We start from the raw sequence: 57,671 nt of genomic DNA on the forward strand, positions 1-57,671 counted from the left end.
ATCACTATGAACGACCTGATAGGCTACAACTCCGGTACACACATGATCACAATTGGTATCGACTTCCTACAGGGGCTCTCGGACTGCCCGTGCACCGCAAGCAAGCATAGAATGTATTAGTGGTTACTTTAAATCCTTAGGATAAATAGACATTACTGTCTTTCCTTTTTTCAACTGAGACCAAGAATCTATATCAAACTCTATCATTGTTAATCCCGATGTAGGGACATTTTCAGTATACTTATTCCCAAATTCATTTACAAAAGCTGTAATGGCGTGATTATGACCGAAAATCATAATAAAATTTAAATCTTCAGGAATCGACTTAATGAATTTCAATAGTTCAATTCCACCAAAATCATACAATTCTGGTTTTAAAAGAAATAAAGAATCCTCTATTTCTAAAACTTTTTTAAAAATTTCGGCTGTTTTTTTTGCCCTTTCAGCATCGCTTGAAAAAATTATTTCAGGTTTTAAATTATAGTATTTAAACTCACTTGAAACCAACAGAGCATCATTCCTACCCCTATTTTTTAAGGGCCTTTGGTGATCAATAACATCATATTTCCATGATGATTTAGCGTGTCTTACAATTATTAACTGTTTCATACAATCGATAAAGTGTTAATTTTTTTCGATAAACTGTTGTTTATTTCAGACAAAAAGCTTAGTTTGGCACTCTCAAATTTACTTAAAATAAATTATAAGCTATTAATTATGAATAAAAAAGACCTACAATCCCAACTAAATATTAAAGATTTATAAAAAATCGCATTCGTTAAATCACAATTTTTAAACGACAAAGTGTTTTCCCACACCGCTTAATCGAATATTTTAGTGATTTGACATTTTTTTTTGATTGAGATTCAGAATCACTATTTATTTGCTCTTGTAAGCTATTAATTAAAATGATCCCCAATCAGAAAACTAGATTAGTCCATTCTGTGCTCTTTTGTCGTAGCACAAATTTTCCCTCAACAAAGAATTTAGATATAGTTTGATTATTAAATATCATTTTATTGATACTTAACTAACATCGATATATAAAATTAAGTTTTGCTATAAATCTACATCTTATGAAGACAATTACTACTAAAGTAAGGTATCGAAGTCTTTTGATTCTTATGATAGGTCTTTTACACGGTTTGACCTACGCTCAAGTTAGGAATCGTGAAACCACAACTTTATTGAGCACACAATCCCCTACAACTTCAAATTTGGAAGCCAATGTAGATGGTACTGCTGCTTGTAATGCTAATGATTTTTATTTGACCGATTTTTATTTAGCAGATATAAATGGTCAACCTTTAGATAACAACTGTACTCCTGGCACACCCCAAACAGCATACATATTTGCATATTTTGGAGCTAATACCAATGCTAACAGATACAGTTTATATCTATCTTTTGATTATTATATCAATGGTCAATTTGTAACTAGTGTATCTGATTGTTTATATCCAAATCAACCCATTCCTGTTGGTCAAAACCTTCAAGTTCAAGAATTAACTTGGAATTGTGGTGATCAAGTGGAGATGGTTAACTTCTATATGGCTTGGCAAGCTAATAGTGGAGCAGCCTGTGGCACGAATCCTTCGAAATGTTATTCTAACCCAACTGGTTATATAGTAAGAGCTCCTTTAATTGCTAACTTTTCTAATGAGACAGTTTGTAATTCATATCAAATAAATTTTACTGATGGTACTACTGGTGGAGACATTGACAATCCATACACATATGTATGGAATTTTGGTGATGGTACAACAGGTTCTGGAGCTAATCCAAGTCATACCTATGCTGCTCCAGGAACATACAGCGTAACATTAACAGTAACAGATAATGATGGTGTTGTAGATAGCCAGACTTATGATGTCACTGTGATTCCTCTTTTATCTGGCTTAAGTTTAAGTGCAACCAATATACCTTGTAGTGGTGGAACCACTGGATCCATTACCGCTTCAGGACCAGTTGGAGGCGTACCTGGATATACTTATTCGATTAGTCCAGAACCAGCAGGATATTCTCAATCTGGTAACACTTTCAGTAATCTACCAGCTGGAACTTATACCGTTACTGCAACTGACCAAAATAACTGTACCATAAGTGCAGATATTACCATTTCTATTGCAGATAATATTGTTCCAATTATAAATGCACCAACTGACTCAACATTAGAGGGATGTTCAACCAATGATATTGCTGGTCTTGGATATTCAGAAACCATTGTAACCATCTCTGAGAGCGATTTTATCGCTGCCGGAGGTAGTTTTACTGAAGCCAATGTCGCCTCAATAACATATCAGGATAGTTCTACAGGAACTTGTCCGATTGTCGTTACAAGAACATTTACCATTACAGATGATTGTGGGTTAACAGCTTCTGATACCCAAACCATCAATATAAACGACACCATTGCACCTGTTGCTCCTACTGCTCCATCAGATGTCACATACGAGTGTATTTCTGATATACCTGCTGCTGGAGATTTAACAGCAGTAGATGCTTGTGATGGCAATATCACTGTAACAGGTAGCGATTCTACAGACAGTTCTAATCCATGTGATGTGGTTATTACCCGTACATGGACTTTTACTGATAATTGTAATAATACTTCTTCAGTAACTCAAACCATTCATGTTATAGATACATTGGCTCCAGTAGCACCTGCTGCTCCTAGCAATGAATCATACCAATGTTTGACTGACGTTCCTGCTCCAGGAAATCTAACAGCAACAGATAATTGTGTTGGAGATATCATTTCTTTAGGAGTTGATTCTATTGATAATTCTGACCCATGTAACGTCGTTATTACTAGAACTTGGACTTTTACTGATAACTGTAATAATTCTTCATCTGTATCACAAACTATTAATGTACAAGACACAACAGCTCCGGTTGCTCCAGCAGCACCAGCTGACACATCCTACCAATGTTTAGCTGATTTACCTGCCGCAGGTGATTTAACAGCTGTAGATAATTGTGAGGGTGACATTACAGTAACTGGAACCGATTCTTTAAACAATTCTGATCCATGTAATATTGAAATTTCAAGAACTTGGACATTCACAGACTCATGTAACAACTCATCTTCTGTTTCACAAACAATTACCATTTCTGATACAACAGCACCAGTTGCTCCTGTAGCACCTGCCGATGAGACATTTCAATGTTTAGCTGATGTTCCTTCTCCAGGAAATTTATTAGCCACAGATAATTGTTTAGGTACTATTTCCGTTACTGGAACAGATTCAGTTGACAATACAGATCCTTGTAATATAGTCATTACCAGAACTTGGGAATTTGAAGACGATTGTAATAATACATCTTCGATCTCACAAACAATAACAGTTTCTGATACCCTAGCACCAGTTGCTCCTGCTGCACCTGCCGATATGAGTTATCAGTGTTTAGCAGATGTTCCTGCTCCTGGTGATTTATCTGCTACAGATAATTGCTCTGGAACTATTACGGTTACCGGTGTAGACTCTGTAAATGATGCTGATCCATGTAATATAACTGTTACTAGAACTTGGACTTTCACCGATGATTGTAATAACTCAAGCTCAATAACCCAAACGATTTCTGTTTCAGATACTACTGCTCCTACTTTTACTACAGTTGCAGCAGATCAAACAGTCCTTTGTGATGGTTCTGGAAATACTAACGAATATCAAGCTTGGTTAAATACACATGCTGGTACTGTAGCCACTGATAACTGTTCTGATGTCACTTGGTCCTATAACGTATTAAATGTTATTGATCAATGCGGAAGTACTTCAACTACTTTGGTTCAATTTACTGCCACCGATGACTGTAATAATTCAAGTTCATCAACAGCATTGTTTACTATAATTGATTTGGTACCTCCTACGATGACAACTCCAGCTTCTGATTTGGTTTTGGAATGTGGTCCTGATAACACAACAGATATAAACAATTGGATTAATGCCAATGGTAACGCGCAAGCCGATGATGCTTGTAGCACTGTTACTTGGTCAAACGATTTTAACATTGATGATTTAGAAGCTTGTAATGGTGCTGTTTTGGTAACCTTTACTGCGACAGACGATTGTGGAAACGAAATATCAACTTCAGCTTCAATTAGTATTGAAGACAATACACCTCCTACTCTAACGTCGCCTGCCTCTGACATTGCCATTGAGTGTAGTGCTGATGGTGACCAAGGTGGTATCGAAGCTTGGTTGGCTTCAAATGGTGGTGCTACTGCTACAGATAATTGTAATAGTGAGATCACTTGGACAAACACCTATGGTGGCGATGCTTCAGATTGTTCTCAAGCTATTGCTGTAACCTTTACTGCTACAGATGCATGTGGAAACTCTGTATCCACTACGGCTTCCTATGCTGTTCAGGATACAACACCGCCTACCATTACAGATGCAACCTCCTCTACCGTGGAATGTGACGGTTCTGGAAACATAGATGATCTAAACGATTGGTTGGCATCAAACGGTGGGGCTACTGCTTCTGATGACTGTTCTGCCGTGGCTTGGTCTAACGACTTCTCTTCCCTTTCTGATGATTGTGGGGAAACTGGTTCGGCTACAGTAACTTTTACTGCCACTGATGGTTGTGGAAATGCAGCATCTACTACCGCTACATTTACTATTATAGACACAATTGCTCCGGTGGCTCCTGACGCTCCTGCAGATATCACTTATGAGTGTATTGGCGATATGCCTGCTGCTGGTGAGTTGACTGCTACAGACAACTGTGCTGGTGACATTACAGCTACTGCTGTAGATAGCATGGACGATACAGATCCTTGTAACATTGTGGTGACCAGAACGTGGACATTTACTGATGCGTGTAACAATTCATCTTCAGTGTCACAGACCATCACTATTCAAGATACAACGGCACCGGTGGCTCCTGAGGCTCCTGCAGATATCACTTACGAGTGTATCGGCGATATGCCTGCTGCTGGCGAGTTGACTGCTACAGACAACTGTGCTGGTGACATTACAGCTACTGCCGTGGACAGCATGGACGATACAGATCCTTGTAACATCGTGGTGACCAGAACGTGGACATTCACTGATGCATGTAACAATTCATCTTCGGTGTCACAGACCATCACTATTCAAGATACAACGGCACCGGTGGCTCCTGAGGCTCCTGCAGATATCACTTATGAGTGTATCGGCGATATGCCTGCTGCTGGCGAGTTGACTGCTACAGACAACTGTGCCGGTGATATTACAGCTACTGCTGTGGATAGCATGGACGATACAGATCCTTGTAACATCGTGGTGACCAGAACATGGACATTTACTGATGCATGTAACAATTCATCTTCGGTGTCACAGACCATCACTATTCAAGATACAACGGCACCGGTGGCTCCTGAGGCTCCGGCGGATATCACTTATGAGTGTATCGGCGATATGCCTGCTGCTGGTGAACTGACCGCTACAGACAACTGTGCTGGTGACATTACAGCTACTGCTGTGGATAGCATGGACGATACAGATCCTTGTAACATCGTGGTGACCAGAACGTGGACATTTACTGATGCGTGTAACAATTCATCTTCAGTGTCACAGACCATCACTATTCAAGATACAACGGCACCGGTGGCTCCTGAGGCTCCTGCAGATATCACTTATGAGTGTATCGGCGATATGCCTGCTGCTGGTGAACTGACCGCTACAGACAACTGTGCTGGTGACATTACAGCTACTGCTGTGGATAGCATGGACGATACAGATCCTTGTAACATTGTGGTGACCAGAACGTGGACATTTACTGATGCATGTAACAATTCATCTTCAGTGTCACAGACCATCACTATTCAAGATACAACGGCACCGGTGGCTCCTGAGGCTCCTGCAGATATCACTTACGAGTGTATCGGCGATATGCCTGCTGCTGGCGAGTTGACTGCTACAGACAACTGTGCCGGTGACATTACAGCTACTGCTGTGGATAGCATGGACGATACAGATCCTTGTAACATTGTGGTGACCAGAACGTGGACATTTACTGATGCATGTAACAATTCATCTTCGGTGTCACAGACAATCACTATTCAAGATACGACAGCTCCGGTGGCTCCTGAGGCTCCTGCAGATATCACTTACGAGTGTATCGGCGATATGCCTGCTGCTGGTGAGTTGACCGCTACAGACAACTGTGCTGGTGATATTACAGCTACTGCTGTGGATAGCATGGACGATACAGATCCTTGTAACATTGTGGTGACCAGAACGTGGACATTCACTGATGCATGTAACAATTCATCTTCGGTGTCACAGACCATCACTATTCAAGATACAATAGCTCCGGTTGCACCTGACGCTCCTGCAGATATCACATACGAGTGTATCGGCGATATGCCTGCTGCTGGTGAGTTGACTGCTACAGACAACTGTGCTGGTGATATTACAGCTACTGCTGTGGATAGCATGGACGATACAGATCCTTGTAACATCGTGGTGACCAGAACGTGGACATTTACTGATGCATGTAACAATTCATCTTCAGTGTCACAGACCATCACCATTCAAGATACAACAGCGCCAACAGTTTTAACAGATTTGGCAGATATAACCGTAAGTTGTGATGATGTTCCAACTGAACCTACTTTAGAATTTGATGATTGTTCTGAAGTTACTATTACTGATTTTACGGAAGATAATGGCTTTGATGGCACAGCAAATGATTACGATATTGTTTGGACATGGACTTTTGTAGATGCTTGTGGTAATGAAGCAACGGCGAGTCAAACCGTACACGTCTTGATAAGTATTGACGTGGTTGAAACTTTTGATCAGCGATGTAATGATGATGGAGAAATTGATTTATTTGATTATTACTCTGGTAATGATTTATCAGGAACATGGACAGTTCTTGCTGGAAATACCGAATTGAACGGTTCCATTTTTGATCCTTCAGAAGTTTTACTAGGTGACTATGTATTTAGTTACACCGTAGCAAATGGAGCGTGTTTGACTTCTTATGAAGTAACCATTAATATCAATGATGACTGTTTGGTTCTACCTTGTGGTGACAATATAGAAATTTCTAAAGCCATCACTCCAAACGGAGACCAATGGAATGAATTCTTTGAAATTACGGGTGTAGAAGAATGTGATTTCATAATTGATGTTAAGATTTTCAACAGATGGGGAGCTATGATCTTTGAAACTGACAATTACCAAAATAACTGGAATGGTCAAACCCATAAATCCTCTATTGGAAATGCCGATAAAGTACCTAACGGAACATATTACTATATAGTAACCCTAAAAAATAGTGGATTGAAGCCTTTCACAGGTCATATCTACGTTGGAACCAAATAAAACCATAACCTATGAAACTTATTAGAAATTTTGTAGTAGCGTTAGCATTATTGAGTGGTATCCAAGGAATTGCCCAACAATTGCCCCAATTTACTCAGTACATGTATAACACCATTTCTATAAATCCAGCTTATGCGGGTAGTAGAGAAACGCTAAGTATAGTGGGACTCCACCGAAGTCAATGGGTAGGATTTGACGGTGGACCAACCACCCAAACACTGTCTATTCATTCCCCATTAAGGAATGAAAAAATCGGAATTGGTATGTCATTCATTAACGACAAATTAGGGGATGAACGATTCACGTACCTTTACGGAGACTTTTCTTACACCATTAATACCGGTGAGAAAACTAAATTGGCGTTTGGTATTAAAGCTGGTTTTACAAGCTATCGTTTAGACCGCTTAGCATTAGACCCTGGCGCAAACGACCCAAATATTTATGGAATTGAAGATCGCTGGAGCCCAAATATTGGAGCTGGTATCTTTTGGCACAGTCAAATGTGGTACCTAGGATTGTCAACACCAAGAATCCTGAATAACGACTACAATAGACATGATTCCAATGGACAAGAATTCCAAGCATTAGAAAGAGTCAGTTACTACTTTACTGGGGGATATGTATTCCCATTGGGTGACAACACAAAGTTCAAACCTGCATTCTTGGTTAAGGCTACCAATGGAGCGCCTATGTCATATGATTTAACTGGTAATTTTCTATTCTATGAAAAACTATGGTTAGGAGCAGGTTACCGAATTAATGAAAATACTTCAGCTCTAGGAGGTTTGATCGATTTTCAAGTTTCTAAACAATTCAGAATAGGTTACACTTACGAATACCCGCTTTCTGAAATCAACGATTACACTGGTGGTACCCATGAATTGATTGTGATGTTTGAATTATTTAAAATGAAAAGAATTAAATCCCCAAGATACTTCTAAATATGAACAGCATGAAAACAAAAGTTTTACTTATAATCATAGCATTATGCTCAACTTTTACTTTTGCCCAAGAAAAAGTTGCTGACAAATTTTTTGAGAAATATGCTTATTTGAAAGCTGCTGAATTGTATGAGGAAGCTGTCAAAAAAGGAGAGAATAGTGAGCATGTTTTAACACGATTGGGAGACTGTTATTACAACAATTCCAATTCGGAGCAAGCTGCCAAATGGTATAAAATGGCTTTGGACAAATATGAAAACAAAATCAGTCCAGAATACATTTATAAGTACATCCAAACCCAAAGAAGTTTAGGCAACTATGAAGAGGCCGAAAAGTGGTTAGCTAAGTTTAAGGACATTCAAAATGATGACAGACGTGCCGATGAATTGGCCTCTAGCAACTTAAGTCTTTATGAAAAATTATCAACTCCTAAAGGACTTTTCGTGGACGTAAAAGGATTGGATATAAACTCCACTTATGCGGATTTTGGTCCGGTTGTCATGGATAGTGTCATGTTCTTTTCTACTTCAAGAAATACGGAAAATGAAATTTATAAATGGAATGGAGAACCTTTTTTAGACATCTATGTAGCTGACAGGGTTATGGAAGATGGCAAGGCGAAATTTTCTGAGCCACAATTGGTAAATTTTTCGGGAGTTAAAAGAAAAAATATTCATAACGCCAATCCGGTATTTACAAAAGATGGGAAGACCATGTATTTTACGAGGGATAATGTCGATAAAAGAAATAGACCTCGTTATGATAAAGAAGGGACTACCCACCTTAAAATGTATAGAGCCACTCTAGTTGATTCTTTATGGAGTAATGTAGAAGAGTTACCTTTTAATGATGATGTCTATTCTACAGGACATCCAGCTTTAAGTTTGGACAACAAAATGCTTTACTTTGTTTCTGACAGAGAAGGAGGTTTTGGACAAACAGATATCTATCAAGTAGCCATTAATGATGATGGTTCTTTTGGAACTGTAGAAAACATGGGAGAAAAAGTCAACACAGAAGGAAGAGAAGTATTCCCTTTTATTGCAAAGGACAATACATTCTACTTTTCTTCTGACGGATTCTTAAATTTAGGATTATTGGACATTTTCAAATCGGATATCTTGAACAATTCCAATGCCGAAGCTGTTAATTTAGGTGCTCCTTACAATAGTGGTTACGATGATTTTGCTATCTACTTAGATTCTGATTCTGGAGATGGATTTTTCTCTTCAAATAGACCAGGAGGAAAAGGTAGTGATGATATTTACGGTTTTGTTTCTTATGATTGCCAACAAATCGTCCAAGGAATTGTGAGAGACAGTAAGATCCTATCCATCCTTCAAGGAGCAACTGTTCAACTAATAGATGAATCTGGAAAAATTGTTGCCGAAACAACTACCGATGAAAATGGGGTTTATAAATTGGAAGCTGATTGTGATAAAAAATACACCGTTCTAGCCAGTAAGGCTGACTACAAAGATGATATAAAAGAAGTTGAAACTTCCAACGAGCATATGAAAGAACATCAAGTAGATCTTAACTTGATTCCTCTTATCAATCTAAATGAAATTGTGATTAACCCTATTTTCTTTAATTTCGATAAATGGGATATCAGAGCTGATGCAGCCTATGAATTAGAAAATATTGTTTCAGTCATGAGAGAGCATCCAAACATGGTTATTAAGATTGAGTCCCATACAGATAGCCGTGGTAGTGATAAATACAACATGAAATTATCTGATAGAAGAGCTAAATCGACCAGAGACTACATTCTATCCAGAAACATTGCACCAGAACGTATTGAAAGTGCCATTGGGTATGGAGAAAGCCAATTGGTCAATGAATGCTCCAACGGTGTTAAATGTTCGGAAGAAAGACACCAAGAAAACAGACGATCTAAATTCATCATTCTTTCTGGTAAAGAAGAAAAATAACATGGAGGGTTAAATTATTTTAACTTTTTGTAAGACTATTTCTGAGTAATAAGGTTTAGTGATTATTTAATATTATAGCTTACATATTATACCTTCCTAACAATGCCTTATTACTAAAAAGCCACCCAATCCTGGGTGGCTTTTAAATTTATAACACCTTCTAATTTCGTTATATATTCTACCCATATTCCAAAAAAGTATTCACCCTAAAAGGACACGACAAGGAATAAGTTAAATAGAATAACTTCCAAGCAAAAAAAAACCACCGATACCGGTGGTTTTCTCACAAGAATTGTTGTTTTGCTACTAATCAATCATGATTTTCAACAATCTTTGGTTATCATCTTAGCTTACATATAACCTATTTCTTTATGAATATATTGGTAAAATACCATTTACCTTGACTGTTCTTTTCAGCGGATACGTCAAAATCTGTAAAATCTCCTATAATATTTTCCCTGTGAGCATCACTGTTAATCCAAGCATTGACAACAGATTCAGCAGATGTAAACCCATAGGCTACATTTTCATTAACTTTTACTGCACCAGTATGATCCATTAAAAAAGCCTTTCTTTGATAAAAGTAATCGTGAGATACCGAATTTTGAGCTACCATATAATCTGTATGACTATAGGCTTGTGATTTGATTAAATCCATACCATTTAATGGAACCATCCCATTATTAATGCGGTAGTCATTAATCAACTCCAAAATTTCTATTTCTATTTCTTTGGCTTGAGGTACTACAATTTGCTCTGTAGCCAATTCGGCTTTGTCATCCACACTTTCGGTAGAGCAGGAAAAGCTTAACATGGCGCATAGTACCAAAACTGGTAATATAGTAGGTCGTTTCATGTTGGGCAATTAAGATTTGGTGCTATAAAATTAACCGCCTAACTCAAAATAAATGTTAAAGAAATGTTAATTTCGATTAAAAACACGCTTTTAATCGTTATTTATTTCCTTTTATCGATGAAATGCAATTTTAGATAGGGCTTTAATGCATTACATCGGTTTTTTTAAGGAGATAATCGTTTTTTTACCCAATTATATTCCGAATCTAATTGATATCTGATTCTATCATGAAGTCTGTTGGGGCGTCCTTGCCAAAATTCTATTTCTACAGGTCTTACAAGAAATCCTCCCCAGTATGATGGCCTTTCTATTTCTTTACCTTCATAAAGTGCTTCTAGCTCAGTAAGTCTATTCTCCAGTTCTTCCCTACTTTCTAAAACTTCGCTTTGTTGAGAGACTATAGCACCTAATTGGCTACCTCTTGGTCTCGATTCAAAATAACCATCACTTAAATTTTCGGCTATTTTTTCTGCCTTTCCTTTTATAATGATTTGTCGCTCTGCTCCAGCCCAAAAAAAAGATAAACAAACATTTGGATTCTTAGCAATAGCTTTGCCCTTTTCACTTAGGTAATTGGTAAAAAATATGAATCCTTCATAATTAAATCGTTTTAAAAGTACCACCCTATTTTTGGGATATCCATCCAATCCCATGGTAGAAATAGTCATGGCATTGGTTTCATCTTCTGGAAAAAACTCATCTACCTCGTGAAACCATTTTTGAAAGAGTTCTAATGGATTATCTGGTGTTTCTTGAAGTAACAACTCATGTTTTTCATAGGACTTTCTATAATGACTTAAATCGTTATTCTCCATAATTAAAATTTGACCTTAAATTTAAGAATAAATAGATTAATTAAAATTCAAACACTTTCCCTGCCTCTGCCAATTCAACATTAGAAAAAAATTCAGAAGCTTCTGTTCTGAAATCCTCTAAATTGTCATAGCGAGTGGAATAATGTCCCATAATTAAAGTGCCTACATTAGCTAATTTAGCAATAGTTGCAGCCTCCTTTGCTGTACTATGCTTGGTTGGAGAGGCCAAATGTGCATGTTTCTCAAGAAAAGTAGATTCGTGGTATAGCACATTTACTTCATTAATTATAGGTACTATAGACTTTTCAAATGCTGTATCACTACAAAATGCATAACTCTTTGCAGGTAAAGGTGGTTTTGTAACCTCTTCGTTTTTTATAAGCGTTCCATCATTACTCTCTACATCATAACCCTGTTTTAATTTCCGGTAATAGGCCACATCAATGTCGGCATTAAGAACTGCATTTAAATCCAGTTTACGTTCCCCTGGCTTTTCTTTAAATAAAAATCCATTGGTATATACTCTATGATTTAGCGGAATAGTTCGAACTTCAACTAAATCATCTTCAAAAATCAATTCAGATTCCTTAGAGGTTAGTTCATGAAAAATTAAAGGGTAATTGGTCCATGAATCTCCTAACTTCAAGAGCATGGTAATCGCTTCCTTAATACCTTTGGGGCCATAAATGTGAAGCTCGGTTTCCCGAGTCAACAATCTAAATGTAGATATCAATCCCACCAAACCATAAAAATGATCCCCATGTAAATGGGAAATGAAAATATGTTTAATGCGATTGAATTTTATTTTATTTTTTCTAAGCTGGACTTGAGTGCCTTCTCCACAATCTATCAAAAAAATGTGATTTTTGATTTCTAGAACCTGAGATGTGGGATGCGTATGAATTCTCGGAGTTGCACTATGACAGCCTAAAATGGTTAATTTCATATTTAAAAACCTAGATCTCTTTCCATCTCTTCCATTTCAATGACATCATAGGCCTCCTTAGTGGTTGGCACCACAACTATTTCGTTGGGCATTTCATCAAAATTGACTTTGTCATTTACGATTACAAAGGAATGTTTAGCTTTTCTATGCTTATTTGACAACCTTAAAAACTCAATAATTTGTTCTAAGCTAATGCTTTTTAAACTGTTCAGATTGACAATGATATTATCATTTTTATAGCGATCATATATCACCTCCATTTTTTTTACCAACTCAACAATAGTTGCCTTTTCCTGAGTAATTATGGTAATATTTTCATCCTTATCAATAAGCATATCTCTAATTTTTAATTTTAGAAGCTAATAAATAGATTACAGCCATTCTAACTGCTACTCCATTTTGAACTTGATCCAAAATAATAGCTTGATCAGAATCTGCTACATCACTAGTAATTTCCACTCCCCTATTAATTGGTCCGGGGTGCATGATAACAATTTCCTTATCTAAAGAATCTAATAAGGCTTTATTTACACCAAATTGCTGTGTGTATTCCCTTGTTGATGGAAAATAGCTGATATCCATTCTCTCATTTTGAACTCTTAGCATATTAGCTACATCACACCATTCCAGAGCCTTTCTTAAGTTGGTTTCAACCTTAACACCCAATTTATCAATATACTTGGGAAGAAGTGTTTTTGGTCCGCATACCATGACATTGGCACCTTGTAATTGTAAAGCAAAAATATTTGAGAGCGCGACTCTACTATGCAATATATCACCTACAATAACGACATTTTTTCCTCCAACTTCTCCTAAACGCTCCCTAATAGAAAACGAATCTAAAAGCGCTTGGGTAGGATGCTCGTGAGCTCCATCACCTGCATTGACAATACTCGCATTGACATGTTGGGATAGAAAGACACCTGCTCCAGGATTGGGATGTCTCATAACCACCATATCAACTTTCATGGAGAGAATATTATTAACCGTGTCTATTAAGGTTTCGCCTTTCTTTACAGATGATTGAGATGCTGAAAAATTAATCACATCGGCCGAGAGTCTTTTCTCTGCCAGTTCAAAGGACAATTTGGTCCTTGTTGAGTTTTCAAAAAATAGATTAGCTATCGTAATATCTCTTAAAGAAGGAACCTTCTTAATAGGTCTATTAATGACTTCCTTAAAATGATCTGCGGTGCTGAAAATAAGATCAATGTCTGCTTTATTCAGATATTTGATCCCTAATAAGTGATTGACACTTAATTCACTCATGTTTTAATTATTTATAAGATAAACCGAATCTTCGCCTTCGTTTTCACTCCAATTTACCTTTACTTTTTCATTATTTATAGCATCAACTTGTCTGCCTCTATAATCGGGTTGAATAGGTAAATGTCTGCTAAACCTTCTATCTATAAGAGTTAATAGCTCTATTTCAGCCGGTCTTCCAAACGATTGAATAGCAGTAAGGGCTGAACGAATGCTTCGTCCAGTATATAGTACATCATCTATAAACACAATTCGCTTGTCTTCCACAATAAAATCAATATGGGTGGAATTGGCCTGTAATGGCTTATCACTCCTCCTAAAATCATCCCTAAAAAAAGTGATGTCTAGTGAACCCCATTTAATATCCTTTATTTGATAATCCTCTTGCAGAATTTTAACCAATCTATCGGCTAAAAATTTCCCTCTAGGTTGAAGACCAATGAGCGCTGTATTTGAGAAATCGTTGTGTTTTTCAATAAGTTGACAAGCCAATCTATGCAGAATGATGTTTACCTCTTTGTTGTTAAGTAAAACTTTTTGACTCATAGTATTCCCAAACATTGTTTGGTAAACAAAGATAAGCTAAAAATTGAGTTTTCGAATGCTCATAAAATAAAAAAGCCTTCAAAAATTGAAGGCTTTCTTTATTGGTAATGGATTGAAAAAATTATTTCTTTCCGTCCATTTTATCCTTAAGAGCTTGTAAAGCATCATTGGCATCACCTAATGTAGGCTTAGCTTCTGCTGCAGCAGCTTCTGCTTTTTTAGCAGCAGCTTTTACAATCTTAGCTTCTTCTTCTCTGAAGACTGCAGTGTGTGAAGCAACAACTCTCTTGAATTCTTTGTTGAATTCAATGATTTTAAATTCTGCTTCTTCACCTTTCTTAAGTTTCTTACCATCTTCTTTCTCTAAATGACGAGCTGGTACGAAAGCTACGATGTCTTCATTAAATTCTACAGTAGCACCTTTGTCAACGATTTCAGTTACTTCTGCAGTGTGAGATGACCCAACTGCGAAGTCTTTTTCGTATTTATCCCAAGGGTTCTCTGTAGTTTGCTTGTGACCTAAACTTAATTTACGTCCTTCAACATCCAATTCAAGAACAATTACATCCAATTTGTCTCCTACGTTACAGAATTCACTTGGGTGCTTGATTTTCTTAGTCCAAGATAAATCAGAGATATAAATCAATCCGTCAATACCTTCTTCTAATTCAACAAATACACCAAAGTTTGTAAAGTTACGTACAACACCTGTGTGCTTAGAACCTACAGGATACTTAGAAGTAATATCAGTCCATGGATCTGGAGTCAATTGCTTGATACCAAGAGACATTTTACGCTCTTCTCTATCTAAAGTTAAGATAACTGCTTCAACTTCATCACCGATAGCAACGAAATCTTGAGCAGAACGTAAATGTGTAGACCATGACATTTCAGAAACGTGAATCAATCCTTCAACACCATCAGCAACTTCAATAAACGCACCGTAATCTGCAATTACAACTACTTTACCTTTTACTTTGTCACCAACTTTAACTTCTTCTCCAAGAGCATCCCATGGATGCTTGCTCAATTGCTTAAGACCTAATTGGATTCTTGATTTATCTTCATCAAAATCAAGGATTACAACGTTTAATTTTTGATCTAATTCAACAATTTCATTTGGATGGTTGATTCTTGACCAAGAAAGATCTGTAATGTGAACTAAACCGTCAACACCACCTAAGTCAATAAACACACCATAAGAAGTAATGTTTTTAACAACACCTTCTAATACTTGTCCTTTTTCTAATTGACCAATGATTTCTTTCTTTTGTTCTTCTATATCAGCTTCAATTAAAGCTTTATGAGAAACTACTACGTTCTTAAATTCGTGGTTGATTTTAACAACTTTGAATTCCATAGTTTTGTTAACGTAAGCATCGTAGTCACGGATAGGCTTCACGTCAATTTGAGAACCTGGTAAGAATGCTTCAATACCAAATACGTCAACGATCATACCTCCTTTAGTTCTACACTTAACGAAACCATTAACGATTTCACCAGTATCATGAGCTGCGTTAACACGATCCCAAGCTTTAATAACACGAGCTTTTCTGTGAGATAATACCAATTGACCTGTAGCATCTTCGCGAACGTCAATCAATACTTCTACTTTGTCTCCTACTTTTAAGTTTGGATTGTAACGGAATTCGTTCAAAGAAACAACACCTTCAGATTTAGCATTGATATCGATAATAGCATCACGATCTGTAATGTGAACTACTTCTCCTTCTACTACCTCGTCATCTAAAGTGTCTACGAAATTCTCTGCAACTAACTTTTCGAATTCTTTCAATTGAGAGTCTTCTACTTCGTCGATTCCTTCTTCGTAATTGTGCCAGTTGAAATCTTTTAAAAATTTCTCTGGGTTTGCTTGAGCCGCAGAAACTTGCGGTGCCTCAGCAGTTTTTGCTTCAGTTGCTTCAACTTCAGCTTGTTTTGCATTTTCAGCCATATGCTGATTATTAATTTGTATTCTGTAGTTGATGGAAGTTTAAGCGATGGCTACAGAAGATTATTAATGATAAAATTTTCGGTTCCTTTTTTCTATCCATTGATTCGCTAAAAAAGGAGTGCAAAAATAATACTTAAAATCCAATAAACCTAATGTTATATCGCTAAAAATTAAAGGCTTAGTTTTTAGAACCAATAGCCTTTTGAACCAAGTCCATTATTTCACTAAAAACTTGTTCTTCAGTCAAATAAGAATTATCAATGTCAATAGCACCTTCGGCTCTTTTTAATGGGGATTGTTTTCTTGTAGAATCAATATGGTCACGTTCCCTCACGTTATTCAAAACATCATCAAACGAAATTTGATCTCCGCGAGCCTTTAACTCCTCATAACGTCGTTGTGCTCTCACCTGCTCAGATGCTGTCATAAATATTTTTATTTCAGCATTAGGAAAAACAACAGTTCCAATATCTCTCCCATCCATAACAACTCCTTTGTCTTCACCCAGTTTCCTCTGCTTTTTAACCAAAAAAGTCCGAACCTCAGGAACAGCAGCTACCTGACTTACAAAAGAAGACACATCTAAGGTTCTTATTTCTTTTTCAACATTTTCTCCATTCAAGTAAACCTCTGCAAATCCAACCTCTGAATTAAAATGAAAAGCTAAATCAATATCCTCAAGTCTTGAGATTAAGGTATCCTTATCAAAATGGTTATCATCAACCCATTGATGTCTCATGGCAAACAAAGTCACTACACGATACATGGCGCCGCTATCAACATATACATATCCCAATTTTGAAGCTAATTTCTTGGCGACCGTACTTTTTCCTGTCGAAGAATAACCATCTATGGCAATTGTAATTTTATCCATCCTTATCTCAAATCAATTTGTAAGCCAAAGAAATTGGCATTTGATGCACTTGTATATCTAGCGTGTGTGTAGCTAAAACGAAATTTATTCAACTTCACACCAAATCCGGCGGAAATTCCAGAAAAATTTCTTTCATCAACAATCCTTAATTCCTCACCCCTCCTAAAATTATATCCAATTCTAATGTTGAATCCGCCTTTTGGAAAAAATTCTGCTCCCAAGATGGTATGCCTTAATACATTAGTAAAAAAACCAACTTCTTCTTGTGTTTGATTTCCTTCCAAATCGGTTTCTGCCCGAGAAGGATTGGAAACTGAAATGGGCCACTTTTGAAGATTCTCAAAAGTGATGTGCCACCTTAAGGGAATATGCTCTAATGTTTGGGAAAGACCAAGAGCTACCTCAAATGGTAATGATTCTCTTTGTCCGGCATACGTAGTAATTTGAGTTCCAAAATTGCGAACTACCAAAGCTGCTTGAAATTCGATATCTTCATCTAAATATATCAAACCAGCATCTACAGCTGCACCAAAGGAATTATACTGTTCTAGTTTTGATGTTATTAATTTAATACTTCCACCTAAGTAAAAATCAGACCAACCCAATTGTTTGGCATAACCAAAAGAAACTGCCGCCTCATTACCCGTAAAGGAACCAGTTGCATTACCTAACTCATCATAACCGTCAAAGCTTCCGTAATTTATGTAATTGACACCTATGTGAAACGTTTGTGTTCTACGATCGACTGTATAGGCATATGCTGCCGTACCATAATTGATTCCTCCAAGATAATTACTATAGTTTACGGCCAACTGACCGTCCATTTCCACATTTATAGTTGCAGGATTGTATATGGCTTGAGTGACATCATAATCAATATTAGTGATCGTCTTGCCTCCCAATGCCGCTTGTCTTGGCGATGAAATTAAATTCAAAAACTGATAGGTTGACTCACCTCCTATTTGAGACCAGCCAACCAATGAAGTAAGAAAGAACAATAAAACCGGGTAGTTCTTTTTCATAGAGACGCAAAATAACTAAATCTATCTTAAAACGACTGTATGGTTTATTTATTTTTATTTAAAGAAAAAACCTCGAGAAAGTCTCGAGGTTACTCATTTATAATTCTTTTGCGTTATTGACTTTCTGATTGGTGAGTGCAATTTTAAGAACATCGCTCATATCACTAACATAATGGAAGGTTAATCCTTTAAGATATTCTTCTTTTATTTCGTTAATATCCCTTCTATTCTCTTCACAAAGCACTATCTCCTTAATTCTAGCTCGTTTGGCCGCCAAGATTTTCTCCTTAATTCCTCCCACTGGTAACACTTTACCTCTCAGAGTAATTTCACCTGTCATTGCTAAATTCTTCTTAACCTTTCTTTGAGTAAAGAGTGATACAAGCGATGTCAACATGGTGATACCAGCACTAGGTCCATCTTTTGGTGTAGCACCTTCAGGTACATGTATATGCACATTGTATTTATCAAATATCTCAGGGTTTAGATTAAATTCATCAGCATGAGCTTTAATATACTCCATGGCAATGGTGGCCGATTCCTTCATCACTTTACCAAGGTTTCCAGTAATGTTCAATTGACCTTTACCCTTTGATAATATAGATTCAATAAAAAGAATATCCCCTCCTACTTGAGTCCAAGCCAAACCAGTTACAACTCCAGCAACATTATTATTTTCGTATTTGTCACGCTCTAATCTTGGTGCTCCCAATACTTCAATAACATCATCATTGGTAACTTTCACGTGATATTCTTCTTCCATGGCTATATTCTTAGCTGCATATCTCACCATCTTGGCGATTTGCTTTTCCAATCCACGTACTCCCGATTCTCTTGTGTAACCTTCTACTATTTTCTCAAGCTGGGTTTTACCAATTTTTAAATCTTTAGCCGTTAAACCATGTTCTTTTAATTGCTTTGGAAGGAGATGTCTTTTAGCAATCTCCACTTTCTCTTCAATGGTATAACCAGTCACATTAATAATCTCCATTCTATCCCTTAAAGCAGGTTGAATGGTTGCCAAACTATTGGAAGTTGCAATAAACATGACTTTAGACAAATCAAATCCCATTTCTAGGAAATTGTCATAGAAATCACTGTTTTGCTCTGGGTCCAATACTTCCAGCATAGCAGATGAAGGATCCCCTTGATGGGAATTTGACAATTTATCAATTTCATCCAAAACAAATACAGGATTTGATGTACCTGCTTTTTTAAGGTTTTGAATAATCCTTCCAGGCATAGCTCCTATATAAGTTTTTCTATGCCCTCTAATTTCAGCTTCATCTCTTAATCCACCTAAAGACATTCTGATGTATTCCCTTCCCAATGCCTCTGCAATAGATTTACCCAAAGAGGTTTTACCAACACCTGGAGGGCCATACAAACATAGGATGGGAGATTTCATGTCATTTCTTAACTTAAGAACTGCCAAATACTCAATAATTCTCTTTTTAACATCATCTAATCCATAATGATCACGATCTAAAATTCTTTTGGCTCGTTTCAAGTCGAAATTGTCCTTGCTAAATTCATTCCAAGGCAAGTCTAGAAAAAGATCTAAATAATTTCTTTGGATTGAATACTCTGCCACCTGCGGATTCATACGGTGCATTTTTGCAATCTCCTTTTCGAAATGCTTAGCAACTTTTTCATCCCATTTCTTAGACTTGGAACGCTCCTTCATTTCTTCCAACTCTTCATCATAACTCACACCACCCAACTCTTCTTGAATGGTTTTCATTTGTTGATGAAGGAAATATTCGCGCTGCTGTTGGTTCATGTCATTTTGCACCTTCAATTGGATGTCATTTTTCAACTCCAATTTTTGGTACTCCAAGTTCATAAACTTTAAGGTTTCCAGAGCACGATCTTTTAAATCACTCGATTCCAACAAAGACTGCTTTTCTTGAACACTTAAGTTCATATTGGAAGAAACAAAATTGACCAAGAAAGAATTGCTTTGGATATTTTTAATAGCAAAGGAAGCTTCAGAAGGAATATTTGGACTTTCCTTAATAATCATCAATGATAAATCTTTGATAGATTCTATAATTGCCTCAAACTCCTTATTTGCTGGTTCTGGTTTCGTTTCAGAGACACCCTCTATCGTTGCCGTTATATAAGGTTCCTCAGTAATCACTTGATTGATTTGAAAACGCTTTTTACCTTGTAAAATAACCGTGGTATTTCCATCAGGCATTTTTAGCACCTTAAGAATTCTTGCTACCGTACCAGTTTGATGCAAGTCTTTAGCGGTAGGATTTTCAATTGCTTCATCCTTTTGAGCAACAACTCCAATTACTTTTCCGCCTTTATTGGCATCATTAATTAACTTAATAGACTTATCTCTACCAGCGGTGATTGGAATAACCACGCCTGGAAACAAAACCGTATTTCTTAATGAAAGAATAGGTAATGTCTCGGGTAATTCCTCTTTATTAATTTCTTCTTCATCCTCGGGTGTCATTAAAGGAATTAACTCTGAATTCTCGTCAAAATCTTGTAATGACAAACTGTCAAGATTTAAAATACTTGTCTTCTTCATATATTTATTTAGGTCAAACTGTCATAACTTAGTAGAAATAACAGCTAATATCTTTTTAATTCATTATTAATTATCACATCAATTGCCTTGTAACCCTTTAAAATAGTTAAGATAGGAAGCATTTGATTCCCCATTATTAGGCAATTAATATGCCAAGAAACTTTTTTTTGATACCTACTGTAACAATTTAAAAAAGCAATTATCTATATAATAACAAAACGTTTTAATTGTCACTAGCCAAACAAAATATTGAGCAATTAGTCGAGCTATGTAAATCCGGTAACCAATTTGCGCAGTTGGAAGTATACAACAGATATTACAAAGCCATGTACAATGTAAGCTATAGAATTGTCAAAGACAGTTTTGAAGCTGAAGACATTATGCAGGATGCGTTCTTATCTGCTTTCACAAAGCTTGACACATTGCACGATACAGTGACTTTTGGTTCGTGGTTAAAACGAATTGTAATTAACAAGAGTATTTACAACTATAAAAAAAGTCATAAATACCAAAACGTTCCTTATGATGATGTCGCCTTTAAAATGGAACAGGCAGATGATGGCATACCGAGTGATTATGAGTATACCAATGTTAAGGCCCAAACGGTCTTGGATACTTTAAACTCTTTAAAGGAAAGCTATCGAGTTGCACTAACGCTTCATCTTATTGAAGGCTATGATTATGAGGAAATAAGTGATATCATGGATATGTCTTATGCAAACTGCCGCACCACTATATCGCGTGCCAAAGCTAGCTTAAGACAAAAATTACAACCACAGGTTGAACATTAAATAAACCAAGTTATGAATGATCCATTAGACAAATTATTTGAAAACCTTAATACATCCTTTGATGTGGAAGTGCCCAATGAAGGACACCAAAAAAGGTTTCTAGATAAACTGAACAACCAAAATAAGGAGGTATTGAAAAAACCTTCCAAATTGAGAACACTTTGGAAACCTCTTATGGGTATTGCTGCTACTGCTGCCATTATATTAACAGTGCTCTTGGTTAATAAGCCTAGTGAATCATCCTATGATTTGGCAGCTGTATCACCTGAATTGGCTAAAACCGAAAGTTTTTTCACAGTCTCTATTGAGTCTGAAATGAAAAAACTGGAAAATGTCACGGATCATGATACCCAAGCTTTGGTAAAAGATGCCATGATTCAAATGAGCAAATTGGAAATGGAGTATGAAAAGCTCAAATCCGATTTGAGAAAAAGCGGCGATGACAAACGTGTGATTTATGCCATGATTTCGAATTTTCAAAACCGAATCAACATTTTAGAAAGTACCCTTAAACAAATTGAATTAGTTAAACAGTTAAAAAACAATAACAATGAAAGCAACCAAACTATATAGCATCCTTTTTATCTTACTTTTGGCACCTGCCTTTTTAATGGCCACAAACCCAACTGAGCCAAAAAGTAAGCATACTAAAGAGAAAACTATCAAAAAAAGCTTTTCGGTAAATTCCGATGCCACACTAAAAGTTGATAATAGTTATGGAAATCTAAATATCATTACTTGGAACGAGAATAAAATTGATATTGAAGTTACCATTACTACAGACGGAAACAACCTAGATAAGGTTCAACAAAAGCTTGATGAAATTACCGTAGATTTTGAAGCCTCCCCAAGCCTGGTTTCTGCAAAAACCATTTTTAACAAAAATAAATCCAATAGCTGGTGGAACTGGAATGGTAATAACAAAGTGAACATGAAAATAAACTACGTTGTTAAAATGCCCGTTTCAAATTCTGTTGACCTTAGTAATGACTACGGAAATATTAACCTAGACAAATTGGAAGGTAATGCCAACATCAGTTGTGATTACGGAAAAATTATCACTAAAGAGCTCATGGGAGAAAGCAACCGACTAAATTTTGACTACACCAGTGGTTGTTATTTTGATTACATTAATAATGGATATATCAATGCTGATTACAGTGGGTTTACGGTTTCTAAATCAAAAAACTTAAAGATAAATGCAGATTATACCAATTCTGAAGTGGAAGCTGTTGAAAGTATTGAATACAATTGTGATTATGGCAATATGAAGATCAAAAAGGCCAATAACATTAAAGGATCAGGAGACTACCTTAATGTAATGATAGGAGAAGTATATCAAAATGTTAAGATAGATGCTGATTATGGATCTATAAAAATTGAAGAAATGACAGCTGGAGCAAAAAATCTTGAAATCGATGGTGAATATACAGGCATCAAAGTAGGTTATAATGCCAACTATCAGTTTCAATTTGATATAGACTTGGAATATGCTTCCTTAAGTGGTGGAGATGATTTCACTTTTACTTCTAAAGAGAAAGATGGCAGTGATAAGAAATATGTAGGCCACTATGGCGGTCAAAGTAGCGGAAACTATGTTAAGATATCTTCAGATTACGGAGGTGTCACCATGCACAAAAAATAGCCAACTATAAAAAAAGCCACTCAAATTTGAGTGGCTTTTATCTTTAATATAAAGTCAATTTATATTTTATAAAGAACGGTAGTTGAATTAATTTGAGTGGTTGTTTCTACTCCATTTACCGTTTCGTTGATGGTTTCATTTTGAGATAAGGTTAAAATTTGCCCATCATTACTCAAATTGTAATCGGTGGTTTGTTGTCCTCCAAATTCTGATAAATCCATTCCTTGAAATTCAAAGGTAAAAAATGGATCACTGGTGGTCATGGTTCCATTTTCTGTTGTGTAGGTACCACTGCCAGTAACATTACTGTAGGTCTCCGATCCATTTTCCATTTCCATACCAGCCATATAAAAAACAGCACTTAGCGTATAACTTCCATTGGTATTGTAAGCATCTTCAGTAAAAGTTACTACATAATCAAAATCAGATCCTGTAATAACCCCATTGACAGATATAGCTTGTCCTAAATAATTCGAGTTTGTAGTTGTTTCAGCTTCAAAAGAAACCATTTCCCAATCCCCCACTAAACCTGCGGGATCGGTATTGCCAGTGTCAGTTCCAAATTCACCTTCTAAAGTTTCATTGTCGCAAGATTGAAATGTGAAAACCGAAAAGGCTAAAAATAGAAAAGTAAGATATTTGATAGATTGGTTCATAATTTAGTTGTTTTTCGCAAACATAATCATTTTTTATTTTATGAGAATTTTGAGAACAAAAAAGCCACTCTAAGAGAGTGGCTCAAACTTATAATATGATCAAATATTTTAATAGTAAACATCAAAGCTACCATTAGAAATAGTCATTGTAGAACCATCTTCAAATTCTCCACTACAATTAAAAGAACCAACTAAATGTCCTGTTGCCAAATCATGAGTAGTCACCTGAATGGTTCCTTCAATAAAAGGCATATTTGATGGGTCATTAAAATCATAATACTGAACATATAAAAACGGGCTTATACCTTGAGTTTCCATACTAAAAGGATAACTTCCTACTGTAATATCAGAAGGCAGTGACACCGAAATAGTTTCAAGAGCATTGGTAGTACCAGAAATACCAATACTAAATCCACTACTTGCATCAACATTAACTACATCTTCTTCAAATTCAACACCATCAATTTCAGCATAAAATTCATTACCATTAGGGTTATTATTTGGTAATTCATCTTCAAAACTGACATTGGTAAAACTCCCATTTGTAAACTCTATGGAATTGGGTGATGCATTAACATTATAACCTGTAAAAGAAAAAGTGCCAGATATGGTATTATTTTGATAATCAATATTGGTAATGACAACTTCTCCAGCCGAAATCATAAGATTAGTAGGATTAGCGGAATCCCAAGTTTGACTATCTGCTTGGGCCGGATTCTGTGTAGCCATATAACTGACAAGATTAGGAAAAGTGGTTGGGTTATTTAAATCAAGTAATCCCAATTGATAGGTTCCCTCAGAATTACCCATAAGTGCAACGGCAAAAGCCTCATCGCCACTTATCGCTCCTATGGATATCATATTATCGAGCACCGTAGCACCAACTTGGTTTGTTTGAAACGTACTTCCGTTGAAATCTACTTGAAAATTCCCTGCTGAAGCTGGCATTTCCCCATTTCCGAACTCACCTTCCAAAGGTTCGTTCTCACAAGATTGAATAAAAAATAATGCAATAAAAAGGAATAAGCTGGAATACAGTTGTTTGGTATAGTTCATAAAATTTGGGTTTTAGCAAACATAATAAAAATTATTCTTTTTGATATCTAGGAACCCTGAACAACAAAATTATCCCTAGTAAAAAGAATATAAACAAGAACACAATCGCATTTCTCATACTACCAGTAACTTGGTCTATAGTTCCATATAAAACCATTCCAATGACGATTCCTATTTTTTCGGAAACATCAAAAAAACTGAAGTAAGATGTAGTATCCTTGGTTTCTGGTAAAAATTTGGAATATGTAGATCTCGACAGAGCTTGAATGCCCCCCATTACCAAACCTACCATAGATGCTGTAGCGTAAAATTGGTAGGGTGTAGTTACAAAATAGGCTACAAAACACATTGTCATCCAAACAAAGTTTACAGCAATTAATGTTTTGATATTCCCAAACTTAGCCGAGGCCCTAGAAGTCAAAACAGCTCCTACTATAGCTAGTAATTGTATAACCAAAATACTCACAATCAATCCCATGGTTTTCTCTTCTTCTCCACCCCATTCAATTTCTTGCTCTCCAAAATAAGTAGCCACCAGCATAATAGTTTGTACAGCCATACTGTAAACAAAAAAGGCATATAGATACCTTTTTAGTTGGAGGTTCTCTTTGAGAGCTTCCCAAACTTTCTTCAATTCCTTAAAACCATTGAAGATAACATCTTTTGTTACTTTACGACCTTTGGAAACACCTTTAGGAAGCACATAAAAAGTGTATTGGCTAAAAAGAATCCACCAGATCCCTACGGTAATAAAGGAACACCTCATGGCTTCAATTGCTGCTTCATTCTTTTGTTCCTCTGTAGTTCCTATATCAAACCCAAACCATTGTGGGTATAATACCATTGCCAAATTGGTTATTAACAAAAGGATACTTCCTATGTAGCCCATAGAGAATCCTTTGGCACTAATTTTATCTTGCTGCTCAGGATAGGCAATATCTGGCAAATAGGAATTATAAAAAACCAAACTGGACCAATAGCCTATTAATCCAAAAAAATAAAATAACAGTCCCCAATAAATGTGTTCTATTTTAAACCAATAAAGACCAATACAACCTAAGCCGCCCAAATAACAGAAAAACTTCATAAAAGCCTTTTTATTACCAACAAAATCGGCAATTCCCGAAAGGATGGGCGATGTAAATGCAACAACCAAAAAAGCAAAAGCTGTGATAAACGATATAAGAGCTGTGTTTTTAATCTCTAAACCAAAAATGGGTACTTGATTCCCATTAACGAAATTAAGGGTCCCATAAAATATGGGAAATATGGTTGAAGCGATGGTTAGGGTATAAACCGAATTGGCCCAATCATAAAAGGCCCAGGCATTTAATAATTTCTTGCTTCCTTTTTCAAATTGTGTCATAAAAAAAACTGCTCATTTTATTGAGCAGCTCCTAAAGTAAGTATTATTTCTTTAACGTAATTTAAAATTTTGTTATGGGTCTGTAAGATGTCACTCCAAATTTTTGAGCTTCTGCCTTAGCCTTTGGAGCTAAAGCTTTTAAGTTTGCAATCCTGGAATCGGTAGATGGGTGAGTACTTAAAATTTCTGGAGGTGATTGTCCGCCACTAGAACCCATTCTCACCCATAATCTTGAAGCCTCATCAGGATTGTAACCAGCAATTGCCATGATATACAAGCCTATCTTATCTGCTTCTTCTTCGTGTGATCTACTAAATGGTAGCATACCTCCCACCGTGGTCCCAATGCCATAGGCTTGATTATATAAACCGATATTTTCATCATCTTGTAAAGCCACATTCAACCCTACAGCGCCAATTTGTTGCAACATACTGGCACTCATGCGCTGTTGACCATGATTGGCCAAAGCATGTGCAACTTCATGCCCCATAATGGCTGCAATAGCTGTTTCGTTTTCGGCTATTGGAAGAATACCGGTATAGAATGCTATTTTACCACCGGGCATACACCAAGCGTTTGCCACTTCAGACTGAATTAAATTATATTCCCATCGATAATCTTTCAAGTAGCCCTGGTAGCCTAAAGCATTTAACCATCTTTCAGATGCCGTTGCAATTCTTTCTCCTACTCGTTTGATCATTTCTGCTTCAGCAGTACCTTTTACCACTTTGCTTTCTGATAACACTTGATTGTACTGTTGGAAAGATGATGGGAACAATTGGTCATTAGATACCATAGCCATCGTTTGTTTCCCAGTAAATGGATTTGTAGCGCACGATAAGAACAATAGCAACCCGCCAAAGGCTACTATCTTATTTTTAATATTCATAGTTAATGGTTTTGTGTTTTACTAAATTTACGAAAAAACCTACCTTTTGGATGGATATTAACAAAATTGTCACACTTTGAAGTTATTCCTTACCCGAAAGATCCAACTCTGTAAAACTCTCATCCACCACTATGGTTTGACAACCATTAACTTTAAGATGTTCCAATGGTTTTGATTCATTATCCAATTCGATATTGGTAATTTCAAAAGGCAAACCGTGAATTTGAATTTTGAACTTCTTATACTCCGTTTCAAAGGAACCTTCCTTGTGTTGTTGAATAATCAACTGGTTATCTCTTCCCGTTAATTTAAATGTTCTAAGACAAAAGCGTCCTTTCGTGTAGTCATAACCATCATGTGAATCATCAAAAAATTGACTATCCTCTTTTCCTTTTTTATAATACACATCTAAGACCACTTCATCAATCACTTTTTCTCCCACATATTGTTGTACTGGATACTTTGGAATAATAGCTCCTTCTTTTATAAAAATAGGCATGCTATCAATATCTGCATCTACCCACATTTCCTTACCTCCACGTACCACGGTATCAGTCCAGAAGTTATACCATTTACCTCTGGGTAAATACATTCTTCTACCTTTTGCATTAGGTTCTAAAATAGGACAGCCTAAAATATGTTCACCAAATACAAACTCATCTGTTCTGTAATGAGTGTGGGAATCTTCTTGATCAAACATAACTAAAGACTTCACCATTGGTGTTCCTTTTTCTACATAATGCCAAAAAGTGGTATAGAAATAAGGTAATAATTGGTAACGAAGTTCAATAAATTTCTTTACTATCTCGGTCACATCCTCATCAAAAGTCCATGGCTCTTGATCTCCATGATGTCCTGAAGAATGCACTCTAAAAAATGGATGAAAAACACCCAATTGAATCCATCTAGCAAAGAGTTCGCCGTGTGGTTGTTCAGCAAATCCCCCTATATCACTACCCGCGAACGAAAATCCTGACATGGCCATACGTTGCACTTGGATATTGGCAACCCATAAGTGTTCCCAATTAGCCACATTGTCACCTGTCCAAGTTGAGGTATATCGTTGTGTTCCTGAATAAGCTGCTCTAGTAATTACAAATGGACGCTTTGGATAAGAAAATTTCTTCAATCCTTGATAGGTCGCCCTTGCCATTTGCATACCGTAAATATTATGTGCTTTTCTATGACTGCATCTGTTACCTTCATAATCATGTCTTACATCATCTGGAAAGGTTTTATTAGGCACTTCCATAACAGCGGGTTCATTCATATCATTCCAAACCCCTTTAATTCCGATATCCTCAATGAGTTCTTTGAACAAACCAGACCACCATTCTCTAACTTCTGGATTTGTGAAATCTGGAAAATAACACTCTCCTGGCCAAACTTTCCCTTTCATGTATGGTCCATCGGCACGCTTGCAGAAGTAATCATTCTCCAATCCTTCCTGATAGACCCAATAATCTTTATCTACTTTTATTCCTGGATCGATGATGGCAACCGTCTTGAATCCTTCTTTTTCCAATTCTTTTACCATTCGTTTTGGATCAGGGAAATACTCCTTGTTCCAAGTAAAGCAACGGAAACCTTCCATATAATCGATATCCAAGTAAATGGCATCACAAGGAATTTGAAGTTCTCTAAACTTTGAAGTAATTTCCTTAACCTTACTTTCTGGGTAATAGCTCCATTTACATTGATGGAAACCTAAAGCCCATAAAGGTGGTAATTGGTGTGGCTTTCCAGTTAAATCTGTATAGGCTTCAACTACGTCCGTCATTTTAGGTCCGTAGAAAAAGTAATAATTCATTTCACCGCCCTGTGCCCAAAAGCTGGTCACATTACGTCTTTCCTGAGCAAAATCAAAATAGGAACGGAACGTATTGTCAAAAAATACGCCGTATGCCTTTTTATTGATTAACCCCGTGTAAAACGGAATTGCTTTATAAATGGGATCGGTTTCTTTTCCGAAGGCATAAGAATCTGTAACCCAATTCTCATAGCGTCTTCCTTTCAGATTAAGGTGGTTGGGTTTATCACCCAATCCATAATAACTCTCTCCTTCTTGGGAAACTTTACTCATTTTTACAATATCACCACCAAACTCATAACTTTCTTCCCAGTGGAAACCTAATTCATCTTGATTGATTAAAGTTTGGTCCTTGCTATCATAAAGTTCGACCTTAAGATTGGCCTTGGACACTTTACAAATAAGTTTTGAGGTGGTAATAATATAACTGTTTTCTGCCTCTTCAATTTCCAATTGGTTGTAACCAGTACTGGCATATTTGGTGATGGCATATGAAAAATCTGGAGAAAAGATTCCAGTAGTTGAATATCTAAATCTTAAAACACTGTCCCTTAGTATTTGAATTTGAAGTGCGACATCATTTTCAGTAGTAAATACCAAGGTATCAACATCTTTAGTATAAGAAACTATTTTAGAGGGAAACGTATTTCCTTTTTGCTCTAACTCTGTATTAATAATCATAACCTGACATTGATTAAATAAAAATATTGTAAAAGAAAACAATTGCTGTCATAAAAAAAACTGCTTATGTAGAAACATATGCAGTTTTTATTAACTATAACGTTTGAAACAAGTTAATTATCATTTTTCATATTTAAAAGCTACCATGGACAAGGGCGGTAAATCAATCACAACAGAATATTTCCGAAAATGCCATGATTTGGCTGAAACCGACTTTGTCGGATTTTTATAGTTTCCTGTTCCGCTATATTTTTCCAAATCACTATTAAAAACTTCTTTGATTTTTCCAGTTTTTGAAAGACCTATTCGATACTTTTCCCTTGGTACAGGGGTTAAATTACACACCACAATGACATCTTCCTTTTTGTTCTCCCCTTTTCTTATAAAAGATAAAACAGAATTTTCATGATCATTGTAATCAATCCATTCAAAACCATCTTGAATAAATTGCGTTTTATAAAGTGCTGGTTCTTGCTTGTAAAAAATATTCAAGTCTTTTATCAATAATTGAACACCTTTATGGACTTTATAATCCAATAAATGCCAATCCAAACTCGATTGAAAATCCCATTCATCATATTGACCAAATTCATCTCCTTGAAACATCAACTTGGTTCCTGGATGGGCAAACATATAACTATATAGTAGTCTTAAATTGGCAAACCGTTGCCATTCATCACCTGGCATTCTACCTATTATAGAGCGCTTTCCATGCACAACTTCATCATGAGATAAAGGCAACATGAAATTCTCTGTAAAGGCATAAGTCATGGAAAAAGTAATATCATCCTGATGATATTTTCTATGAACCGGTGCTTTTGCAAAATATTCCAAAGTATCGTGCATCCAGCCCATCATCCATTTCATTCCAAATCCCAATCCTCCTAAAAAAACTGGTTTTGAAACTCCTGAATAAGCCGTAGATTCTTCGGCTATCGTTTGAACATCTGGAAAAGATGCATATACTTCTTTATTTAGATCTTCAAGAAATGAAATAGCATCCAAATTTTCATTGCCACCAAATTGATTCGGTTCCCATTCACCATCTTCTCTACTATAATCAAGATAAAGCATAGAAGCAACAGCATCAACCCTTAGGCCATCAACGTGATATTGATCCAACCAAAATATGGCATTACTAATCAAAAAGGATCTGACTTCATTTCTACTATAATTAAAGATCAAACTTTTCCAATCAGGGTGGTACCCTTTTCTTTTATCTGGGTGTTCATAAACACAGGTTCCATCAAAATTTCCTAAACCATGTGCGTCCTCTGGAAAATGAGAAGGCACCCAATCTAGGATAATACCAATACCCTCTTGATGTAGTTTATCAACTAAAAATTTAAATTCTTCTGGGTACCCAAAACGGGACGTTGGTGCAAAATACCCCGTAATTTGATATCCCCAACTGGGATCAAAAGGATATTCCATAACCGGCATCAACTCAACATGTGTAAAGTTCAAATCTTTCACATAAGCAACCAACTCGTCAGCCAACTCAAAATAGGAAAGTGAACGGTCTTCTTCTACCCTTTTTTTCCAAGATCCTAAATGTACCTCATAAACTGAAAATGGGGATTCTAAAGAATTATGATTCTTTCGACTTTTCATCCACTTGGCATCTTTCCATTTATAAGAATCTTCCCAAATAACAGATGCCGTACTTGGTGGATGCTCACATCTTCTGGCATAAGGATCGGCTTTCTCAGTAATGATTCCGTTATGATTACTGTGAATTTTGTATTTGTAAAGGTTTCCTTTTCCTATTCCCGGGATAAAACCTTCCCAAATACCACTACCATCCCAACGAACCATTAACTCATACTCACCATCCTTCCAAAAATTGAAATCGCCAACAACAGATACCTTTTTTGCTCCAGGAGCCCAAACTGCAAAATATGTTCCTTCTATTCCTTTGACCTCAGTAATATGGGATCCCATTTTCTCATAAAGTCTGTAATGTTTTCCAGCTTTAAAAAGATTGATATCAAACTCTGTAAATAAACTAAAGGGAGTTACTTTTGCCATATTATCCAATTACTGTTCCAGAAGGTATCACTACTCCTTTTTTAAGAACCACTATTCCATCCTTGATTACATATAAATCTGATTCACCATCTTCCAAATGTGGACCTCCATTAATGGTCACATTATCCCCTATCCTGCAATTCTTTTCAACGATGGTATTATTTATATTACAATTTTCACCTATACCGGCTAAAATTTCAATATGCTTTCTTTCTATTTCTTCTAAAGACTCATAAAAGTCTGTACCCATCATGTAAGTTTTGGTTACCACGGAACCTTTTCCTATTCTAGATCTAATCCCAATGACTGAAGAAGTGATTTGTTTGGCATGTATGATACAACCTTCACCTATAACTGCCTTATCTAAATGAGTCCCGGCAATTTTGGATGTTGGTAAAATACGTGCTCTGGTATATATTCTTTGGTCGATATCATATAAGTTGAACTTAGGAATATCATCCGTTAAACCGATATTGGCCTCAAAAAAGGAATCGATATTCCCGATGTCAGTCCAATAGCCTTCAAATTGATAGCTACAAACCTTCTTATTTCCAATAGCTTGCGGAATAATTTCCTTTCCAAAATCAACGGTTGATGGGTCATTCATTAAATCGACCAACAATTGTCTATTAAATACATAAATCCCCATACTTCCAAGATAATGTCTTCCCTCAGCTTCCATTTCTGGACCCGTTGGCGACGTCCAATCCGGTAATAAATCACTGGTTGGCTTTTCTGTAAAAGAGGTAATATTATTCTCCTCGTCTGTTTTCAAGATTCCAAAACCGGGGGCATCTTTAGCATTCACTGGAACGGTCCCAATAGTAATATCGGCCCCAGTGCTGATATGTTGTTCAATCATTAAATTGTAATCCATATGATACAATTGATCCCCTGACAAAATCAAAAAGTAATCAAACTTATGTTTTGCAAAGTGATGCATACCTTGACGTACTGCATCAGCAGTTCCTTGATACCATGTTTTATTCTCTGGTGTTTGTTCCGCTGCCAAAACATCGACAAATGCCGAACTAAAAAAACTGAAATGATAGGTGTTTTTGATATGTCTATTAAGAGAGGCCGAATTGAACTGGGTCAATACATACATCCTTTTAATATCAGAATTGATACAATTGGAAATAGGAATGTCTACCAAACGGTATTTTCCTGCAATTGGCACTGCTGGTTTGGATCGACTATCTGTAAGCGGGTATAACCTTGTTCCTTGACCTCCGCCTAAAATGACGGATAATACTTTCTCATTGATCATAATAGCTTGTTAATTTAAAGATTTATATAATTTCAAATATTTTTTGGCTGATGCATTCCATGAATGGTCAATGTCCATCATGACTTTTTTAACCTTTTTAAAAGCGGTTGTTTTCTTATAAAACTGGGTAGCTCTTTCTATGGAGAAGACGATATCATGAACCGATGTTTCATTGTGGCAAATACCAAAACCACCATCACCAATATCAATAACAGTATCTTTTAAACCTCCAACCCTTCTCACAATTGGAACCGTTCCATACCTAAGGGCATATAATTGATTTAATCCACATGGCTCTACCCGAGATGGCATCAACAAGAAATCTGCACCAGCATAAATGATATGGGATAACTTTTCGTCATATCCTATAAAGGCATTATAACTCCCTGCATATTTATTTTTTAAATTATCTAATTGTTCCTCTATTTCCTTGTGACCAGATCCTAACACCAAAACATTAATATCGTTAGATTCTAAACCTATTTCAATAGCTTGAGGTAACAAATCTGCTCCTTTTTCACCTACTAATCGACCTATGAAAGCAAACAATGGTTTTTCATTATCCAATCCAAATTCTTTACAAAGCCAATCTTTATTTTCTTGTCTGCCCACATGCACGTTCCTTGCGGAATAATTTTTGACTATAAATTCATCTGTTTCGGGATTCCAGACTTCATCGTCTATACCATTTAAAATACCTACACATTTGTCTTTTTCATCACTTAAAAGACTTTCCAATCCGTTAGCAGCATGTTGTAATTCTTCCATATAACTGGGAGAAACAGTGGTAACTGCCCAAGCACATTTAATACCTGCCGCCAAAGGATTAATTACTCCGCCCCAATCCAACAAACCAACCTTTTCAAAATCAAAAGGAGGAATATAACTCACTTTATCGTGAGAAAACCAACCTTGATATTGTGCATTGTGGATTGTCAAAACAACTGGAATATCTTTTAGGTTTTTATATTTCAAAGATTCTTGAAGCATAAATGGGACCAACCCTGTATGATGGTCATGGCAATGTATGATGGAAGGCTGTTTATTCAACGTTAACAACCAATCTAAAAAGGCAATTTGAAAAGCTAAAAATCGATCTGTATCATCATAGGAGTAGACAAAATCCTTGTAGAGTAAATCTGGAACATCTATGAAGAACACATCTATATCCAAAACATCTGTGTCTTGTAATTTCAAAACACTAAATGAATGATTTATTCCTCCTAACAATAATTCCGAATCATAGATGCTCTCAAAATGATTTGAATTAGTAAACTTATTCTCATAGAAGGGCATAATTACCGAACTTTCAACTCCTTGGTTTTTTTGATATTTAGGTAAAGCCCCAACCACATCTGCAAGACCTCCTATTTTAGCAATAGGGTAACACTCGGCACTTACATGTAATACTTTCATTTTAAGCAAATTGGAATTAATTAAGGAATAAATTAAAAATGGTTAGAACTATCAAATTGGTATGTTTTATCCACTTTTTTTACAGATTTTAAAATTTAAACTGAATGAACATTATAAATTTAATAAATTATGTGGTTAATAAGAAGTTATTTCCGATTAATTAAACTTAAAATCTACGTTAGGTATTTCCTACATATACGACCAAACAGGCAAACCATAAACCTCATGAAATATTTACCTTTTTTATTAGCTATTTTTATTTTTACCAATTGTCAATCTCAAGAACGTAAAACCATGACCGAAAAACCAAACTATACCGTTCAAAAAACAGATACAGAATGGAAAAATGAGCTAACTGATGAACAATACTATATTTTAAGGCAAAAAGGAACCGAGCGTCCTAATACAGGAAAATATAACCTTCATTTTGAAAATGGCACCTATTATTGCGCTGGATGTTCCCAAAAGTTATTTGAAAGTGATAGTAAGTTTGAGTCTCATTGCGGCTGGCCAAGTTTTGATAAAGCCATCAAAGATGCTATTGTTTATAAAGAAGACCGAACTCATGGGATGGTGAGAACAGAAATACTCTGTTCACAGTGTGGCGGACATTTGGGGCATGTGTTTAATGATGGCCCAACAGATACCGGTTTGCGCTATTGTGTTAATTCTGGAAGTTTGGATTTTGATAATGGCACCAAAGAATAAAAAAGCCTTCTTTTCTAGAAGGCTTTTTTTACTATTTTTTATTACTACTCCTTCATTGAATTTAAAGTGTAATAACCCGTTTCTCTTGTGATTTTTCCATCATCGTTAAAATAGTGGATAAAGAAAATAGGAATTTTATATTTTTTCCCATCAGACTTGCGTTTGATTCTAAAATCCCACCAAGATTGAACAAGTTTGGATTTACCTATCTCATATTCCAAGTAATCGGGGTATCCACGCATATCCATTCCCTCAATATCATAACCCTTTAAGAATTCATTAAAATGCTCTTTTTCATCTTTTGTAGTTCTAAATTCACCCTCTTTCATGTCTAAACTGGTAAATCGGGCATCATCAGTAAAATAGCTAAAACCTTTATCAACATCACCATTCTCCAAGGCGCCTACCATTTTACGAACGGTATTGATATTCTCATGTTGGTTGTAAATCGTTCCGTTTGTTCTCGGGTTAAAAGCTTCCCTGTTTTTCATCCAAACAGCATTATCATCATAAGTAATCAACATCTGAATCTTGTTGTTATCATCCATTTTATACAAGCGATGAACAGGCATATTCAATTTAACTCCCGTTTCTTTATCCATGCCTTTTAACATATCCCACGTTTGTACCCATAACCCAGATTCATCCTTTTTATATTCTAAGGCATCTGGATAAGCACCGGGGAAACGTTCTAAACTCATGTAATCCGTGTATTTCTGCCAACCCTTGATCGAATTTAAAAATTGGTCTCTAGTTCTTCCCTCATAATCGGGGTTTGAATTAAAACCATCATACATTTTAAAATCACCAGTTAGATAAGAAGCCACTTTGGCACTGTCACCTGCAACAAAGGCTTGTTGCATTTCTTCGACCACGCTTATAGCAGGATGCTGGTCGTAAATAGTTCCATTTTTTTTCATTTGGGGATACATAACCATGGTGAAGATCATCACCATTGGAAGGATAATTTTTTTCATCGAATAAAATTTTAGTTAGTATCTCCCTATAAAGTTAACCAAAAAACATTGTAAGTCAGAATTTTACAACAAATTTTTCAATCCCGATACTTCCTTTTTTTAAAAGGTCTGATAATTAATCGCGCCTCCCTATCAAATCGAATGTAATTATATACCCAGTTTACGAAGACCACTACCCGATTTCTAAACCCAATTAAAGCATATAAATGAACCAACATCCAAACGAACCACGCAAAAACCCCTTGAAACTTCCAATGTTTTAAATCCACTACGGCTTTGTTTCTTCCTATAGTTGCCATAGCCCCCTTATCCTTATAAACAAATGGTTTTAGAGGTTTCCTTTCAAGCAATCGTGTGATATTCTCTCCCAATTGCTTTCCCTGCTGAATGGCCGGTTGAGCCATCATAGGCAAACCTTGCGGAAATTCTTCACTCACCATACAAGCTACATCTCCAATAGCAAAAATATTTTCAACCCCTTTCACCTGATTGTAGGCATCTACTAAAATTCTATTGCCTCTATTTACAAAGTCCTCACTATCCAATCCTTTTATTGATGCCCCTTTCACACCTGCTGCCCAAACCAGTGTAGCAGCCTCAAAAGAAACATCTGTATTAGTAGTAACCAATTGGCCATCATAACCCGTCACGCGTAAATTTTTCCAGACGTCAACCCCTAAATCCTCTAAAAATTCTTCAGCTTTTTCAGAAGCTTTTTCACTCATTTCCTTAAGCACCCGATCACCCGATTGAATTAAATTAATCTGAGCCATTCTTGTGTCCAAATCGGGATAATCTTTTGGAAGAATCCCTTTCTTAATCTCTGCTAAAGCCCCAGCTAATTCCACACCTGTTGGACCTGCGCCAACGATGACAAAATTCATCAGTTTATTACGTTCATTTAAATCGGAAGTCAACAAGGCATCTTCAAAATTCTCCAACATTAAACTTCGTAAGTTTAGAGACTGCGGAATAGATTTCATAGCCATCGCATGAGTTTCCAAAGCTTGGTTACCAAAGAAATTGGTTTCTGAACCTGAGGCAATAACTAAATAATCATACTTTAAGCTCCCTATGTCGGTAAAGATTTTTTTTGCTTGCACATCTATTTCTTCCACATGAGCCAGTCGAAAAAGAATATTAGGGTAATTTTTTAATACTTTCCTAAGGGGATAAGCTATAGAATCTGGCTCTAATCCACCGGTAGAAACTTGATAAAGTAAGGGTTGAAATGTGTGATAATTATGCTTATCCAGCATAACAACTTGGGCCTCCTTACCCGCTAACTTCTTAGCTAAACTTAAACCGGCAAATCCGCCGCCAATAATCACGATCCGGGGATAACTCAATCGAGGTATATTCATAGATGATGGCTTTCCTAACAAAGGTATCATTTTTTTAAATGGTAAATTCCTTTTTAGCTTTAGGTTTCGTACCTTCGTAGCTTCTAAAAATGACAAAATAATTTCTCATGAGTAAATACGATATTATTGTTCTAGGTAGTGGTCCTGGAGGTTACGTTACTGCCATTAGAGCATCACAATTAGGGTTTAAAACAGCCATTGTAGAAAAAGAAAACTTAGGAGGGGTATGTTTGAATTGGGGATGTATTCCTACCAAAGCCTTGTTGAAGTCAGCACAAGTTTTTGAATATTTAAAACATGCTGGAGACTATGGTCTTTCCGTATCAGAATATGATAAGGATTTTGATGCTGTTGTGAAGCGTAGCCGAGGGGTTGCTGAAGGTATGAGCAAAGGTGTTCAATTCTTAATGAAGAAGAACAAAATAGACGTTATTGAAGGATTTGGGAAGCTAAAACCAGGTAAAAAAATAGACGTTGATGGTACTGAATATAGTGCTGATCATATTATAATTGCTACTGGTGCACGTTCTCGTGAACTTCCTAGCTTACCACAAGATGGAGAAAAAGTAATAGGTTACCGTGAGGCTATGAGTTTAAAAACACAGCCTAAGAAAATGATTGTGGTAGGTTCTGGAGCCATTGGAGTGGAATTTGCTTATTTCTACAATTCTATGGGGACTGAGGTTACCATCGTTGAGTTTATGCCGAACGTAGTTCCTGTGGAAGATGAGGAAGTGTCTAAACAATTGGAAAGAAGCTTCAAGAAAAATGGTATCAAAATCATGACTTCTGCCGAAGTTACTAAAGTGGATACTTCTGGAGACGGTGTGAAAGCTACCGTTAAAACCAAAAAAGGAGAAGAAGTTTTAGAAGCTGACGTGGTACTTTCTGCAGTTGGAATCAAAACAAACATTGAAAACATAGGATTAGAAGATGTTGGGATTGTTGTTGACCGCGACAAGATTCTAGTTAACGATTTCTATCAAACCAATATTCCTGGATATTATGCCATTGGAGATGTGACTCCAGGACAGGCATTAGCACACGTTGCCTCTGCTGAAGGAATTCTTTGTGTTGAAAAAATTAAAGGGATGCACGTTGAGGCATTAGACTACGGTAACATTCCTGGTTGTACCTATTGTGCCCCTGAAATTGCATCAGTAGGTTTAACTGAGAAAGCTGCTAAAGAAAAAGGATATGAAATCAAGGTTGGTAAATTTCCTTTCTCTGCTTCTGGAAAAGCAAAAGCTGGTGGAAACAGTGATGGATTTGTAAAGGTCATTTTCGATGCCAAATATGGCGAATGGTTAGGATGTCACATGATTGGTGCTGGTGTTACAGATATGATTGCAGAAGCCGTTTTAGGTAGAAAACTGGAAACCACTGGACACGAAGTATTAAAAGCTGTTCACCCTCACCCAACCATGAGTGAAGCGGTTATGGAAGCTGTTGCAGCTGCTTATGACGAAGTGATTCACTTGTAAATGAAATAATAATTTGCATGTAATTATAAAATAATTTTAAAAAGCCCCATATTTAGGGGCTTTTTTAGTTTTAAACCAACACAATACATGAGACCTACCTTTTTTGTTTTCGCAATTTCTTTACTATTTATTTGTTGCAAATCCTCACACATCCAAAACAAAAAATCGGTCAATAAACCTAAATTACCACCTGCCACCTATTGTGAAGATGATGTTAAGCTGAATGATCCAGATAAAAACGACTTTAATAATTTATTAAGCTTAGATGATCTGGCTTTCTCTACGGCATATACTCTTATCTATAATCCCACCGATTCCATTCAAAAAGATTCACTGAGATTCAAAATTGCTCATTTGACTACAGACCTAATAAAACAGCAGTGGCCAGATTTACCAAAAATCGAAAATCATAATTTGTTAAGTAAAACCTATAATCAAGTTATGTTTGCCACCAGCCCATTGAAATTCTACAACAAACGGAAGGTTTCATCAGATCTTATGGTTGAGAGCCAATTCCAAAATCTCTTTATAGAAATTATATTTTTTTCAAAAAATCAATCCAACAACACGTCAGTCAATATTTTTGTATTTGACACAAAAAATAACTTGAGGTATCTAGACCAAATGAATTATTCATGTGATGTCAGGGATTTTGCATCCCTAGAAAAGGTTTTGTCTTATGGATTACAGAAATTAAGAACCAAATTTTAGCTAAAAAAAGCTCTGAATAGCCAATTCATAACTTTGTAATCCAAAACCAACAATGACACCTTTAGCATTGGGAGAGATAAAAGAAACGTGTCTAAATTCTTCTCGGTCAAAAGTATTGGAAATATGTACTTCAACTACAGGTGTTTCTATTGCGGCTACAGCATCCCCAATACCTACTGAGGTATGGGTAAAAGCTGCGGCATTTAAAACAATGCCATCGTAAACACCATCAAAACCTGCTTCCTGAATTTGACTAATAAGTTCGCCTTCAATATTGGACTGAAAATGATCAATTTGCAAGTTGGCATACTTTTCCCTTAATTCTTCAAGAAAGTCGGTAAAACTAAGGCTACCATATATTTTGGGCTCTCTTTTCCCTAAAAGATTTAAGTTGGGCCCATTGATGATCATTATTCTTTTCATAATATAAATGTATAAAAAAAGCTAGAGTTTTCACTCTAGCTTCAAAATTGAGATATATTACTTAGACTATAAAGTCACTATAAGTCCAAAATTGGCAGATACTCTAAAATTCGTAATGCTGTCTTCAAGAACATCATTCTTGTCCATATTCACAAAACCTTTGTAGCCTTGTATGTCTACAAACCATTGCATAAACTGGCCTAAAGAGAACATACGACCTACTCCAACACCAAATCCAAAATCTACTGGTGCTATGTCGTCGTTAATATTAATTAATTCATCGTTGGGTCCTCTGCATTCGGCATTAGCCAAAAAGCCAATAGAAGGACCAAAATTGATATACCATTGTCTTTCCCATCCTAAATGGACATTGGCATTAAGAGGTATGGTAATGAAACTTAACTTGTCGGTATAACCGTCTTTGGTCTTGGCTCCCATAGGTTCAAAGGTTAAACCAGTACGTCCGCTCCAGTTGTCACTAAAGTAATATTCAGCTATAACGCCAAAATGGATGGAATTTCTTGTTTTGTAATCGCCTCCACTGTAGGAACTCATATTGAATCCTGCTGTGGGTGCTAGTGTTATATCCCTATATTCTGGTTGTGCCATGAGGGAGAAATAACATAAAAAAGCTAAGATTGGGGCAACTTTTTTCATGAATAAATAGGTTTTTAAGTGTCAGCAAATATAGAGAGATTTTCGACAAAAACAATATTTTATCGATTTTTTTTGCATTACAACGAATTTAATATTACAATATGTAACTATTTTCTGTCAATTTAAAATTGATTCAATACTCGATTAAGGACAAATTACTCAAAACGAGCTATTTGTATACCCTAAACTTAAAACCAAAAAAAAAAACCGAAGCAACTGCCTCGGTTTTCTCAATATGATTATTTATTCATTAGAACATAAAACCAACAGATACTTGAATAACACTATTCTTAACAGTACCATCACCTTCATCATTAACGTTTACAAAACCAGCATTGTATCTAGCACTAAAATCTAAACCATTAGTCATTCTATAACCTACTCCTATATGCCCTCCTAAATCAATTGGTAATACTTCGTCCTTTACATCATACTCCTCTGATCCAGATTCAGAGTTATCAAACCCACCTCCACTGATAGATTCTGAATAACTATATTCACTTTTTGCTGAAGCCAAGATACTTAATTGAGGTCCTGCACTTGCATAAAAACCGTTTACAATATAGTATTTAAAACTTAAAGGAATATTGATGTAATCCAAACGAATATTTCCTTCTTCCTCATATCTATAGGAAATTCCATTGACAGTTTCAGATTCAGAGTAACTATCTTTAGTTCCTTGTCTTGAGTACAAAAGTTCTGCCTGAACAGCCATTTTCTCGTTAAATTTAAATTCTGCTGCTCCACCTACATGAAATCCAACTTGCATGTCATTATCTTCAATATCTCCTGTTAAAGTAGCGAAGTTCACACCTGCTTTAGGGCCGAAGCTAAACTCCTGCGCATTGATAGATGTACATCCTAATGTTGCAACACATGCCGCGAAAAATAATTTTCTCATAATAAAATAATTGTTAATAGTATATAATATAAATAGTTAATAAAATTCATGAAAAAATCCAGACCCAAAAGACCTGGATTGTAGATAGGGAGTATTAATTAATATGATTAAAATTCGAATAAAATACCAGCATTTAAACTGCCAAATTTATAATCATCGAAACCTTCAATATCTGAAAGTTTGTATTTTCCGGTGTAAAGGTCATAAGCTAGAAATATCTCAATGGCATTAGCTATATCAATTCCAACAACTGGTTTGGCAAAAAAACCTCCATCCGTGTTGTCAGAAAGACCAAAAGCATAACCTAAATCAGCCCCAGCATAAAAGGTACTAAACAAAGTCACTCTACCTGCCGCTGTTACCGGTAAATATTGTACATTATCCACCGTATAGGATGCTCCTAAGATATCAATATCTTTTCCGAAGAAATTTCTATATCCAACGTTAACTCCTAAATTGAAAAAGGAATCAACATCAAAGAAATAAACATATAAATCCGCTCCAGCAGTTAAATCTGAAATATCTGAAGCATCACCCATTGGAAGTCCAATGTTACCACCCAATTTAAACACCTGTGCCTGAGTTGAAGTCCACCCAGCCAAGGATAAAATCACAATAAACAATAGCTTTTTCATGTTGTTATAATTAAGGTTCATAATGTGAAAATAATCATTTTTTTATGGTTATCAACATATTATACCACCGTTTTCAACAGGTTTATTAACAATTAACCCTAACCCATTGAGACTCTGAGGCTGTAGGAATTACTTACAAAACGGCAGTTTTGATCTATTGGTCATTCAAAATGGAAGGTTTATTTTAGTGGCATGAAATGGGAAGCAGCCTTAAAAGATTACCGCCTTTATTTAAAGATAGAACGCGGACTTTCTGAAAATTCCATCGACAATTATTGTCTGGACGTTGAAAAACTTATTTTATTTTTAGAAAATAGGTCCCTTTCTATTTCTCCTCTTTCCATTGAGAAGGATATAATTCAAGAGTTTATTTATACCATTGCCAAAGAGCTTCATGCGCGCTCCCAAGCGAGAATCATCTCAGGTCTAAGAAGTTTTTTTGGGTATTTGGTGTTTGAGGATTACCGCAAAGACAATCCGTTGGATCTCATAGATTCTCCTAGAATAGGTAGAAAACTACCTGACACTCTATCTGAAAACGATATTGATTTATTGATTCAAGCCATTGATTTAAGCAAACCAGAAGGGGAACGCAATCGCGCCATATTGGAAACACTATATAGTTGTGGCTTGCGTGTAAGTGAATTAACCCATTTAAAACTATCAGATCTCTATTTTGAAGAAGGCTTTATTAAGGTCACTGGGAAAGGCGATAAACAGCGGTTTGTACCTATAGTGCCTTCTACCCAAAAATACATCCATATTTATCAATCAGGAATCAGGAATCATTTGAACATTCAAAAAGGTCATGAGGACACCTTATTTCTAAATAGACGAGGAAAACAATTAACCCGAGCCATGATTTTTACCATTATCAAACAGCTATCGGAGAAAATAGGATTAAATAAAACCATTTCACCTCATACCTTTCGACATTCGTTTGCTACTCATTTGCTTGAAAATGGTGCCGATTTAAGATCCATTCAGCAACTTTTGGGTCATGAAAGCATCACAACAACTGAAATTTATATGCACGTTGAGAAAAGCCATTTAAAAGACGTGGTCAATAACTTTCATCCCAGAAAATAAAAAATCCGATGTTTCCATCGGATTTCCTTTAATCTATTTAGCGATATTCACCGCTCTTGTTTCCCGAATTACGGTCACCTTAACCTGACCTGGATAGGTCATATCGGTTTGAATTTTTTGTGAGATATTAAATGACAGATCCGCTGCATTTTGATCGTTTACTTTATCACTTTCTACAATCACGCGAAGTTCACGACCTGCTTGAATAGCATATGCTTTTTTCACACCTTGGAATCCGAAAGCGATATCTTCTAAGTCTTTCAACCTTTGGATATAGCTATCAAGTACTTGACGACGTGCACCTGGTCTTGCTCCCGAAATGGCATCACACACCTGGATAATTGGAGCTAATAATGATTTCATTTCTATTTCATCATGGTGTGCACCAATCGCATTACAAACATCATCCTTTTCACCAAATTTTTCTGCCCATTGCATTCCTAAGATAGCGTGAGGGGTTTCCATGTCCGCTTCCGTATCTGGAACTTTTCCTATATCGTGAAGTAATCCAGCACGTTTGGCCAACTTAGGATTTAATCCCAATTCAGCAGCCATAACGCCACACAATTTTGCTACTTCTCTAGAGTGCTGTAATAAGTTTTGGCCATATGAAGAACGGTATTTCATTCTACCTACCATTTTCACCAATTCTGGATGCAGGTTATGAATTCCTAAATCGATAACGGTACGCTTACCAACCTCAATTATTTCTTGATCTATTTGCTTACGTGTTTTCTTAACGATCTCCTCAATTCTAGCTGGGTGAATACGTCCGTCGGTCACCAATTTATGCAAGGATAAACGAGCTACTTCACGTCTAACGGAGTCAAAACAAGATAAGATAATTGCCTCCGGTGTATCATCCACAATAATCTCTACCCCTGTAGCCGCCTCAATAGCGCGAATGTTTCTACCCTCACGACCAATGATTCGTCCTTTTACGTCATCAGATTCAATATTGAAAACAGAAACACAGTTGTCCACTGCTTCTTCAGTTCCGATACGCTGTATGGTATTGATGATGATTTTCTTGGCTTCCTGTTGGGCTGTCATCTTGGCCTCTTCCATGGCATTTTGAACATAACTCAATGCCTCATTTTTAGCCTCACCTTTAAGAGATTCCACCAATTGTTCTTTGGCTTCTTCAGCTGATAAGCTAGAAATTACTTCAAGCTGTTGTACTTGGCTTTTATGTAATTTATCTAATTCATCTTGCTTTCGGTCTAAAATTTCCAACTTGTGATTGTAATCTTTCACCTTTTGCTCCAAAGAATCATTTAATTTTTTGTTTTTGGAAAGCTCACTAGATACCTGAGATTCTTTATCTCTTGTGCGCTTTTCGGCATCAGCCATCTTCTTGTCTCGAGACATGATTACTTTTTCATGCTCAGACTTTAATTCAATAAACTTCTCCTTTGCTTGAAGTATTTTATCTTTTTTTATTGACTCTCCTTCTGATTGAGCCTCTTTTACAATTGATTCAGCCGATTTTTTGGCTTCGTTAATGAGTTTTGATGCAGCTTTCTTTTCTATCATTTTAGCAATGATAAAACCAATAACCACACCTAAAACTACGCCTCCTACAATTAATATAATTGCGTTATTATCCATGTTTAGTTTAGTTAATAATATATATAAAAAAAGCCTACACTAGTTTGACGTTTTTATAAACTCCTTAAAAACAAGTTTAGGGCTAACAAGCTGATCAAGTATCTGTTCAAAGACAGCACGCTTTTACAACTTAAACTCACCCTTTTTAAAGAATTAATGTTGAGTTTACCAAAAAAAATAACTAATGTAGGCAGTAACCTTTTTATTTTTAAGAACGTTAAGAGCTGTGATCTTCAAGCAGTTGATTTAAAGCTATTAACTTATCCTCCACTTGCTCACTTATCACATTTTTATCTATAGTTTTCTGCTCCGCCTGTGAGGCAAACTGTAAGGCACACATGGCCAAAACATCTTGTTTATCTCTAACGGAATAACTTTGCTCAAATTGTCTAATCATGGCCTCAATTTTTTTTGATGCCTTACGTAGACCTTCTTCCTGACTTGGATGAATAGTCAACGGATATACTCTGTTTGCTATCGAAAGCTTGATTTTTAGCTTATCATCCGCCATGAAATCCGTTTTTTGACATTATTCGGACAACTGTGCTATACAATGGTCAATTTCCCGAATCAATGAATTTATTTTGAGCTTGGTCTCTCTTTTATTATTGTCACTACCAAGCATTGTATTAGCTACCTTTAAAGCTTCGTATTTTTCTTTCCAAGAAGTAATTTCATTCTCCTTTTCTTGAAGCTCTAAGCGAGATGATTGAAGCTGATGTTCCAATTTTTGATTGTTCTCCTTTAGCACTTCCATTCTATTTAAAACCTTATTAATTCTGGTTTCTAAAGTGCTGACAATCTCTTCAATCTTGCTCATTGGCTAACGCAATACTATTAAGACAAAGTTAATATACCTTACTATAAATAACAATTGTTTTTAAATAAAATTGTGAAGAACCTATCTCAATAGACTTTATTATGGCCTTCAAGCGTTTAGTGTTTTGACAAGTGACCTCAAATTAATAATTTTAGCAACAATTAAAATTTTATGAAATATACCCTAGCCTTATTCCTACTTTGTTCTCCCTTATTGAAAGCTCAAAATATCTACCCTCAGGATTATTTTCAAAGTCCTCTGGATATAACCCTCGTGATGGCGGGGACATTTGCCGAATTACGCTCCAATCATTTCCATTCAGGAATAGATATTAAGACACAACAAGTAGAGGGCCTTAAGATTTATGCAGCGGCTGACGGATATATTAGTCGAATCAAAATTGCCCATTTTGGATATGGCAAAGCTATTTATATTACTCATCCCAATGGATATACCACCGTGTATGCCCATTTGCAAAGATTGAGTCCCACTCTCGAAGCTTACATTAAAAAACTGCAATACGAACAAGAAAGTTATGAAGTGGAGGTCTTCCCTAATCCTGATGAGTTATTAGTTTCTAAAGGAGAGGTCGTTGCCTACAGTGGTAATACAGGAAGTTCTGGTGGCCCGCACCTTCATTTCGAAATTCGTGATAATGCGGAGCGCCCTATTAACCCTATGTTATTTGGACTTGACATCAAAGACACCACTCCTCCTTTCATTAAAAATGTTTATGCCTACCCAATTGGATCAGATTCCCATATTAACAAATCCAACGAAAAGCAAAAATTGCGTTTAATTCGACAACCCAACAATGATTATGTAGTGGAAAATGTAGAGGCTTATGGGAAAATTGGATTTGCCATTGAAGCAAATGATAGACAAGATTTGGCTTATAACAATAACGGCCTATACAATATCCAAACCTTTATGAATGGAAATCAAAAGATTGAAATTGATTTTCACAAATTTTCGTTTGATGAATCAAGCCATATCAATCGTTTCATTGATTATGAGCAATATATCAATGAAAAACACCGACTACAAAAACTATATAGGGACACAAACAACCCCTTGAGCATTTATAAAAATTTGGATGATGAAGGGTATTTACAAATTCAAGATAGCACATCTTCCATTTATAAGGTCAAAGTTTCCGATTATAAGAACAATAATACTTGGCTTACAATCAATATCAAAGGAAAAAAATACGATACCATTAAAAAAGAGGAACCTTTTAAATCCAATTACTTTATATACGCGAATAAAACCAACGAATTGGTACATGACAAAGTAGCTGTAGAATTTCCTTCCAACACCTTTTATGAGGATTTTTACATGGATTTTGCCCAAACCAATGATACCATTAAACTGCATGATGAATCTATTGCAGCCCAAAAGTATTTTACAATCACCTATGATCTCAGCCATTACAAACCCGAAGATTTAGAGCAGCTTTACATTGGCCGTTTGGTAGGCTACTACAAACGTCCTTATTATAGCTCCACAAAAAAAGAGGGTCACATACTTTCTACACGAACCAAAACGTTAGGTATTTATGCCTTAGCGAAAGATACAGTGGATCCCACCATCAAGCCCATCAATTTTTCAGATGGAAAATGGGTAAGCAACTTTAGGTATTTAAAATTAAAAATTGAGGATAAGGAATCTGGAATTTCTAAATACCGAGCTACGGTAAATGGGAAATTTATTTTAATGGAATACGAATATAAAGATGACATGTTAACCTTTGATTTTAATGATAATGTCATCACAGAAACCGAAAACAATTTAAAAGTCATCGTAACGGATAATGTCGGAAATAGTAGTACATTTGAAGCTACATTTTATAGAAAATAAACCAACTATTGAAATCACTAATCTGCTATTTAGGTCTTATTCTATTAGTTCCTGTTTTAGGTTTTTCTCAACAAGGTATACTGAAAGGAATCATCCTAGACGAAAAAAATGCCCCAGTTGAAGATGTCAACATTCAAGCGGGTGATGTAGGAACGACCACCAATGAAAATGGTTTTTTTATTTTAAAAATTCCGGCAAACAAAGAGATAACGGTTCAATTTACACACATTGCGTTCCAGAAAATTTCGGCCACTTTTAAGTTGGAAAGTGGTGAATCCATGGAATTCAATCCGGTCATGAATGCCTCAACCGAGCAAATTTCAACTGTGGTCATTACTGGCAGAAAACGAAAGGATGTACAAGGGATAGTCACTTTAGAACCAGAAACAATTCGTTTAATACCGGGAGCCAATCCTGGTGTTGAAAACATATTGCAAACCTTACCCGGAGTAAGCAGCAACAACGAATTGAGTACTCAGTATTCGGTACGCGGAGGTAACTTTGATGAGAATTTGGTCTATGTCAACGGCATTCAAGTGTATCGTCCATTTTTGATTCGTTCAGGGCAACAAGAAGGCTTGAGCTTTGTGAATACCGATATGGTTCATAATGTCGATTTCTCCGCCGGTGGATTTCAGGCTAAATATGGGGATAAATTATCTTCGGTATTAGACATTACTTACAGACAACCCACGGAATTTGGTATCACAACCGATTTGAGTCTTTTAGGAGGAAGTTTGACTGCTGAAGGCATTTCAAAAGATTCCAAGTTTCAAGCCATTGCAGGAGTGCGATATCGTGACAACAGTTTATTGGTGGACGCGAAGGAAACCGAAACCAATTACCATCCGGTATTTGTAGATTTCCAAACCTATCTCACCTATAGTTTTTCAGATAAGTTTCAGTTGAGTTTTTTAGGAAACGCCTCTTTAAACAAGTATGATTATGAACCCTTGACCAGACAAACCAATTTTGGAACCCTGGAAAACCCCATGGCTCTTTTGGTTTTTTATGAAGGCCAAGAGAAAGACCAATACCAAACACTGTTTGGTGCTTTAAAGGGAACCTACCAATTAAATGATCAGGTAACGCTGGAGCTTATTGCTTCCAAATATCACACTACAGAGGAAGAATATTTTGACATTTTGGCTCAATACCGTCTAGGTGAAGTAAACACCAATATTGGAGATGAAGATTTAGGTGAAGTTCAATTTAGCGAAGGAATTGGCGGACAATTAACTCACGGAAGAAATGACTTAGATGCCCTTATTGCCAACCTAGAGCACAAAGGAAGCTATGAAAAAGAAAACAACCATTTTGAATGGTCCTTAAAGTATACAAAGGAAGATATTAGGGATCGATTGGTGGAATGGGAAGTCATTGATTCTGCTGGTTTTTCAATCAATCCCCCAAGTAGTGATGCTTTCAATGAACAACCTTATACACCTTATGAAGGCCCCTTGGAAGCTTACAGTAATGTGAGATCTAGAAATAATACAACTATAGATAGGCTACAAGCTTATTTGCAATATAGTCGCAGAACCAAAATAGGAACACATGATGTTTGGTTTAATATTGGAGGCCGTGTTCACAACTGGACGGTAGATGGAGATAATTTGGAAAAAAACACTCAAACTGTAATTAGTCCGAGAGCACAGTTCGCCATAAAACCAAATTGGAATAAAGACATGCTATTTCGGTTAGGAACAGGTCTATATTACCAACCACCATTTTACCGAGAACTAAGAGATTCAACTGGGATGGTTCAACCCGATGTCAAAGCACAAAAGTCTTTACATGTAGTTTTAGGAAATGAATACAGTTTCAATATGTGGGAACGCCCTTTTAAACTGACTACCGAAGCCTATTACAAACATCTTACAGATGTAAACCCTTACACCATTGAAAATGTTAGGATACGCTATAGGGCAAAAAACAATGCGACCGCTTATGCTTATGGATTGGACCTAAGATTAAATGGTGAATTTGTCCCCGGAACAGAATCTTGGTTTAGCTTTGGCTACCTAAAAACCGAAGAAAACATAGACAACCGCGGGTATATTTCTAGACCTACAGACCAGCGCCTAAAATTTGCAGCTCTCTTCCAAGATTATGTGCCTGTACTTCCAAAAATGAAGATGTATTTGAATTTGGTTTACAATACAGGGCTTCCTGGTGGTTCTCCAAGCTACGCAGACCCATATGTTTATCAAACCCGACTGCCTGATTATAAAAGAGCTGATTTAGGACTTTCCTACGTATTAGTAGAACGTAATGAGACCTTTGATAAGGGTTGGAAAAAACCATTCAAGTATCTTTCTTTAGGTTTTGAAATATTCAATTTATTTGACGTTCAAAACTCCATTACCAATACATGGGTAAGAGATGTTTATAGTAAGAGACAGTACGCTATTCCAAACTACCTCACCCCACGAGTTTTTAACGTGAGATTATCAGCCAAATTATAATCTCTTGATTTTGCTATTTTTCTTATCTTAGAGTATTAGTTAAATAATACACCTATGATCTGGAAGACCGTAAAAAAGGCGCACAATGAATCTGAATTATTGGTTTTGAAAAGCCGGTTGGAATCAGAAGGAATTCCTTGTTTTTTAAGAAATCAATTTACAACCCAAGTGATGAATTACATGCCCACCTTCTTGGTGGAACTTCAGGTACCAGAAACAGATTATGCCATGGCCATGGAAATAATGGACGAGATAGAAACACATTAGTTTTCATTTGTCTATTGATTTTCAATTTTAAATTGAAAATATGGAAATTCGGAAATAAAAATCCAAGCTTTCTGAGGATTTACTATTTCATTGAAATTATCTATTCCTTTTAGTATCTTTAAGACTAACTGATTTTGTGAAAGTTAACTTTAGAGCTATGGACAGGAAAGATTTTTTAAAACAAACCGGTTTGATTGGGGCCTCGGTATTGTTACTCAACCGATGTCAAATGTTCAGTCCTGCCCAGACTACCACCAAAGAAAATCAGGCTGTAACTATTGAAAAACCAAACGGTAAAGAAGACATATTTCAATATATCCAAAGAAAAAAGGGAGCTTTTGATAGAGTGCTTTACAAACAAATTTTAGGGTCGGCCAATGAATTCAAAGAGGGCGATCAAACTATAAAAGTGGCAGCCACCAGTCCCAGTTCCAGATTACATGCTCGCGAATTGTTGGGCAATACATCATTAAAAAACCTCAATCAACATCCAGTTTATGAAGATGACCTCTTTAAATTCATCCAAAATTCAACATTACCAGATGAAACCATCCAAGATTGGACTATAAATGATTTAAAGACATTCGTTTTATCAAAACCAGAAGAAGAAATCAATATGATTATGCCTAGTTTATCTAGCGATATAATAGCTTGTTTGGTTAAATTGATGACTAATAAAGAGTTGATTCAAATAAGTCAAAAGGTATTCAATCCGTTACCGGATTCCAAAATAGGAAGTAAAGGATACATGGGTGCCCGTGTACAGCCCAACTCCCCTACTGATAATATTGAAGATATATCCTGGCAAGTTTTTAACGCTTGGTCCTATGCCGTAGGCGATGTAGTTTTGGGAACCAACCCTGTTAGTAGCAATCCAACTTCTGTGGCAAAAGTTGAAGCAGCCTTACTTGATATTATTCAAACCTTTCAACTAGAAACCACTATTCCTAATTGCGTGTTATCCCATGTAGATGTTCAAGCAGAAGTAGAAAACATGTATCCGGGAACAACGGGGATTTGGTTTCAAAGCATCGCAGGAACTGTTAATGCTAACAAAACCTTTGATGTAACTATTGATAAAATCCTCCAATATGCCTCTGAAAGAAATGGTCAATTTGGATTTTATGCTGAAACAGGTCAAGGTGCCGACCTTACCAATGGCCATAGTGAAGGATTTGACATGGTCATGCACGAATCTAGAAAATATGGATTCTTAAGAGGGTTAAAATATAAGATTAATGAGATCAAAAAAGATAACAACTCATGGGTACATGTTAATGATGTAGCAGGTTTTATTGGACCCGAAGTCTTTAAATCAAAAGAACAGTTGGTAAGATGCTGCCTAGAAGATACGGTTATGGGTAAACTGCATGGACTCACCATAGGTTTGGATATCTGCTCCACGCTTCATATGGATATCAACCTAGAAGATCTTGATTGGTGCATTGAGCAAGTCATGCCCACTAATCCAGCATATCTTATGGCGTTACCTACTAAAAATGACCCCATGCTTAGTTACCTAACTACCGCCTTTAGCAATCATGTAAAGATTAGGAATCAATTTGGTTATCGTGTAAACGATGCCATGTGGGACTTTTTCAAACACATTGAAGTCATTGACGAGCTAGGAAATCCTACCGAACATTTTGGAGACCCCATTTGGGTTTATTATAAATATCAAAAAGCAAAAGGAGATGTTAGATCTTATGAGATAATTACTGAAGAAGGTCGAGCCTGTATCGATAGAATAGAAAAACGAGGGGTGTCAATTGCACAAGGCTATGGGGAAAATCCTTGGGATTTGGAACCAAAATTAGATGCCAAAGTACATCAACTGTATGAAGATGCCAAAATCAGTCTTTGGACGGAAATGTCGTCAGAATTTATTCAAACCATTCCTGCCGCCTACCCTATTATTACACAAGCACAAAACCGAAAGGATTATGTTTATCATCCTGCTACTGGTGAGCGCTTATCTGAAAGTTCTATAGATAAATTAAAACGACTCAAAGACACTTGGGAAAGCTCAGCTCCTGATATTCAGATTATCATTTCTGATGGTCTTAATGTAAGAGCACTTCAAGACACTGGTCATTTGCAACCCTATTTAACCGAATTAATTCAAGGTATTACTGAATATGGATTCAGCTTGAGTGAACAACATTTGGTCATCACCCACGGAAGAGTAAGAGCTGGTTATGCCTGTGGCGAACATTTATTTGGTACTTCAAATCATGTAAATAAATATCATGGAATTATTCATATCATTGGGGAAAGACCGGGCTCTGGACATCACAATTTCTCAGCTTATATAAGTGTAGCATCAACAGGTTTATGGCACAAAAAAGGAGGTGTAGATCATGATATTACCAGAGTGATATCTGGTATTTCAGATACTGCATTGAAACCTCAAGAAGCTGCCAAGGAAACAATGACCCTTATAGACATCCTATTTAAATCTCAACACAGCAAACAGCAGGTTTCATAAAACCAAATCCCCGAATAGTAAAAAAGCACTTCAATGGAAGTGCTTTTTTATTATTTATTCGAAATATTAATTACAACTGATTTCCATGTATATCCAATTCTATCATAGGCTTTCCTAGTTTCTTCACCTCATCCCATTGAGTTGATTTATCACCAACAATGACATAGATCATTTCTTTTTCTCGTAGGTACTTGTTTATGATCTCCTTATAATCAGCAACAGTCATAGTGATCAATTCTTCCTGATCCTTTTCGATATAATCCAATGGTTTGTCATATTTACTAATATTCCTAAGAATACCCATTTTAGCACCCAAACTCTCAAAGGCTCTGGTATTATCCTTTAAGATTTTATTCTTGGTGATTTCAACTTCCTTTTCACTGAAATTAGGTCCGTAATTAGTAAGCATATCCTGAATAATTTCCAAAGATGGTAAGGTTGCATTTGCTCTAACATTGGTAATTACATAAAAAGGACCTACCTCTTTACTTGTGGCAATTCCTGAATAAGCACCATAGGTATATCCTTTTTCTATCCTAAGGGTTTGGGTCAACATGCCACTAGAACCACTACCTAAAACTTCATTTGCAAATTCTAAATTATTAAAATCGCCATCTTCAGCAGAAAGCGCCAATTTACCGATATAAAGAACCGATTGTTTGGAATCTGGAACGTCAATAAAATAGATTGTATTTGCTTTTGGAGACTCTGGCAGGGTGTAAGATGGCATTTCGGGAGCAGCCGCTTTCCAATTATTTAAAGCCGCAAACACTTTTTCAGCTTGAGCATGGGAAACATCCCCTACCACATGAACCTTAGCATTTTCAGGAGAGAGCATCGCATAATAGGCTTTTAAGTCTTCTAGTGAAATACCAGCTGTTGTCTCTAAAGTACCACTGCCTGGAATTCCAAAAATATGGTCATCTCCATAAAGTAATTTGGCGTAATTGATGGATGCAATAGATCTAGGTTCTGCTTCCCTTCCTTTTAAACTAGTTTCAAGAGCCTGTTGTAATCTTGAAAATTCTTTGGAATCCCATCTCGGTTCCAATAACATTTCTTTTACCAGGGCGACGGTACCTGCTAGGTTTTTACTTAAACAAGATCCTGTGATTCTAAAATCCTCATTAGAACTTGAGAATGAAATACTAGCTCCAAGCATTCCTATGGCCTCTTCCAATTCTGCTGGTGTTTTGGTAGCGGTACCCTCCATCATTAAATCACCAAGTAAATTGGCAACACCTGACTTTTCTTTGGAATCCAAAAGGTGCCCTCCGGGAATGGTTATTTCAAATTGTACTAAAGGCACTTCATTGTTTTCAATCCCATATAAAGTCAATCCATTATCTAAATTGGCCTTATAAATTTCGGGAGCTTGAAATAAAGGCATGTCACCAAAAGGAGGTTCACTCCTATCATATTTACTCGGTGTTTTCTCATAATCAGCCTCTTCTCCTTGACCTACTTCTTCGGCTGCAACATCCTGTTTTACCTCTTCCATCCAAACAGTAGCCTCTTTGGAATTTGCTACTGCCAAATCCAATTGCCCTTTGGGAACCACACTGGTCATCACATAATTCTGACCTTTGATATATTTGTTATAAACCCTCATAACATCCTCCTTTGTGACGGCATTGGTAAGATTGGCTGTTTGGGTAATATAACTAGGATCACCATTGAACTCATTATCTTGAACTAATTGAAATGCTTTATTTAAAACGGTACTAACACCTTGATATAACTGCGTTTCCAATTCTGCTTTGATACGCTTTAAATCTTTATCCTCTACTCCATTAGTTTCAAATCGCTTCAAACCTTCATCCAAAGCTATTTTCACAGAATCCAAATCAACCGCATTATTGGCTCTTACCCTCAATACAAATTCCCCTGCCAACTCACTACTGCTTTGATAAGAACCAACATTGGGAGTTAATTTCTTTTCCTCAACAAGCACCTGATAAAGAGGCGCTTTTTTACTTCCACTCAAAAGATTTCCCAAAATATTTAACGCATAGGTATCTGGATGATACTCTTCAACGGTTGGAAATACCATCCGTAATTCAGGTAACTTGGCAAAAGTATCTTCAAAATATAAAGACTTGCTTTCAGTTAAAGTAACAGGCATTGGCTCCAGAGGCTCTACATCTGGTCCGCTGTTAATCTCACCAAACCACTTCTCAACTAATTCTTTGGTTTTGGCAATATCAATATCTCCAGCAATAACCAAAGACGCATTTTTAGCCCCATAGTATTGAGCATAAAACTCTTTAACATCATCAATCGTAGCTGCTTGTAAATCTGGCAATTGCCCTATTACCGTCCAGTTATAAGGATGACCTTCTGGATAAAGATTTTTTCTAATAATTTCATCAGTATATCCGTAGGGTGAATTATCGACTCTTTGGCGTTTTTCATTTTTAACAACCTGTTTTTCACGTTCCAAAGCTGCTTCTGTTACTGTATTAATCATATACCCAAATCGATCAGAGTCAATCCAAAGGATTTTTTCAAAAGCGTCTTTTGGAACCACTTCATAATATACCGTTCCATCACTCCAAGTTCCACCGTTACGCTGACCACCCCATTCTGGAATTAATTTTCTATTGGCTCCTACAGGTACATTTTCAGAATCATTAAAACTCATGTGTTCAAAAAAGTGGGCAAATCCCGTTTTCCCTGGTTTCTCCCTATTGGAACCAACATGCATCATAGTTGCCACAGCAACGATAGGGTCACTATGATCTTCATGTAAGATAACTTCCAATCCATTGTCTAAAGTGAATTTTTCATACGGAATTTTAAAATCAATAGTGTTTTCTGAATTTTGGGCGGTATCCTCAGTGCCAGTATTTTCATTACAGGAGGTAGCCAACAAAAAGACAGCCAATAAAGTAAAGAGTGCTTTCATTTAAATCTTGTTTTCTGATTAAGTCTTAAAAATACAGAATATATTTAAAATGTCACGCTGACAAAAAGCATCTCTATTTCTGACGGATTTAAGTGTATTTTTCACCCTTATTCAGCTTGTCATTTTTTATCTTTACTACTTTAATCTATATGTCATTTCCTAAGATGAATTTTTTCCATTACAAACAAACAGTAAATCAAATTTTAAGTATCTTTTTACTCGTCACTACTTTGGGTATATCACAAACAAAAGAGAATCCTATTCCTCGTATTGAAACCCAAAATGGGCGACATGCCTTGATTGTTGATGGAGAACCTTATCTTGTTTTGGGAGCACAAAGTAACAATTCCAGTTCTTGGCCGGCCACCCTTCCTCAAGTATGGTCGGCCATGGATCAATTACATATCAATACTTTAGAAATACCCATTTATTGGGAACAATTTGAACCCCAACCTGGCGTCTATGATTATAGCGTAATGGATAGCATCATTAAACAAGCCCGAGAACGCGATCTAAGAGTTATATTACTTTGGTTTGCCACCTGGAAAAATGGTTCCAATCATTACATGCCACAATGGATGAAATTAAAACCAGATACCTACTTTAATATGGTGAACAAAAATGGAGAACCTATTGATTCCCCATCCCCTCATGCCCAAGCAACCTTAGAAGCAGATATAAAGGCATTCTCAATGTTTATGAACCACCTCAAGGAAGTGGACCCGCAACATACCGTGATTATGGTACAGGTTCAAAACGAACCAGGTTCTTGGGGAAGTGTCAGGGATTATTCTAAAGAAGCAAACAAACTCTTTGAAGGTAAGGTGCCTACAGAAGCTTTAAAAGCCATGGAAGTATCCTCAAATAATGGAGGAACCTGGAAACAAGTCTTTGGAGAACATGCTGAAGAATACTTTCATGTTTGGCATGTGGCCTCGTATATAGGACAAGTTGCCTCGGCTGGAAAAGCCATATATCCGCTTCCTTTATACGTGAATGGCGCTATTAGAAACCCTATTAATCCAGGTCCTCCCTACTATCAGGTAGGTGGACCCAATGATAATGTTTTGGATCTTTGGAAAGCCGCAGCGCCTGATATTGACCTATTAGCGCCTGATATTTATTTTAAGGATACCCAAACTTATTTAAAATCATTAGAGGTTTACAGTACCAAAACCAATCCGTTGTTTGTTCCTGAAACCTTTTGGCATGAAGATTTCCCCAAGTTTTTCTACGCTGCTTTGGGAGAAGGAGCCATAGGTTATGCCCCGTTCGGATTGGATGATACCAGACTACGTATAGGTCCAGATGGTAAGCCCATGACTTCTAAAGACATGTATGAACCCACCGCGCTTAACTTTAAGTTATTTAAGCCAATGGCAGATGTGATTGCCAAGTTGAATTATGAAGGTCACATCCAAACAGCCATTCAATTACTACCTATTGACCCTGAAGCCGAAAATGGAGGTGCTGTTGACCGTGAGAATTATGTCACCGACCAAACGATTTCTTTAAAATCATGGGATCTAAATATCGCATTTGGGACTTTTGATAGAATGTCAAGATCTCCTTTTCAACCCAAACATCCTGATGGACGCCTATTGGTTGCCGAACTCGATACCAACGAATTTTTGTTAGTGGGTTACCATTGCCGAGTCATGT

At 36.4% G+C, this 57,671-nt stretch carries 44 protein-coding genes, 1 other RNA gene and 1 pseudogene (1 of these 46 running past the window's edge); 16 read left to right on the forward strand and 30 right to left on the reverse strand.

From position 1 onward, the window contains the following. Positions 1–120 (forward strand): annotated as a pseudogene (locus LOK78_RS16880) (PorP/SprF family type IX secretion system membrane protein); the annotation flags it as partial. 3 nt (positions 121–123) lie between these two features. Here the strand turns inward: LOK78_RS16880 and LOK78_RS14920 are convergent. After that, on the reverse strand, positions 124–609 hold the full coding sequence (locus tag LOK78_RS14920) for a SixA phosphatase family protein (protein WP_232635457.1): 486 nt from the start codon (positions 607–609) through the stop codon (positions 124–126). Between the two features lie 467 nt (positions 610–1,076). Between LOK78_RS14920 and LOK78_RS16730 the strand changes: the two genes are divergently transcribed. From LOK78_RS16730 to LOK78_RS14940, 3 genes are read left to right on the forward strand one after another with little or no spacing between them, the layout of a single operon-like run. Further along, positions 1,077–7,325 (forward strand): HYR-like domain-containing protein, encoded by a 6,249-nt coding sequence (locus tag LOK78_RS16730; protein WP_272490913.1) that lies wholly within the window; start codon positions 1,077–1,079, stop codon positions 7,323–7,325. Positions 7,326–7,336: 11 nt separating this feature from the next. Beyond that, on the forward strand, positions 7,337–8,266 hold the full coding sequence (locus LOK78_RS14935) for a PorP/SprF family type IX secretion system membrane protein (RefSeq protein WP_053970012.1): 930 nt from the start codon (positions 7,337–7,339) through the stop codon (positions 8,264–8,266). Positions 8,267–8,277: 11 nt separating this feature from the next. Beyond that, positions 8,278–10,200: an OmpA family protein gene (locus LOK78_RS14940; RefSeq protein WP_232635458.1), complete on the forward strand. Its 1,923-nt coding sequence runs from the start codon at positions 8,278–8,280 to the stop codon at positions 10,198–10,200. 361 nt (positions 10,201–10,561) lie between these two features. Here LOK78_RS14940 and LOK78_RS14945 read toward each other — a convergent pair whose 3' ends face one another. The 10 genes from LOK78_RS14945 to lon form a co-directional block, all read right to left on the reverse strand. Continuing rightward, positions 10,562–11,056, reverse strand: a complete 495-nt coding sequence (locus LOK78_RS14945; RefSeq protein WP_232635459.1) for a CAP domain-containing protein — start codon at positions 11,054–11,056, stop codon at positions 10,562–10,564. A 164-nt stretch (positions 11,057–11,220) separates the two neighbouring features. Further along, positions 11,221–11,871 (reverse strand): pyridoxamine 5'-phosphate oxidase, encoded by a 651-nt coding sequence (pdxH, locus tag LOK78_RS14950; protein ID WP_232635460.1) that lies wholly within the window; start codon positions 11,869–11,871, stop codon positions 11,221–11,223. Between the two features lie 40 nt (positions 11,872–11,911). Next, positions 11,912–12,817, reverse strand: a complete 906-nt coding sequence (locus LOK78_RS14955) for a ribonuclease Z (RefSeq protein WP_166961783.1) — start codon at positions 12,815–12,817, stop codon at positions 11,912–11,914. A gap of 2 nt (positions 12,818–12,819) precedes the next feature. Beyond that, entirely contained in the window at positions 12,820–13,152 is a 333-nt protein-coding gene (locus LOK78_RS14960) for a ribonuclease Z (RefSeq protein ID WP_232635461.1), read from the reverse strand. A gap of 4 nt (positions 13,153–13,156) precedes the next feature. Further along, on the reverse strand, positions 13,157–14,086 hold the full coding sequence (locus LOK78_RS14965) for an aspartate carbamoyltransferase catalytic subunit (RefSeq protein ID WP_053970017.1): 930 nt from the start codon (positions 14,084–14,086) through the stop codon (positions 13,157–13,159). 3 nt (positions 14,087–14,089) lie between these two features. Further along, positions 14,090–14,629: a bifunctional pyr operon transcriptional regulator/uracil phosphoribosyltransferase PyrR gene (gene pyrR / locus LOK78_RS14970; RefSeq protein WP_053970126.1), complete on the reverse strand. Its 540-nt coding sequence runs from the start codon at positions 14,627–14,629 to the stop codon at positions 14,090–14,092. A gap of 121 nt (positions 14,630–14,750) precedes the next feature. After that, positions 14,751–16,583, reverse strand: a complete 1,833-nt coding sequence (gene rpsA, locus LOK78_RS14975; RefSeq protein ID WP_053970018.1) for a 30S ribosomal protein S1 — start codon at positions 16,581–16,583, stop codon at positions 14,751–14,753. Between the two features lie 178 nt (positions 16,584–16,761). Then, complete coding sequence (gene cmk / locus LOK78_RS14980) at positions 16,762–17,457, reverse strand: (d)CMP kinase (protein WP_232635462.1); 696 nt, start codon at positions 17,455–17,457, stop codon at positions 16,762–16,764. Between the two features lie 2 nt (positions 17,458–17,459). Further along, positions 17,460–18,479, reverse strand: a complete 1,020-nt coding sequence (gene porQ / locus LOK78_RS14985) for a type IX secretion system protein PorQ (RefSeq protein ID WP_053970020.1) — start codon at positions 18,477–18,479, stop codon at positions 17,460–17,462. 97 nt (positions 18,480–18,576) lie between these two features. Continuing rightward, entirely contained in the window at positions 18,577–21,027 is a 2,451-nt protein-coding gene (gene lon / locus LOK78_RS14990) for an endopeptidase La (protein WP_053970021.1), read from the reverse strand. Positions 21,028–21,254: 227 nt separating this feature from the next. Between lon and LOK78_RS14995 the strand changes: the two genes are divergently transcribed. Genes LOK78_RS14995 through LOK78_RS15005 form a run of 3 tightly spaced genes read left to right on the forward strand, consistent with a single transcriptional unit; the run spans position 21,255 to position 23,463 of the window. Continuing rightward, complete coding sequence (locus tag LOK78_RS14995; RefSeq protein ID WP_232395612.1) at positions 21,255–21,818, forward strand: RNA polymerase sigma factor; 564 nt, start codon at positions 21,255–21,257, stop codon at positions 21,816–21,818. 12 nt (positions 21,819–21,830) lie between these two features. After that, positions 21,831–22,391: a hypothetical protein gene (locus LOK78_RS15000; RefSeq protein ID WP_232635463.1), complete on the forward strand. Its 561-nt coding sequence runs from the start codon at positions 21,831–21,833 to the stop codon at positions 22,389–22,391. After that, positions 22,369–23,463 carry a hypothetical protein gene (locus tag LOK78_RS15005; RefSeq protein WP_232635464.1) on the forward strand — a complete coding sequence of 365 codons (1,095 nt, stop codon included), beginning with the start codon at positions 22,369–22,371 and terminating at the stop codon, positions 23,461–23,463. The genes LOK78_RS15000 and LOK78_RS15005 overlap by 23 nt, the downstream gene beginning before the upstream one ends. Positions 23,464–23,522: 59 nt before the next feature. Here the strand turns inward: LOK78_RS15005 and LOK78_RS15010 are convergent, their stop codons facing one another. The 8 genes from LOK78_RS15010 to LOK78_RS15045 form a co-directional block, all read right to left on the reverse strand. Further along, a complete protein-coding gene (locus LOK78_RS15010) occupies positions 23,523–24,119 on the reverse strand; it encodes a hypothetical protein (protein ID WP_232635465.1) in 597 nt (198 codons plus the stop codon). 108 nt (positions 24,120–24,227) lie between these two features. Next, a complete protein-coding gene (locus LOK78_RS15015; protein WP_232635466.1) occupies positions 24,228–25,175 on the reverse strand; it encodes a DUF6252 domain-containing protein in 948 nt (315 codons plus the stop codon). Between the two features lie 31 nt (positions 25,176–25,206). Next, positions 25,207–26,541 (reverse strand): MFS transporter, encoded by a 1,335-nt coding sequence (locus LOK78_RS15020; RefSeq protein WP_232395617.1) that lies wholly within the window; start codon positions 26,539–26,541, stop codon positions 25,207–25,209. Positions 26,542–26,602: 61 nt separating this feature from the next. Next, positions 26,603–27,430 carry a M48 family metallopeptidase gene (locus LOK78_RS15025; RefSeq protein WP_232635467.1) on the reverse strand — a complete coding sequence of 276 codons (828 nt, stop codon included), beginning with the start codon at positions 27,428–27,430 and terminating at the stop codon, positions 26,603–26,605. An 82-nt stretch (positions 27,431–27,512) separates the two neighbouring features. Continuing rightward, positions 27,513–29,921 carry a glycoside hydrolase family 31 protein gene (locus tag LOK78_RS15030; protein WP_232635468.1) on the reverse strand — a complete coding sequence of 803 codons (2,409 nt, stop codon included), beginning with the start codon at positions 29,919–29,921 and terminating at the stop codon, positions 27,513–27,515. 120 nt (positions 29,922–30,041) lie between these two features. Beyond that, the gene (gene glgB / locus LOK78_RS15035) at positions 30,042–31,952 is read right to left on the reverse strand and encodes a 1,4-alpha-glucan branching protein GlgB (RefSeq protein ID WP_232635469.1); all 1,911 of its coding nucleotides are present in this window, start codon (positions 31,950–31,952) and stop codon (positions 30,042–30,044) included. 1 nt (position 31,953) lies between these two features. Then, positions 31,954–33,222: a glucose-1-phosphate adenylyltransferase gene (locus LOK78_RS15040; RefSeq protein WP_166961818.1), complete on the reverse strand. Its 1,269-nt coding sequence runs from the start codon at positions 33,220–33,222 to the stop codon at positions 31,954–31,956. Between the two features lie 9 nt (positions 33,223–33,231). Continuing rightward, the gene (locus LOK78_RS15045) at positions 33,232–34,638 is read right to left on the reverse strand and encodes a glycogen synthase (RefSeq protein ID WP_166961821.1); all 1,407 of its coding nucleotides are present in this window, start codon (positions 34,636–34,638) and stop codon (positions 33,232–33,234) included. Between the two features lie 294 nt (positions 34,639–34,932). Here LOK78_RS15045 and msrB point away from each other — a divergent pair, with 294 nt between their 5' ends. Beyond that, entirely contained in the window at positions 34,933–35,346 is a 414-nt protein-coding gene (msrB, locus tag LOK78_RS15050; protein WP_232635523.1) for a peptide-methionine (R)-S-oxide reductase MsrB, read from the forward strand. Positions 35,347–35,390: 44 nt separating this feature from the next. Here msrB and LOK78_RS15055 read toward each other — a convergent pair whose 3' ends face one another. Further along, complete coding sequence (locus tag LOK78_RS15055; protein ID WP_232635470.1) at positions 35,391–36,323, reverse strand: nuclear transport factor 2 family protein; 933 nt, start codon at positions 36,321–36,323, stop codon at positions 35,391–35,393. Positions 36,324–36,400: 77 nt separating this feature from the next. Beyond that, complete coding sequence (locus LOK78_RS15060; protein WP_232635524.1) at positions 36,401–37,687, reverse strand: NAD(P)/FAD-dependent oxidoreductase; 1,287 nt, start codon at positions 37,685–37,687, stop codon at positions 36,401–36,403. Positions 37,688–37,794: 107 nt separating this feature from the next. Here LOK78_RS15060 and lpdA point away from each other — a divergent pair, with 107 nt between their 5' ends. Both lpdA and LOK78_RS15070 read left to right on the forward strand, forming a co-directional pair. Then, positions 37,795–39,171 (forward strand): dihydrolipoyl dehydrogenase, encoded by a 1,377-nt coding sequence (gene lpdA / locus LOK78_RS15065; protein ID WP_053970035.1) that lies wholly within the window; start codon positions 37,795–37,797, stop codon positions 39,169–39,171. Between the two features lie 87 nt (positions 39,172–39,258). Continuing rightward, entirely contained in the window at positions 39,259–39,882 is a 624-nt protein-coding gene (locus LOK78_RS15070; protein ID WP_232635471.1) for a hypothetical protein, read from the forward strand. Here the strand turns inward: LOK78_RS15070 and aroQ are convergent, their stop codons facing one another. From aroQ to LOK78_RS15090, 4 genes are all read right to left on the reverse strand, one after another. Beyond that, on the reverse strand, positions 39,883–40,305 hold the full coding sequence (gene aroQ, locus LOK78_RS15075; protein WP_053970037.1) for a type II 3-dehydroquinate dehydratase: 423 nt from the start codon (positions 40,303–40,305) through the stop codon (positions 39,883–39,885). Between the two features lie 66 nt (positions 40,306–40,371). After that, entirely contained in the window at positions 40,372–40,962 is a 591-nt protein-coding gene (locus tag LOK78_RS15080) for a porin family protein (RefSeq protein ID WP_232635472.1), read from the reverse strand. A 250-nt stretch (positions 40,963–41,212) separates the two neighbouring features. Continuing rightward, on the reverse strand, positions 41,213–41,863 hold the full coding sequence (locus LOK78_RS15085; protein WP_232635473.1) for a porin family protein: 651 nt from the start codon (positions 41,861–41,863) through the stop codon (positions 41,213–41,215). A gap of 107 nt (positions 41,864–41,970) precedes the next feature. Next, positions 41,971–42,498 carry a porin family protein gene (locus LOK78_RS15090; RefSeq protein ID WP_232635474.1) on the reverse strand — a complete coding sequence of 176 codons (528 nt, stop codon included), beginning with the start codon at positions 42,496–42,498 and terminating at the stop codon, positions 41,971–41,973. Positions 42,499–42,690: 192 nt separating this feature from the next. Here LOK78_RS15090 and xerD point away from each other — a divergent pair, with 192 nt between their 5' ends. Further along, positions 42,691–43,587, forward strand: coding sequence for a site-specific tyrosine recombinase XerD (gene xerD / locus LOK78_RS15095; RefSeq protein WP_232635475.1), 897 nt, complete (start codon positions 42,691–42,693; stop codon positions 43,585–43,587). Positions 43,588–43,620: 33 nt separating this feature from the next. Here the strand turns inward: xerD and rny are convergent, their stop codons facing one another. The 4 genes from rny to LOK78_RS15115 all read right to left on the reverse strand — a co-directional run bounded on the left by rny (position 43,621) and on the right by LOK78_RS15115 (position 46,018). Beyond that, positions 43,621–45,198, reverse strand: coding sequence for a ribonuclease Y (gene rny / locus LOK78_RS15100; RefSeq protein WP_166961847.1), 1,578 nt, complete (start codon positions 45,196–45,198; stop codon positions 43,621–43,623). Positions 45,199–45,255: 57 nt separating this feature from the next. Further along, positions 45,256–45,363: non-coding RNA, 6S RNA (gene ssrS / locus LOK78_RS15105), on the reverse strand. Between the two features lie 52 nt (positions 45,364–45,415). Continuing rightward, entirely contained in the window at positions 45,416–45,709 is a 294-nt protein-coding gene (locus LOK78_RS15110; protein WP_166961850.1) for a cell division protein ZapA, read from the reverse strand. 18 nt (positions 45,710–45,727) lie between these two features. Then, the gene (locus LOK78_RS15115; protein ID WP_053970044.1) at positions 45,728–46,018 is read right to left on the reverse strand and encodes a coiled-coil domain-containing protein; all 291 of its coding nucleotides are present in this window, start codon (positions 46,016–46,018) and stop codon (positions 45,728–45,730) included. Positions 46,019–46,189: 171 nt separating this feature from the next. Here LOK78_RS15115 and LOK78_RS15120 point away from each other — a divergent pair, with 171 nt between their 5' ends. The 4 genes from LOK78_RS15120 to eutB all read left to right on the forward strand — a co-directional run bounded on the left by LOK78_RS15120 (position 46,190) and on the right by eutB (position 53,101). Further along, the gene (locus LOK78_RS15120; protein ID WP_232635476.1) at positions 46,190–47,878 is read left to right on the forward strand and encodes a M23 family metallopeptidase; all 1,689 of its coding nucleotides are present in this window, start codon (positions 46,190–46,192) and stop codon (positions 47,876–47,878) included. An 8-nt stretch (positions 47,879–47,886) separates the two neighbouring features. Continuing rightward, on the forward strand, positions 47,887–50,346 hold the full coding sequence (locus LOK78_RS15125) for a TonB-dependent receptor (RefSeq protein WP_232635477.1): 2,460 nt from the start codon (positions 47,887–47,889) through the stop codon (positions 50,344–50,346). Positions 50,347–50,400: 54 nt separating this feature from the next. Beyond that, positions 50,401–50,613, forward strand: coding sequence for a putative signal transducing protein (locus LOK78_RS15130; protein ID WP_166961859.1), 213 nt, complete (start codon positions 50,401–50,403; stop codon positions 50,611–50,613). A 157-nt stretch (positions 50,614–50,770) separates the two neighbouring features. Then, positions 50,771–53,101 carry an ethanolamine ammonia-lyase subunit EutB gene (gene eutB / locus LOK78_RS15135; protein WP_232635478.1) on the forward strand — a complete coding sequence of 777 codons (2,331 nt, stop codon included), beginning with the start codon at positions 50,771–50,773 and terminating at the stop codon, positions 53,099–53,101. A gap of 70 nt (positions 53,102–53,171) precedes the next feature. Here the strand turns inward: eutB and LOK78_RS15140 are convergent, their stop codons facing one another. Beyond that, positions 53,172–56,009, reverse strand: coding sequence for a M16 family metallopeptidase (locus LOK78_RS15140; protein ID WP_232635479.1), 2,838 nt, complete (start codon positions 56,007–56,009; stop codon positions 53,172–53,174). A gap of 149 nt (positions 56,010–56,158) precedes the next feature. On the opposite strand from LOK78_RS15140, the gene LOK78_RS15145 reads away from it, so the two are divergent. Next, positions 56,159–57,671, forward strand: the 5' portion of a protein-coding gene (locus LOK78_RS15145; RefSeq protein WP_232635480.1) for a DUF5597 domain-containing protein. Its footprint extends 173 nt past the window's final position; 1,513 of the gene's 1,686 nt are visible here — the first part of the coding sequence; the start codon lies at positions 56,159–56,161; its stop codon lies off the right edge, out of view.

The sequence above is a fragment of the Mangrovimonas futianensis genome (genome assembly GCF_021245805.1).
GTDB classification, from domain to species: Bacteria; Bacteroidota; Bacteroidia; order Flavobacteriales; family Flavobacteriaceae; genus Mangrovimonas; species Mangrovimonas futianensis.

What these genes read in the sequence shown, in the direction of transcription:
- LOK78_RS14920 (WP_232635457.1), bottom strand. Translation starts at nt 609, where the DNA reads ATGAAACAGTTAATAATTGTAAGACACGCTAAATCATCATGGAAATAT.
- LOK78_RS16730 (WP_272490913.1), top strand. Translation starts at nt 1,077, where the DNA reads ATGAAGACAATTACTACTAAAGTAAGGTATCGAAGTCTTTTGATTCTT.
- LOK78_RS14935 (WP_053970012.1), top strand. Translation starts at nt 7,337, where the DNA reads ATGAAACTTATTAGAAATTTTGTAGTAGCGTTAGCATTATTGAGTGGT.
- LOK78_RS14940 (WP_232635458.1), top strand. Translation starts at nt 8,278, where the DNA reads ATGAAAACAAAAGTTTTACTTATAATCATAGCATTATGCTCAACTTTT.
- LOK78_RS14945 (WP_232635459.1), bottom strand. Translation starts at nt 11,056, where the DNA reads ATGAAACGACCTACTATATTACCAGTTTTGGTACTATGCGCCATGTTA.
- pdxH (WP_232635460.1), bottom strand. Translation starts at nt 11,871, where the DNA reads ATGGAGAATAACGATTTAAGTCATTATAGAAAGTCCTATGAAAAACAT.
- LOK78_RS14955 (WP_166961783.1), bottom strand. Translation starts at nt 12,817, where the DNA reads ATGAAATTAACCATTTTAGGCTGTCATAGTGCAACTCCGAGAATTCAT.
- LOK78_RS14960 (WP_232635461.1), bottom strand. Translation starts at nt 13,152, where the DNA reads ATGCTTATTGATAAGGATGAAAATATTACCATAATTACTCAGGAAAAG.
- LOK78_RS14965 (WP_053970017.1), bottom strand. Translation starts at nt 14,086, where the DNA reads ATGAGTGAATTAAGTGTCAATCACTTATTAGGGATCAAATATCTGAAT.
- pyrR (WP_053970126.1), bottom strand. Translation starts at nt 14,629, where the DNA reads ATGAGTCAAAAAGTTTTACTTAACAACAAAGAGGTAAACATCATTCTG.
- rpsA (WP_053970018.1), bottom strand. Translation starts at nt 16,583, where the DNA reads ATGGCTGAAAATGCAAAACAAGCTGAAGTTGAAGCAACTGAAGCAAAA.
- cmk (WP_232635462.1), bottom strand. Translation starts at nt 17,457, where the DNA reads ATGGATAAAATTACAATTGCCATAGATGGTTATTCTTCGACAGGAAAA.
- porQ (WP_053970020.1), bottom strand. Translation starts at nt 18,479, where the DNA reads ATGAAAAAGAACTACCCGGTTTTATTGTTCTTTCTTACTTCATTGGTT.
- lon (WP_053970021.1), bottom strand. Translation starts at nt 21,027, where the DNA reads ATGAAGAAGACAAGTATTTTAAATCTTGACAGTTTGTCATTACAAGAT.
- LOK78_RS15000 (WP_232635463.1), top strand. Translation starts at nt 21,831, where the DNA reads ATGAATGATCCATTAGACAAATTATTTGAAAACCTTAATACATCCTTT.
- LOK78_RS15005 (WP_232635464.1), top strand. Translation starts at nt 22,369, where the DNA reads ATGAAAGCAACCAAACTATATAGCATCCTTTTTATCTTACTTTTGGCA.
- LOK78_RS15010 (WP_232635465.1), bottom strand. Translation starts at nt 24,119, where the DNA reads ATGAACCAATCTATCAAATATCTTACTTTTCTATTTTTAGCCTTTTCG.
- LOK78_RS15015 (WP_232635466.1), bottom strand. Translation starts at nt 25,175, where the DNA reads ATGAACTATACCAAACAACTGTATTCCAGCTTATTCCTTTTTATTGCA.
- LOK78_RS15020 (WP_232395617.1), bottom strand. Translation starts at nt 26,541, where the DNA reads ATGACACAATTTGAAAAAGGAAGCAAGAAATTATTAAATGCCTGGGCC.
- LOK78_RS15025 (WP_232635467.1), bottom strand. Translation starts at nt 27,430, where the DNA reads ATGAATATTAAAAATAAGATAGTAGCCTTTGGCGGGTTGCTATTGTTC.
- LOK78_RS15030 (WP_232635468.1), bottom strand. Translation starts at nt 29,921, where the DNA reads ATGATTATTAATACAGAGTTAGAGCAAAAAGGAAATACGTTTCCCTCT.
- glgB (WP_232635469.1), bottom strand. Translation starts at nt 31,952, where the DNA reads ATGGCAAAAGTAACTCCCTTTAGTTTATTTACAGAGTTTGATATCAAT.
- LOK78_RS15040 (WP_166961818.1), bottom strand. Translation starts at nt 33,222, where the DNA reads ATGATCAATGAGAAAGTATTATCCGTCATTTTAGGCGGAGGTCAAGGA.
- LOK78_RS15045 (WP_166961821.1), bottom strand. Translation starts at nt 34,638, where the DNA reads ATGAAAGTATTACATGTAAGTGCCGAGTGTTACCCTATTGCTAAAATA.
- msrB (WP_232635523.1), top strand. Translation starts at nt 34,933, where the DNA reads ATGACCGAAAAACCAAACTATACCGTTCAAAAAACAGATACAGAATGG.
- LOK78_RS15055 (WP_232635470.1), bottom strand. Translation starts at nt 36,323, where the DNA reads ATGAAAAAAATTATCCTTCCAATGGTGATGATCTTCACCATGGTTATG.
- LOK78_RS15060 (WP_232635524.1), bottom strand. Translation starts at nt 37,687, where the DNA reads ATGAATATACCTCGATTGAGTTATCCCCGGATCGTGATTATTGGCGGC.
- lpdA (WP_053970035.1), top strand. Translation starts at nt 37,795, where the DNA reads ATGAGTAAATACGATATTATTGTTCTAGGTAGTGGTCCTGGAGGTTAC.
- LOK78_RS15070 (WP_232635471.1), top strand. Translation starts at nt 39,259, where the DNA reads ATGAGACCTACCTTTTTTGTTTTCGCAATTTCTTTACTATTTATTTGT.
- aroQ (WP_053970037.1), bottom strand. Translation starts at nt 40,305, where the DNA reads ATGAAAAGAATAATGATCATCAATGGGCCCAACTTAAATCTTTTAGGG.
- LOK78_RS15080 (WP_232635472.1), bottom strand. Translation starts at nt 40,962, where the DNA reads ATGAAAAAAGTTGCCCCAATCTTAGCTTTTTTATGTTATTTCTCCCTC.
- LOK78_RS15085 (WP_232635473.1), bottom strand. Translation starts at nt 41,863, where the DNA reads ATGAGAAAATTATTTTTCGCGGCATGTGTTGCAACATTAGGATGTACA.
- LOK78_RS15090 (WP_232635474.1), bottom strand. Translation starts at nt 42,498, where the DNA reads ATGAAAAAGCTATTGTTTATTGTGATTTTATCCTTGGCTGGGTGGACT.
- xerD (WP_232635475.1), top strand. Translation starts at nt 42,691, where the DNA reads ATGAAATGGGAAGCAGCCTTAAAAGATTACCGCCTTTATTTAAAGATA.
- rny (WP_166961847.1), bottom strand. Translation starts at nt 45,198, where the DNA reads ATGGATAATAACGCAATTATATTAATTGTAGGAGGCGTAGTTTTAGGT.
- LOK78_RS15110 (WP_166961850.1), bottom strand. Translation starts at nt 45,709, where the DNA reads ATGGCGGATGATAAGCTAAAAATCAAGCTTTCGATAGCAAACAGAGTA.
- LOK78_RS15115 (WP_053970044.1), bottom strand. Translation starts at nt 46,018, where the DNA reads ATGAGCAAGATTGAAGAGATTGTCAGCACTTTAGAAACCAGAATTAAT.
- LOK78_RS15120 (WP_232635476.1), top strand. Translation starts at nt 46,190, where the DNA reads ATGAAATATACCCTAGCCTTATTCCTACTTTGTTCTCCCTTATTGAAA.
- LOK78_RS15130 (WP_166961859.1), top strand. Translation starts at nt 50,401, where the DNA reads ATGATCTGGAAGACCGTAAAAAAGGCGCACAATGAATCTGAATTATTG.
- eutB (WP_232635478.1), top strand. Translation starts at nt 50,771, where the DNA reads ATGGACAGGAAAGATTTTTTAAAACAAACCGGTTTGATTGGGGCCTCG.
- LOK78_RS15140 (WP_232635479.1), bottom strand. Translation starts at nt 56,009, where the DNA reads ATGAAAGCACTCTTTACTTTATTGGCTGTCTTTTTGTTGGCTACCTCC.